Source organism: Phycisphaerae bacterium (genome assembly GCA_035384605.1).
Lineage (GTDB): Bacteria > Planctomycetota > Phycisphaerae > UBA1845 > PWPN01 > JAUCQB01.
Window position 1 is genome coordinate 1 of sequence record DAOOIV010000035.1, and the last position, 44,637, is coordinate 44,637.

Sequence of the window (44,637 nt, forward strand, 5' to 3'; positions counted from 1 at the left end):
CAGCCAGACGATCCTGGCCACCCCGTCGCTGACCATCTCAGCCCAACCCGGAACGTACCACCTGACCCTGACGGCCCCAAACTCCACGGACCCAACTCACGTGACCTTCCCCGCCTCGGCCAGCCACTCGTTGCAGATTGCGGTTGACTGGCAGTAGCCACATGGGTGCCATGTGTTAACACCCCTTGGCTTATGGGTTGTCATGAGACTTCATGAAAGCTGTGCCAAGCGGGCGTGAACGGCCGCGATCACGGCGGTGGCGGGTACCGCGTCGATGGCCATGCCCGGCTGAGGCGTGGCCACTGGGCAGACGTGGGTACCAAGAGGTCGCCACACGGCCGGGTCCGTCGGGCCGTAGATGGCGACCGTGGGGATACCCATGGCCGCGGCCACGTGGGTCATCCCGGCGTCATTGCCCAAGTACAGATCGGCGGCCGCGATGTGGCCTACAGCTTTCACGAAGTCTTCCTCGATCAGCAGGACCTCATTTTGACCGTCGCATCGCTGGCGGAGCGACTTGACCGAAACCGCATCAGACTCGCACTCAGCAGGCCCCAGCATCCACTTGACGCGGCAGTCCTGCAGCTTGTCGGCTACCGCCATGAAGCGATCGAGCGGCCAGCACTTCGCATCGCCGCCGCTGCCGGGATGTATGATCACATTGGAGCGGTTGTCATCGGTCGATTCGGCGGGCAAATCCATGCGAATAGCAGGCGGTTCCAGTTCGGTGAGCTCGAACCCTGCGCCGGCGACGTCACTTGCCCACTGCACGGTGATGTGTCGACGTTGGTCGAGAGTCTCCGCAGACGGTCGGGGATCGAGCGAGATCACCCGGGCTTGCGTTGCCTCTCGGAGAGCATTGTGGACCGGCCCCTCCGGAGGCCCGAGGAAGCTGAGGATATAGCTTGCATCCGCCAGAAGCTCTCGCAGCCGTCGATCTGCAGCGGCCCCCTCGCCGAACAGTGTGTGAAGGCCCACCTGATCGGGAAACAGCCGCTGGTTGATGATGCTCCGCCCGGCCGCGAGCCCCGCCGAAGACGCGGACGCAATTGCTACAACGCGAGCCGCCCGAACCCTGGCGGCTGTGGCTTGAACGATCGACAACGCCAGAACGAAATCGCCGATCGCGCCCTGATGCAGGAAGACAAGCGTGGGAACACCAGGCGATTGCACCGTGTCTGTCTACTCCAGGTCAATCCAGCCGCCGCCGAGGACGACGTCGCCGTCGTAGAATACCGCTGCCTGCCCCGGCGTGATCGCGTATTGAGGCTCGCGAAATCGAATACGCACACAATCGGCCCCGATCGGCTCGACAACCGCCCGGGCTGCCTTGTGGGTATAACGAATTTGGACGTCCGCTTCGATGATCTCGGTCGGCGGATCGATCAGCCAATGCACCTTGGATGCTCGCAGTTCGCTCCGGGCAAGCTCCTCCCGGGGGCCGATGGTCACCGTATCGCTGGCCGCGTCGATGGCCGTGACGTAGACCGGCTTTCCCATGGCCAAGCGAAGGCCCCGCCGTTGGCCGATCGTGAAATTCACGATTCCATCGTGCCGGCCGAGTTCACGCCCCGATCGATCCACAATACGGCCGGGCCGGAAAGCATCGGGCCGACGATCCCGAATCAACCGAGCATAGTCTCGATCAGGTACGAAACAGATGTCCTGAGACTCCCGCTTATCGAAAAGGGGCAGCCCACGCTTGCGGGCATAGTCCCGGACCCGCTCCTTGGTCATCTCCCCGATCGGCAGCATCACCCGTGGCAGAATCCCGCGATCGAGCTGAAAAAGCGCATATGACTGGTCCTTGTCCGTGTCCACACCCCGGCACAACCGCGCTTGACCGGCATGTTGAACAATCCGGGCATAGTGGCCGGTTGCAATGAAATCAGCGTCCGCCGCACGCCCGTACTCGGCCAACCGGCCAAACTTGAGCTGATCATTGCACAGAATGCACGGATTGGGCGTGCGGCCGCGAACGTACTCGGCAACGAAGTGGTCGATTATGCTTTCGAAGCTCTCTTTGAAGTCCAGGGCGTAGAAGGGAATGCCCAGCCGGCCGGCGACGTCACGGGCGTCAGCAGCATCCGCGGCGCTGCAGCAGCCTCGGAACGGCCGGTTCGATGTCGCTTCATCCGCCGGGCACGCCGGCTCATCCAAAACCGCCTTGACGCCCGTCCGCATGAAAAGGCCGATGACCTCGTAGCCTTGCTCCAGGAGCAGGCAGGCGGCGACACTCGAATCGACGCCCCCGCTCATGGCAACGACGACTTTGCCTTTTCGGTCAGTCATCTCCAACTCTCAATTCCTCGGCTCTCCCCTCGACGGCTCGTTCAGTATAGTATGTCGGCACGGGTGTACATAGATGCCCTGTGGATACGGGACCTCCTTGGAGGAATAAGATGATTCAGACTATTACCGTGACGACCGGCGAGCGCTGCCAGCTCGTGGACGTGACCTCGAAGGTGCAGAAGGCTGTCCGTGAGACTCGTCTGAGCAGCGGCTACGTCATCTGCTACGTGCCTCACACCACGGCCGGCATCACCATTCAGGAGAATGCCGACCCCGACGTGATTCATGATTTCCTCTGGAAACTGGCTGATCTGGTGCCGCACGTGGAAGCATCCTACCGGCATGGTGAGGGCAACAGCGATGCCCACATCAAGGCCTCGCTGGTGGGAGCCTCGCAGACGATCCTGGTCGAAGACGGTAGTCTCGTTCTTGGTACGTGGCAGGGAATCTACTTCTGCGAGTTCGATGGTCCTCGCCAGAGAAAACTGCACATCAGATGTGTCGCAGGGTAGCAACCTCTGGGGTCTCGGCTTGTTGACGCGGCAGCCCGAGAAAGATCTGCGATTGTCTCAAGGGTCCGCCCCTGCTAGAATCCATGGCCATGAGAGGATTTACGGCAGGTCAGTTCGCCGGTGCTCCGGGTCTCGGGGCAGCAACGAGTCGGCAGCGGCCTGTGACGAGGTGAACGCGATGGGCATGACGATGACGGAGAAGATTTTGGCCCGACACGCCGGCAGGAATTCAGTGACCGCCGGCGAGAACGTCTGGGTCAACGTCGACGTGCTGATGACACACGACGTCTGCGGGCCGGGCACAATCGGCGTCTTCTATGAGCATTTCGGGAGGAACGCCAAGGTGTGGGACCCGTCCAGGGTGGTGATCATTCCCGACCACTACATCTTCACGGCCGACAGCAAGGCACACCGCAATATCGATATCCTTCGGTCCTTCGTGAAGGAACAGGGCATCAAGTATTACTACGACCCCGACTTCATCCAGGGCGAGGGCATGCCCAGCCCGTACAAGGACCCAACCAAGACAAACTACAAGGGTGTGTGCCATATTGCCCTGCCTGAAGAGGGGCATACTCGGCCCGGCGAGGTGCTGCTGGGAACCGATTCGCACACCTGCACGGCCGGGGCATTCGGCGAATTCGCCACCGGCATCGGCAACACCGACGCCGGCTTCGTGTTGGGCACCGGCAAGCTGTGGCTTAAGGTGCCGCCCACCATGCGCTTCGTCTTCGACGGCGATTTGCCGTCGTATCTCATGGCCAAGGACATGATCTTGACCGTGATTGGCGACATCGGTGTTGACGGTGCCACCTACCGGGCCATGGAGTTCTCCGGTGGGGGGGTAATGGGCCTTAATATCGAGGAACGTACCACCTTGTGCAACATGGCCATCGAGGCCGGCGGAAAGAACGGAATCGTGCCCGTCGATGAGGTCACCGCCGACTTCGTCCGCGCACGCACCGACAAACCTTGGCAAGCCGTCGAAAACGACAAGGACGCGAAGTTCTGCTACGAGAAGGTTTTCAGGATGAAAGACCTCGAGCCGACCGTCGCCAAGCCGCACTCGCCCGACAATCGCGACCTGGCTCGCAACCTCAAGGGCACCAAGGTTGACCGTGTCTATATCGGCAGTTGCACCGGCGGCAAGATCACTGATTTCCGGGCGGCCGCGAAGATCATCAAGGGCCGCGAAGTCAAGGTGCCGACTTTCATCGTACCGGCCACCACCGAGGTCCACGCCAAAATGCGCGAGGAGAAGATCGACGGCATGACGCTTGAGCAGATCTTCATCAACGCCGGCTGTGCGATGGGACCGGCCTCGTGTGCCGCCTGTCTGGGCGGCCCCGGCGACACCTTCGGCCGGGCCAACGAGGCCATCCGCGTCCTCTCGACAACCAACCGCAATTTCCCCGGACGAATGGGCTCCAAGGACGCTCAGGTCTTCCTCGCCAGCCCCTACACCGCCGCCGCTACGGCGGTCAGCGGGACGATTACCGACCCGCGGGAGTTCCTTGGGTAACTCACCGCGAGGTCGAGACTGCGGAATGGGCCCCGGGCAGTTGATGCGAGATACCAGGGGCTCGTGCCCCTGGCCATACAGATACGCCCCATTCTGGGCATGAAAAGGACCGGCTGCACGGCCGACCGCGACACCGGCCGCTACGATTTTGCGGCGTGATGCTACTTCCCTGCCGTCACCATCGGCCAGTCATCGGTTCTGAACGGCGAGGCCGGAAGATCGGCCTTGTTCCAGAGGTTGACCACCGGAAAGTTGGCCCAGCCGTAGCGGACGGCCGCCGGCTCGGCGACCTCGGGGCTGGAGACCACCACCGTATTGCCCACGATCTCGGCCTGAGCGTCGACGAACTTCTGATCGGAGCTCGCGATGGTGAAGCCCTTAAGCGGCCCGCCCTTGGCGACCAGGCCGCCGCCGGTGTGTGTGAAGCTGATGACGATCTTGCTGCCGTCGCGTTTCATGTCTTTGTAGATCGGGCCGGAGTATTCTATCCTCTCGCCATAGCCGAGCGCCCTGGCGGCCAGGGCCAGCCGAGCGCCGACCGGCTGCTTGAGCTTGGGATGGATGTCTTTTTCTTCGCCGACGTCGGTGATGACCGCCATGGCGGTGTTCGGGACGTTGAGCATCGTCAGCAATTGCGCTTCCCGGAGTTCCGGCCAAGTGCCCGGTGGCGGATTGGCCGGCTCCCTCTGGTAGGGAGCCAGTTGAACGAACAGGAAGGGAAAATCGCCCAGTCCCCAATCCTTGCGCCAGTTCCGGATCATGGTCGAGAACAGCGTGCGGTACTGAGTTGCTCGCCCGGCATTCGATTCGCCCTGATACCATATGGCCCCTTTGATGCCGAAGGGCAACAGCGGGTGGATCATCGCGTTGTACAAACCCGCCGGACGGTGCGGGCTTGTTCGAGGGTCGCCGGGGAAGTCGAGCTTTGGCGGCGGGGCGATGGGTTTGCCTGCGGCCTCGGCGGAATCGGCCGATTTCAACCACTCACGGACGGCTTTGCCGTAGGCGGCGATGTGAGCCTCGATCGCGGCCGGGTACTCCTTAAAGCGCGCGTCCCACGAATCGAGGATCGACTTGAAGGCCGGCTCGCCCTCCAGCACCGCCATGCTGGTCCATGCTTCAGCCGGAGTACCGCCCCACGAGGTGTTGATCAGGCCAACCGGAACCTTGATCGCCTTGTGCAATTCGCGCCCGAAGAAGTACGCGACGGCGGAAAAGTCTCCAACGGTCTGGGGACTGCAGACGCTCCAGCTCCCCTGCACGTCGGTCTGAGGTTTTCCGGCCACGACGCGCGACACGGTGAACAGACGAATATTGGGGTAATTCGCCTCGGCGATTTCCTTCTCGGCATTGGTCGATGCCCGCACCGGCCATTGCATGTTCGACTGACCGGAGGCGACCCACACTTCACCCACCGCCATATTCTTGAAGCTGATGGTGTTATCCCCGGAAATGGTCATGGTCAGGGCGTCGCCTGCTTTCATCGCCTCCAGCCTGACCGACCACCTGCCCTCACCATCGGCAACAACGGAAGCTTCCTGTGTACTCAGCTTCACGGTGACTTTCTCACCGGCTTTGGCCGTACCCCACACGTTGATGGGCACTCCTTGCTGCACAACCATGTTGTCGCTGAACAGAGCATGGGGTTTGACCTCCGCCCAGGCGAAAGAGCTCCACAAAAACAAAACGGCTGGCAGGGCGAGGCGGCAGTTGGTGATACGCTTTGACATGGATCTTCCTCTTCTCGTTTGACGACGGTCGTCAACCATGTTCAACGCATGCCTGACGACAACAATGCCACGCGGCAGAAGGCCCGGCTCAATGACTATCCTTTTGTGCGACCCATTCAGTGCCGCGCTGCAACAGCCGCACGAAGTCCGGGTTGCGGCAGTCCTTAGCGGTGTGGCCGAGCATGATGCTGAACACTCGCCCCTTTCCGTACTCCAGTGTCCAGGCCAGCGGCTCGGTCCGTTTGCTCCAATCTGAGTAGGCCTCCATCAGCACGTGAACGGGAGCGTCGCCGACGAGCTTGGCATAGAGTTCGTCGTCGGCATCAAAATCGCTGGTCCCCTGCGTGATGAAGTGGTCCGGATCCGTGATCTTGACCTTGAACGGCCCGCGCGGCCCGTGACCGGAGCCGTCCGTCCAGATCCGGCCCACGAGGTTGCGGTATTCCGGCCAGTCGCCGAACGCCCGGACCGAAAAGTGATAACAAACCAGGCCCTTGCCGTCTCTTACGAACTTGAGCAGGTTTTCCTTCGCCTTGTTCGTGATACTCGGCCGCTGCCAGTTGTAATAGTTGATCAGAATCACGTCGTATCCATCAAGAGCTGAAGACTCGAGCACCAACGGTTCCTCCGACACGACCACCTCGAACTTCTTGGTCTGCTCAAGGTGCTCGCGAAGGACCGGCGTGGTCTCGCGCCAGTTGTGAGCGGGGACGTCACGTCCGGTGATGATCAGGATACGAGCAAGTCGAGTCTCAGCAGGTTGAGTGGCGGGCTGCCCGGGAAGAAGCAGACCGGCCGTGATCCATAGAATGCTGGCAAAAGAGTTCATGTGCGTCTCCTCGATGAACATGATGGCCGATTCCGAGAAACCCCGCCACAGGCGGCATCGTGCGGTTCGTCAGTGATGACGTCCTGAGTGCGCCGAAACCTCGGCCCGCGGCAACGCGGCATTGTCTACGGTCAGGCCCCTCGCTGCAACCCAAGCGCTGGACCAGGCCCATTGAAGATTGAACCCGCCCACTCGGCCGGTCACGTCCAGTACCTCGCCGGCCAGAAACAGACCCGGGCAGATGCGGGACTCCATCGTTGCGGGGTTGACCTCCTTCAAGGGCACACCGCCGGCCGTCACCTCGGCGTGCTCGTAACCGCGACTGTCCACAACCGGCAGGGGCCATGCAACCAGCGCGCTTCGAACGTGGCGACGAGTGTCCCTGGAAAGATGCGCCATCGCCGTTGTTCCATCTACGTCGAGTCCGTGCAAAACCGCTTCGGCCAGGCGAGCCGGCATTCGGGACGAAAGAGCTCTGTGAAAGCTCATTCTCGGATGGTTGCTGGCAAGCCGGATCAGCCACTGCTCGAGTGAGGCGGCCGTCTCGCCCGGCAAGAGATTCACCGTCACCTCAACTCTGAGCCCTTCCAGCTTGCCTCGAAGCCAGTGCCCGGAGATGTCCAGGACGGCCGGTCCGCTGACTCCAAAATGCGTCCACAACAGCGAACCTGCTGTCTTGACGCGCTTGCCGTCGACCACAAGCGTCAGCTCGACGTCGTGGCTGATCCCGATGAGGCCGCGGTGAAACCCTCCGGCCAGCACCAGTGGCACCAGGGCAGGCGTTGGGGGAATGATGGTATGCCCGCAAGACCGCGCCAACTCATAGCCGCTGCCGTCGCTCCCCGTACTCGGGTATGAGCATCCCCCCGTCGTCAGCAAAATGCGTGGCGCGGTGAAAGTGCTCTCAGATGTTGAGACGACAAAGGCATTTGAGCTTTGTTCGATCCGTTTGACTTTCTGCCTCGTAAGAATCTTCAAGCCCGACGATTCGACGCGGCCGAGCAAAGCGTTTCGGACGGCATGGGCGCCGCCGTGTTGCGGGAACAGCTTGCCGCCTTCTTCTTCGTGCAGCAGGACGCCAAGACTCCTGAAGAATTCGATTGTCTGCGTCACGGTGAAAGCCCCAAGCACCTTCTTGATGGCATGAGGGTTCGAGCCGCTGAAATCCTGCGGCGTCACCGTCCGGTTGGTGAGGTTGCACCGCCGGCCACCCGTGAGCAGAAGCTTGGAACCAGGCCTCGATGTGCCTTCCAAGAGCACGATACGCGACTCGCGATGCTGTTCGGCCGCCATGACCGCTGCCGCCAGACCGGCCGCGCCCGCTCCGATGATCAGAACATCCGCTCCGTGGTCCGAAGGATCCTTGGGCATGGGTGAATCGGTTGTCAATAGTATCGCTGCATGCTCTCTGACAGCGCCTGCGGCCTGGGTGTTCCGTCGTGTTGCGGGAAGGTCAGCACCGGCCGACTGCACTTGAAAATGACGCCGATCATGATTCGTTCCTGCCATTCGTAAGCCAGCCGCATGGCCGCCTGCCAGTCTGTCGGATCATGGTCGGGTGGAACCTCCTGGCATCGCTTCTTGTACCAGGCGAAGGTGTTGACCTTGTTGAAAGTGACACAGGGTTGCAGGATGTCCACCAGCGCGAAGCCCGGGTAGTTCATGGCCTGCACGATCATCTCGGTCAGGTGGTCCTGCATACCGCTGAAGCTCCGGGCCACGAAGCCCGCCCGCAGAGCAACGGCCGTCGCGATGGGATTGAAAGGCGCGACCTTGACGCCGTCAGGCTGCGTCTTGGTGACGAAGCCCAGATCCGAGGTCGGGCTCGCTTGTCCTTTGGTCAACCCGTAAACCTGGTTTGTGTGCACCAGCACGGTCAAATCGACGTTTCGGCGAATCGCCGCCAGAAAGTGGTTTCCGCCCTCGCCGTACGTGCAGCCGTCGCCGCTCTCAACGATAACCCTGCAACTGGGCTTGGCTAGCTTGATACCTGTCGCGGCGGCAAGGGCCCGACCGTGAAGACCGTTGAATACATTGCAGTTCAGATAGTGGGGTGCCTTGGCCGCCTGCCCGATACCCGATACGAAAACCACCTCGTGTGGGGCCACGTTTTCGCGCACCAAAGCCTGCTTCACCGCCTTCAGAATGCCGAAGTTGCCGCATCCCGGGCACCACGCGGTCTCGAACTCGCCATAATCCTCAATCCGAACCATCACGTGCACTCCAATGCCTCAAGCTCGCGAAGAATGTACTCGGGGGTGATCGGCAGCCCGTCGTATCGAAGAATGCGCCGGCTGATATGGAATCCGGTCTCTCGGCGGATCAGCCGGGCGAACTGGGCCGTCGCATTGCTCTCGATACACACGACCTGTCCGGCCTTCTCCAACTGAGGAACGAACAAGTCGCCAACCAGCGGCCAAACCTGTGAGAAATGCAGCGTGCCGACGCTCTGCCCCCTGCCGCGAAGAACCGCCGCAGCCTCTTCCATCGAGCCCTTTGTGGATCCCCAGCCGACCAGCAGCAGGTCGGGCGAATCGTCACCGGTGTGACCCGGCCGCACAACCTCACCGCAGATGCCGCGTCCCTTCCTGAGCCGCTTGTCAACCATCCGAACCCGAATACCCAAATCCTCGGTCAGATGCCCTTCCTCATCGTGCTCATCACTATCGGCGATCACCAAGTGAGGGGTCTCACAAGGAACCAGTCGAGGCGAGACGCCCGCGTCGGTTATCGCGTATCGCTTGTAGGGACCGGGCACGTCGGCCGACGCGATGAGCGGGGCAACAGTCTGAAGGTTGGCGGCGTCGAATGGCTCGGCGGATCGCAACGAGTCCGCCAGAAACTGGTCGGTCAGTACGAACATGGGACCCTGGTACTTCTCGGACAACTCAAAGGCCTTCCGCGTCAGATGGAAACACTCCTCGACGTCACCCGGAGCAAATAGGGCCCGTGGGAACTCGCCATGACCGGAATGAAGCACGAATTCCAGATCGGCCTGCTCGGTTCGCGTGGGTAGCCCGGTCGCGGGACCGGGTCGTTGCGCGACAACCACAACGACGGGTGTCTCCGTCATCGCCGCCAGGCTCACGCCCTCGACCATCAACGCAAAACCCCCGCCCGAAGTGGACACCATGCTTGGCGCCCCCGCATACGAAGCTCCGATCGCCATGTTGATTGCGGCGATCTCATCTTCCGCCTGCTCGACCATAACGCCCACATGCTTGGCGTGAGTGATCATTGCTTGCATGATCGAACTGCCGGGAGTCATGGGGTAGTACGAGCAGAATCGAACCCCGGCCGATATCGCTCCCGCCGCAAGCGCCTCGTTTCCGTCCATCAGCATCCGTCGCGAGCGGTTGCGCGCCGACGGCGGACCAAGTTTGGGAAAGCCGTTCTGCCCAACCCATTCGTATGCATCGGTCAGCACTTTCTGGTTGGCTTCGGTCAGTTCAGGGTGCTTTGTCCCCAGAACGTCGTTCACCGTTTGCCCCATCAGCGTCCGCTCCAGACCCAACAAAGCGGCAGCAACCCCTGTGGCGGCCATCGTGAACATCCGTTTGTCGGCCAGCTCCTTGAACGGAACGGCAACGCACGAATCAGACTCGGCCGCCCCGTGCGCCGTATCGACAATCATGCGACCTCGCGCCGTCATCTGTCCTTGATGAATCCCGACCGTGTCGCCGGTCAGCGCCAGGAGCAGATCCACAGTTTCTCTCGGGGCAATCACCGGACGCGGAGCGCAACGGATTGCGAACGTGTTGTGCCCGCCGCGAATTCGCGACTCATAACTCTGGGTTACCAACACCCCAAGGCCGCTGCGCATCAAGGCCTTCGCCAAAATGGTGCCCGCGGTGACCAAGCCTTGTCCCGCTTCTCCACCGATAAGGATGCTGAAATCGTCCGACGTCATGCGATCTCTCTTCTTGCCCGCGTGGTAAGGGACGGCCATCCTGCCGGTTTAATCATGGGCCGAAAGGCCGTCCCAGACTTTCCCGAGAATTACTCTTGCCGACTGACCATTGTAGGGTGCCTGACGGTTCGGGCAAAGCGCAACCGGCCATCCCGTCTGGTACGAAACCGACGCTTCCGCGGCGTGGCGGACTGGGTCGGTGAGGCTCGTACACACCCGGACGCCCTTGGCGGCTGGGATTCCACGACGCCCCTCGTTATGATGATGTCTGATCGACATCGTCACCACGCGGCAGTCATTCGGCGAGGCCCAATCGAATGCACACGGCTGCACATCCTGCTCCGTCCGGCAGAATCAGGACAGGCTCCCTGGCAATCGCGTTGTCCGTTGTCATCGGTTCTCTCGTGTCCGTAAGTCTGTTCCTGATGACCAGATCGTGGGAACGGCAGTGGATGGAGGGGGAACTTGCGGAACTGGCGGGAGATCGAGCCTCTGATGTCGAACGCGAATTCTCGCACTGCGTCGGCCAGGTACGACTGGTCGCCACTTACTTCGCGAGCTCGGAACATGTCACGCCGGTCGAGTTTCGGACGTATGTTTCCAGGTTGACTCAAGGGCTGGGCCAAGGCTTGTTGCTGCAATGGGTTCCCTACGTCCGGCAGGCGGAACGCGCCGCCTATCAAGACCGGGCTCGCGCGGAGGGCCGTCAGGATTTCGAGTTCAAGGATCTCGACGCGGCGGGACAACTCATTGTCGCGGCTGACCGGCCTGAGTACTTCCCGATCTACTACGAATACCCCGAAAACCGCGTTCCTTCGTTTCTCGGGCTCGATCTGTCAACGGATGCTGACAAGCTGGCCCTGTTCCGGAAGGCATGCGACGCGGGTGAGGTCATTGTCCTGTCCCGTGGCTCACACCTGCCGCAAAGCTCCGATGATCCCTCGTTCCTGGTCATTGTCCCGGTCTTTCACACGCCTGGCCGGAGCGATCTCCCCGAATCGCACCGGCAGAGCTTGACGGGACTGGTGATCGGTGTTCTGCGAGTCCAGGATTATCTTAATCGGGCCCTGCGGCCTTCAGGACCTCGCGGTGTCATCGTCCGGATTGCCGACTCGCCTGAACCGGGAACATCCTTGTCGTGCTGGTTGTACGAAGCCCCCGGAGAATCGGTGCGCGAGGTTGCCCCGTCGGCTTTTCGCGAAACACTTTCAACTTCGTGCAGCCAAAGCCGGTCCGTTCAAATCGGCGATCGACAATGGCTTGTCACCTGTCTATCCACGCCCGCCTTTGAGGCCGCACGTCAACGCGTTACTCAGTGGATCCTTTTGATTCTCGGCTTGGCCATAACCGGGCTTGTCGCAGGCCATTTCCGCAGGACAAGGGACTACACGCAAGGCCTGATGGAGGTCAATGAACGCCTCGTTCGAGAGATCGGCGAACGCGAGAGAATCGCAAGCAGCCTCAAAGAGAACGAGCGGTTCTTGTCCATACTGCTGGCCAATCTGCCGGGTATGGTGTATCGGTGTCGCAACGACCGCAACTGGACCATGGTATTCGTCAGCGAGGGCTGTGTCTCCTTGACCGGCTACCTGCCGGCCGATCTGCTCGAAAACGCCAAAACGTCCTACGCGGAAGTGATTCACCCCGAGGATCGGTTGCAGGTTTGGGACAAGGTGCAGGCCGCGCTGGCCGAAGGAACCGAGTTCGAACTGACCTACAGAATAAGAACCGCCGGCGGCGATGAGAAATGGGTCTGGGAGCGAGGACGCGGGGTGTTCTCGGCCGAGGGGGAATTGATGTTCCTTGAGGGGTTCGTGGCTGACATCACCGAGCAGAAGCGCGCCCAGGACGAATTGGCCCGTTATCGCGAGAATCTCGAGGCACGCGTCGCTGAGCGGACCCGCCAGCTCGATGAGTCTAAAGAGCAACTCCGCCGCTCGGAACGCCTTGCCTCCCTCGGTACGTTTGCGGCCGGTATCGCCCACGAAATCAACAACCCCGTAGGCACGATGCTGCTTGCGGCCGAGAACGCCCTCGAACTCCGCAAAATGCCCGGGTCCGAGGCCGTGGTCGATGACTGCCTCAGAGGAATCGTCTCCGAAGCCCGCCGCTGCGGAGCGGTGATCCAGGGCGTGCTTCAGTTTGCTCGCCGGGAACAGGCCCCCAAGACCCCGACATCCATCGAAGCCGTCATTCGCAGGTCGGTCGAGATGATCGCTCCCCAGGCACAGCGACAGGAAGCAACTGTCAGTGTTCATCTGGGCGCGGACCTCCCGCAAATCTCACTCAATGCTCTTCAAATGGAGCAGGTCTTCGTCAATCTGCTGAGGAATGCGTTGGAAGCGGGAGGTAAGGGTGTCAAGCTGGAGGTGCGGGCCGATGTGGCCGACGACCGACTCCGAGTCACGGTGAGCGACAACGGCCCGGGAATCCCAAGAGATCATTTGCCTAGGGTTTTCGACCCCTTTTTCACCACCCGACGAGAACGTGGCGGGACAGGGCTTGGCTTGAGTCTGGCGCATGCTATCATTGTGGACCACGACGGGCAGATCTCCGTGAACAGCCGGCCCGGCGGCGGCACGACCTTTACGATCGACCTGCCCTTGCGATCATGATTCTAGCGGTTCGCGACTCTCACTGCCTGGGCGGGCATCGCCGCCGGCCCGTGGGGAACCTGCCCAAGACGGCGGCGGACGGCGGCATTCGGGGGCTCCCATGGCCAGGATTTTGATTGTTGAAGATGAGGAAGGCTTTCGCAGGCAACTGGATATCGGCCTGTCCGCCCTGGGCCATGAGATACGCTGCGCATCGAATGGACGAGAAGGCGTGGACGTGGGGGCGCGTTTTCGGCCCGACCTGCTGGTGACTGACTGGATGCTGAAGGACGACATTCACGGCCTGCATGTCATTCAGGTCCTGCGGGCGGTTCTGACGGATCTCAGGGCCATCCTGATCACCGGCTTTGCCTCGACCGAGCTTCGTCAGAACGTCGACTCAAGCGGCATCGCCCAATTCATCGAGAAGCCTTTCACGTTGGAGCAAATCCGCAAGGCGGTTGAGAACGCTCTCACGGGGCCGTATCAGACCGGCCGGCGGGCAACGCTGGCAGTCGTCGAGATCACAACCGGTGGCGGGATTCGCCACGCCAACGACGCCGCCCTCGATCTCTTTGACGAGACCGAGAAGGGGCGGGGCGCTCGCAACTTCTCTGAGCTCTTCCCGGCCGGAGCTGCGCCGGACCTCGACCAGGCCCTCGATGACTGGAAGGTCGCTCACCCCGTGGCCGATCGCAGAATCGCCTGGCACCTCCGTACCCAGGAACCGGACGAGCACGGCAGCCGGCTTGTGATCCTCCGGCGCGGCGATGGTCCGCAATATGTCGGGCTTCCCCTGATCGAAATGCTCCTCGGCGTCGTCTCGCCGCGGGGCACACAGTGGCCGTTCGATGGGCGCGTTGTCATCATCGAGGCCGACGCAACCACGCGCAAATGGCTCGTTACGACCATCGAGAACGTCGGCGCCGGGTGCTATGCGGTCGAGTCGGTTGACCAGGCCGTCCGACTGCTTGGCACCGACGAGGGACTCCAGTTTGCCGTGCTCGACTACAACACGGCCGGACCCGACCCGTCCGACGCGATCGAACAAATGCGAGCGGTCAGGCCCGACGTCATCCTGATCGGTAGCAGCATCGATGACCGACGCGAAGCCTTTGCCTGTCTGGGCGTGACGCTGTTCCTGCAACAGCCGTGGCGGGCTGCCGACCTGATCAACCTGCTGACCTGACGAATAAGACGGCCTTCGGCCGCGAGTCTGAAAAGCTCCGGTCAATGCGATTGAGATGCTCGTCCGCGGGGCTGATGGCGACGTCTCTGGCTCGATGATTCTTCACCGGGACGCAAGAACCTGGCGGCTCGCAATCGTGTTATGGTGAACCCATTGTCCAGATCGTCAGCCGACCAAGCGGTTTCGGCACGCCGGGCGTGATGAAACTCATGGCATATCCCACGAAGATAACAAACCCGTTCGCGATGACGCCGATCCAATATGTGTGGACTCGAACGGAAATGCAGTCCGGCAGTTGGTCGAAGCTGCACAGGGCAAGATAGGCGTCGAGCAGAAGCGTCAGCACCAATGCGACCGAGGCGGAGATGTAGTTGGCCCGCGTGGTGAGAAACCCGAGCAGGAAGAGCCCCATTAATCCGCCGCCGAACACGATCTGGATAATTCTGAGGTTCAAGTCCACCATGCTTTCCTTGGGCAGGTGAGCGATGACGACGGCCCCGACAATCATGGCAACCGCCGCGCCCACCGACGCGATCTTGCCTACGCGAAGGTAGAAAGCATCATCGCGGCCGGGGCAGATGTGGCGCTTGACGATGTCCACCGTGGTTACCGTCGCCACGGAATTGATACTTGAATCAAGCGACATGGTCGCCGCCAAGAGGCCCGCGATGACCAGCCCGGCGATCCCGGCCGGCATCCGGCTGAGGATGAAGTAAGGGAAGATGTAGTCCGTTCTCCTCTCTGAAACGATCTGCTCGATGCCGGAATCAGGAAACACCTGATAATAGACGAATAGACTCGTCCCAACGAAGAAGAAGAAGACCCAGATCGGCAGACTCATCGCCGCGCAGATCGCGGTCGCCTTGCGGGCTTCACGCATGGACGAGGCGGCCAGATACCGCTGGATCACGTTCTGATTGGTGGTGTACTCCGTGGTCCAGTTCAGCAGGCCGATAAGCACCATGGCGGGGAACGTACGCTCGGCCAGGTCCCAGCTCATGGGGCCCAAGCTGAACTTATGCTGTTTCATCCCATCTTGCACGATCTGCGCCAAACCGCCGGGCAACTGGTCCACGATGAAAAACAGCGGAAGTACGGCACCCGTGATGAGCACGATCGCCTGAACCACGTCGATCCAGATGACCGCCTCCAGCCCGCCGAGGATGGTGTAGAAAGACACCACAACTCCGACGATCACGATCACCCAGATAATCGATGTGCCGGTAAGAATCTGCACCGGGATGGAGACGAGATAAAGGACGGTGCCCAGTCTCACGAACTGCAGAATAATGAAGTTGATCGCCCCGTACAACCGCAGCAGCGGGCCAAAACGTTCCTCCAGGTACTCGTAAGCGGACATGACCTTGCCGCGCCGGAAAAACGGGATGAATAACAGGATGGCGACCACCGCGATCAATGGGAGCGTCAGGTTCTGCACGATCTGTCGCCAATCGAGGATGAATGCCGCACCGGGAAATGCCAGGAACGTCACCGAGCTGATGGAGGTTGCGAACATCGACAGCCCGACCGCCCATCCGGGGAACGCCCGATTCCCGACAAAATACCCCTCTGTGGTCTTCTTTTTCCGGGCGAAGTAAACGCCTATTGCCGCCATCCCGAGCAGGTAGACGACAATGGTGCCCACATCCATAAACCGAAGTGTCACGTCTGCAATCATTGTCCGTGGCCGGATGAGTATCCGCGACCGTCAGAGTCGCAAGGCCGGCGATTCGCTCATCGAGACATTTCTTCGAGCCTGTTTCACGCTGTTCCAGGGAATGTCCTCAGTCCTGCTCGGAAATCCATGCCTCGTCGAACGCGGCGTGCTTCATGCTCTTGCCGCCGTCGGTGAAGAAGCTGTACACCACGTGGATCCTTCCGTCGGCGGCCTGGATCACGGCCGGGTAATGGTAGCTGCCGGTCTTGTGACGTTCCAGATGCCGGGTCCATTTCCAGGAACGTCCCTCATCGGAGGAAAGCGAGACCGCCAGACTGCTGCGGCCCTCGGTGGTGTCGTTATAGACCAGCACCCAATTGCCGTTGGCCAACCGCAGGCCGTCAATTCCCGACCCGGGATTGGGCAAATCGGTGACGCCCACCGGACCCCAGGTGATGCCCTCGTCGGCGGACTCCGCGACGCGGATTCGCTTTAATGGGCCGTTTTCACGCATGTAGGCGACCAGCGTCCCGCTCGATCGTCGCAGTACCGTCGGCTGAATGCTGCCGAAGCCCGCCAACGGCTCGCTGGCGAACCAGGTCCGGCCCTTGTCATCGCTGATCGCCATGATCCCGGCGGAGTAAGTGTCCGAATAGAGGGGCAAGAGGATTCGGCCGGAAGGCAGCGTGGTCGGCTTGCAGCGCGGCTGCCAGCCGAGGCGACTGAACAACTTGTCGTCGATTCGCTCCTTGAGCTGTTCGATCTTCTGTTTGGTCTGAACCTCGTCGGGCAGGATCGAGGGTTCCGCACGCAACCGTTCGTCCAAGGCCCTGTGCATCTTTTCCCGAAAAGCGCGTGGCTTGAGCAGAATCACCCCTTGCCACTCCCACTTCGGTGCCCCTTCGCCGGTGTAGTGGCTGGCAACCCGAAAGTTGGTGATGCAGGACTCCCAGGAATTGGCCAGGATCGTGGGCCAGAAGAGCCACAAGCGTCCCTGGCCGTCAATGTGCATGGCGGTGTTGCAGTCCGGGAAGCCGGGTGTGTCGGCCAGCAGGAACGCCTCGCTCCATTGTGTTGAGCCCTTCCGACGTCGGGCCTCGTATACGGCCACGTCATCGGCTGAGCGCTCACCCGAGCCGCGGTACCAGGAAACCAGAAGATCGCCATTGGGGCACTCCACGATTCCGGGCGCATGGTTGTGTTGGGGATGCAGCGGGAAGACCAGCTCAGCTTCGTATTGCCCGGGCACGGCCTGACTTGCACTCGAAGCGGCAAGAAACGTTGCCACCATCAGCATCACGATGCAGGCCTTGGTTGCACGCATGATTTCTCTCTGCAATCACTCAAACAAGGTAAAAGCAATCCCTGCACGAGGTCAAGTTCGGCAGGCGCGAGGACGCACCTGCTACGGGCACGCCGGCATCTGGTTCTCGCCGCCGAAACAGGACTGGAACTCCGCGAAGTCCGACTGATCCACCTCGGCGTCGCCGTCCGCGTCAAGACAGGCACATCTGCTCACCCCCGCGGCGAGGGGAACGCCAACACCACTCACGCGGCCCTCTTTCATTACTCGTTACAACCGCCTTGACCCCTTGAAGGGCATCACTGTATGATCGCCGACCAACGCATACGTCTCTGTTGCCCGTGTCGGTTTGCGGTGTTCTTCTCAGCATGTGGATTCCGGTCATGATCAGCCGTCTTTCAATGTGGGTGTTTGTCGTTGGCGTGGGCTTCGCTTCGCTGCCTGTGCTTGCCGAATCTCCGACCTCGCAGCCGACCCGTGAGATGGTCGCCGTCGAGGGCAAGGGCTACCTCGAGCAAGTCGACGGCTACCCTGTCCTGCACCTGAAGGGGAGCCCTGAAGAGATGGGTTACCAGCACGGCGTGCTGATGCGCGAGCACATCCGGCAGAACGTGGCCTTCCTGCTCGATCAGAATCCGGACGAGGTGATCGAAATCGGCCCTCTGAAACTCACCCGGACGATGATCGGCGGAATGCTCAACGGGGTCTTCGCCGATAAGGTGCCCGAGCGGTTCATGAAGGAGATGAACGGGCTGGCCCGCGGGGCAGGCCTTCCGGTCCAGCGGATTACCGCTGCCAATCTCATCCCCGAACTATTCCACTGCAGCGGCTTTGCCCTGCTCAAGGAGGCCACCGCTGAAGGCCGGCTCCTTCACGGCCGGGTGCTCGACTACGGGGTAAACCTGCGACTCCAGGAGCACGCGGTCCTGGTCATTCAGGAACCCGACGGCCAGATCCCCTTCGTGAACGTCTCCTATGCCGGGTTCATCGGCTCGGTCACAGGCATGAACTTCGAACAGATCAGCATCGGCGAAATGGGCGGCCGGGGCCAGGGCCAGTGGCAGGGCATCCCGATGAGCTTCCTGGTGCGAATGGTGCTCGAGCAGGCGAAAACCCTCGACGAAGCCATCGCCGTCTTCGAGAAGAACCCGCGAACCTGCGAATACTACTACGTCATCTCCGACGCCCGGGCCAACACGGCGGTGGGGATGAAGGCCGTCCCGGAGAAGGTGGAACTGGTCCGCCCCGGCGAGCCGCACCCCCTGCTGCAATCGCCGGTCAAGAACACCGTGCTCATGTCCGCCGGCGACCGCTACCAGGCCCTGAGCAGGCTGGTGGCCGAAGGTTATGGCAAGTTCACTCAGGCCTCGGCGATCCGGTTGATGGACGCCCCGGTAGCCATGAAACACAATCTGCATGATGCTCTCATGGTGCCCGGCCAGGGCATTATCTGGGTGGCCAACGCCGACCAGGAAGGCAGCCCCGCGTGGAAGCAGAGGTACTATCGTTTTGACTGCCGAGCCCTGTTGAAAAGCCGTCCACCGGCCATTGCCCCGCACGATGCCGCAAAACGTTGAAAGCCGGCTCTCGACGAGGATTGCACCGGGCAGAAGCAAACGTCGCGGCAGAGCGACGACCATGCCGAGTGCAGGACGCTCTGGAATTACCGCGACACGCGCAGCAGCCAACACCCCACTTCCTGACGCTGCCGGAACTCACCGCGCACACACCGTCCCATCTTTCGCGCCTACCGCAGGCTTGCCGGAAGGATACTTTTCACCCACCGGGGCCCCGTGCGCTTGGAACTCGGCCGTCAGGTGCCGCAACTCGTCATAGTGGAAATGGTCCCGCGAGAGGACGGTGCCGGTGGCGTTCTCACCGTCGTAGGCCGTAGCGGTCTGACCGTAGCTCTGAAATCAGTATGCCGTCTCCCGAATGACGACTGCGATCAGATTGTCGTCATGGCCACGACCGGCCTCACTGCTTCGTTTGGCGTGATTCCAGACCGGCAAGAAGTGTCGTATGCTCCCCGCGGTTCCGGTCGCCTTTCATGCGGCCGCGCGCTTCCAAGGGTAACCGGAATGCACGGACGGCGAGGGCACACACGTCGTTGCCGGGAACGTCCTACTCGTTGAACTCGCGAGGACGGCCGATGGAAGAGCAGAAAGCCTCTTCGTCGCTTGGGGCCGAACGGTGCTCTCCGGGTACGCGGTCTAGGAACAGAACGAAATCGAGCTGCCGGTCGGGTGTCCCGCGCTGCTTGGCGAACTTCCGGGCGATCTCCAACGCCGGAAGCGTGTCGCGGCCCATGACTCTCACCAACTCGAAATGGATCAGCCCTTCGTATGCCCGGTAGACCAGCTCCGTGCAGACCAGCTTGTCCGCGGAGAAGAAATCGAACTCGAAATCATACGGTTTGCCGAGTTGGGCGAACGCCCTGGCAATTGCACGTGCCTTCTGGGCATCATCGAGCCGCGGACGCAGGACAGCGACGTAATCGGCATGAAGGGATTCCGTCAGAGAGTTGACAATGACTCCTTCGCTGACGGATTCGATGACGGTGTGAGGCTGGCCATCCGCGGCCATCGCCAGGTACCTCGTCAGATGATCGCGGATCATGGGATCGTCGCTGGTGTACCTGTTACCCTCGCGCCGGATCAGGCCGAGGCGTTCAAGATCTTCGGTTGCTCCAACGTACAGAGCCGCATGCGGCCAGAAGCCGGGAAGGAAGGCATTGGACAGGAACCAGTTGCGTCGTTCCAGCAGGATGTCACCCGGCCGGAGTTGCTCCTGGATCGCAAGTATTTGTTCGCGGCTGATCAGCGGCTCCCACTGGGCCAGGCGCGTGTCGCCGATCCATGTCGAGACGACTGACTGGGCCGCATACGCGGGCGTGTAGCTGTCCTGACGAACGCGGGCCAGTATCTGCTCGAAGCGGGCCCCGGCGCGATCCAAGGCGCTCTGACGTATCTGCCCGGCTGAGCGGTCGATCAACTTCTCGATCCAGAACCAGTCTTCCGCAGGCCACACCTGGCCCGAGGCCCACACTTCACGATGAGTCTCGAAGTAAGCTTCCATCTCCGCCAGGGCCTGGGCATTCCGCCCGCTGAAAACGCTTTCGCGGATGCGGTCGAGCATCCCGGCTGGGATGCCGGCCTCCGGGTCGGCCTCGTTCAGCTTGCGGCGGGCGGGCTGATCGTCGCCGTAAACGGAAACGAAGCGACGGTCGGCGTCGAACAAGCCGGTCCCTGCCGCATAGCCCAACAGCATGCAGCGGGCTCGTAAGGCCGGATCGCGCACGGACTGAAAGCCCGCATAAGTCGCCACCATTCGGAGCAGGGCGGCCCGATAGCTCAGGTAGCTCATGAACTGGCGGCGCAACTGATCCTCCTCATCGGGGGTGAAGTACTGCCGGCTGTCGGCGGCACGCCGTTGCTGCAACTGCGATTGCAGTGCCGATCCTTTGGCGATCAGATCGTCAAGGCCTGCGACTACAATCTTGAGCCGATCGAGATCGCTGCGTGCTTGCGATTCCAGCTCAGCCGGACTGAGGTTTGCCAGGAGAGACGGCAGCGGCTCAAAAAGCGGGGGTGACGGTGCGGTGACGCGCCCGGCATAGAATGCGGCCAGAACCAGGAGTGCCTGCCCGACCAGCAGCCACGCGATCTTCACCGTCGGCGGCACGCGTGCGGCCGACAGGTGGATGCCCCGCAGCCAGAGGACCACCGAACCCAGGGTGGCCATGCCGGCGGCCAAGGCCGTCATCCAGATGTGCAGGGGGGCGACGTCCGCGAGGAGGTGTCTGCGCAGCCCCATGACCGCGAGCAGCAGGGAGGTCAGCAGCGCGCAGGCGATGGTCACACGCACGAGGCCGCGGCGATCGGGTGGGGCCGCCATTCGCAGCCAGATGATATGTGTCGAATGGCAGGCTGCGATCATGGACAGCCACCACACCCGCCAGATCAGCGGGTGCATCTTCCAGGACGTCCAGACCAACACCAGATAGCACGTCTGAGACAGAACAATGGTCGCCACGCTGATGGCCGCGATCCATGGGTAGCGGTAAGCACCGCGGGCCTGCAAGCCGGCCAGCCAGCCACCGATGGCCAGGCCAACCAGCGTGAGTGCGATTTGCCACCGTGGATCGTGCAACGAGTGAAGACGATCCCACCGGAGGATCGCGCCCGCGACAACCATGACACCAAGCGCTGTCAGGCAGAGACGGACAAAAAACCACAAGATGCGGCATGCCGCGGATGGGCCGGTTACCGAGGTCATTCGATCCTCACATGTCTGCAGGAAACCCAAACGGCATGGTATCGCCGGCCATTGAACCGCTCAACATGCTCTGGTGTGGGCGTACCGGGGTGGGTCGCCGGCGGTCATTCGTTCGACCGTTTTGGCCTGGCGGCCAGGCTATCGAAGGCGTCGCCGCGGCCGCGCGAGCAGAGCCGTCAACGAGAGGCTCAGAGTCTCGATCATTCCGGCTCCACAACGAGTGACGGTTGGTATGGTCGCGTTGCCGCCATTGGGGGTTGTGCCGCCGTCACCGGTGCTGCTTGTGTCGCCATCGTCCGGCGGGTCGGTGCCATCATCGTTCGGAGGTTCGGTTCCCTGATCGTCAGGCGGCTCGGTGCCTCCATCGTCCGGAGGCGCGATGCCACCGTCGTCGGGCGGCGTTGTTCCACCGCCACCCGGAGGCGCGCTGCCGCTGACCGTCACAATGAAATCGGGACCAACGATTGCATCAATATCAGTGAAGGTGTCATCCCCCACGCTTGCATTGATGAGGTTCAACGTGTATGTGCCGGCCGGTGCGGCTGGATCAACGGACAGGTGGATGGTTGCCAATACGGTTACGGCCGTCGGGCCAATATGATCGCCCGCCGGTAATGACCCGATCGTACCTGAGCCGACCGGGTCAAGCCCCATGGGGTCAATGGGCAACCCCCACGACGCATCCCAGTCGGCGGCGTTGTAGCTCCCGCCGGTGATATCGAGGACGTTCGGCGCACCGGCTACCAACTGCGCTTGAGCCGCGACAACAACAACGTCTTGGATGTCCAGGCGTATATCGACGCTGAAAACGCCGCCCGGGGCGACGGTCACGGACGCGCCGCTGCCCCCGGCCGTGAGCACGGACATTGTGACCGCGCCCGAGGCTGGGGCGACAAAACCCGCGAGCAGCGAGATAGTTGACAGGCGGTATCTCATTCTCGTCTCTCCACTGTGACGCAAGGGTTCGTGATCGGACGTTCTCGCCGTTCCCGACGATGGCCCACGCCGTTTGGGGCAGGCCCATCGCGTGCCGGCGGAGAAGTCGCGGGCAGCAGTCTCGGGCAGGGGTCCATAACCGGCCCCAAACGCACGGGAGGGGCTGCCTGCGCATGGGCGGGGCGGTCCCTCAAACGGGCGATGCGTCCCCACCGGTTTCATCGTCGTGATGCTTGCTCAGATTGAGATCTCAGACGGCAGAGGCGGAAGGCGAAGGTCCGAATAGCACTACGCGGGCCGCTCTCCAGCCCCTTCGGAAGAGCAGCGAACATCACACCGCGAGGGCTTCATCCAAAGTCTTGTAGACGCCGAAGAGCCGCGTCACGCCGGCCACTTCAAGCAGTTCGAGTATTCGCGGCTGCGGTCCGACCAGTTGAACCTCTGAATCGCGCCGGCGGCATCGTTGCTGCGCCGATATGATGGCGCCCAGACCCACCGAGCTGATGAAGTCAAGGTCCGACAGATCGATTACCAGGCGTTTGATGGGGAGGTCGGCGAGTTCGGAGAGTCGATGCTGCAAATCGCCTGATACGTCCATCGTGGCCGAGCCGGCGAGCTTGACGACGGCGCAATCTCCTCGCTGTTCGACCGTGATTCGAAGCGTTTCGCTTGAAGCAGGAAGGCTTGACATCAGACTCTCTCCTTGACCAGTTGAACCTCGTTCCCCTCATCGCTGAAAGTGACTTCGTCGAGATAGGATCGCATGAGCATGATCCCACGGCCGCATGGCAGACACACGCGATCGGGTGAGGTCGGATCCGGGACCCTGGACGGATCGAAACCGGAGCCCTCATCGCGCACACGCACGATCACTCGCTCCGGACCGACGTCGTAGCTCACGATGATGCGCTTGGTCTCATCGCCGCGGTTGCCGTGCTTGAAGGCGTTGACCATCGCCTCTTCGAGGGCCAGTCGGATGCCGAAAACGCATCGCGGGGCGTAACCCATGGCTTCCACCTGGCGAATGATCCGGTCCTCGACCTTCCGCGCGGCGGTAAGGTTGTTGGGAATGATGATTCGGAAAGGCAATGCCTCGGAATGCGACGGCATGTCGGTTGCGCCCCGTCTCAAATCACAAGCTTGATCGCGTCCGCTACTGTGTCCTCGATTCGGAACAGCTTGTTGAGCCGCGTGATCTTGAAAACCTCAAAGATCGGCGGGCGGATGCCGGCCAGGACAAGTTGCCCGCTTCGCTGGTCCACCTGACGATTCAGATTGATCAGCTCGCTCAGGGCCCGGCTGGACAGATACTCGACCTCAGCAAAGTCAAGGACCATTTTCGGGGGGCGTTCGGCCAGTGCCAGTTCCTGAAGCCGCTCGCCAATCCGCTGGATCTGCAACTCGTCGATGATCTTGCGGTCGCGGAACCGGACCAGGACAACACCGTCTTGCCGGGATACTGCGAGTTCGTCTAACGTCTGCGTCATCTTCATTTACTCCCGGATCGGCCAGAGTAAGCGCTCACATTCACTCCACCTTGGATTAGAGTCGGCCTCCGCCGGAAAGTCAACGAACCGTATCTCTTTTATTTATAGGTACTTCGAAAGCCTCGGGGCATGACCTCCCCTTGAAGGGCGGCGGCCTTCAGCAACCGAGTCGACTTCCGTGCTTCTCCCGCAAGCGGCTTGCGCGAGTCTGGCTTCCGGACCCGCCCCTTTCTATCATTGTTGAATGTGCGAGCCCGTTCGACCGCCATGTCAGGTCGACGGATGCCCGTGTTGCCGGGGTGCCGTGTGTCACGTTCGCGGATTGTTGTTGGAGTCATCCTGATTGTCCTGCTGATGAACGCCACGCCGGCGCTGGCATGGGGACCGGCGACCCACATGAAGCTGGGGAGCGACCTGCTGAGTCAACTGGGTTTGCTTCCCGCGGCCGTCGCCGCTTTGCTTGCCAGGTATCGGCGAGACTACCTCTTCGGGAATCTGGCTGCTGATGTCGTCATCGCCAAACGCCTCAGCCGGATCAAGCAGTTCTGCCACCATTGGGCCACCGGCTTTGCGATACTCGAGGATGCCTCCACGGATGCGAGCCGGGCGTTTGCCCTGGGTTATCTTTCGCATCTGGCGGCGGACACGGTCGCCCACAACAAGTTCATTCCTCGTCAGATGACGCTGACTCGCTCCACGCTGTCGTTTGGCCACCTCTATTGGGAGCTTCGCGCCGATTCGACGATCGGCCCGCACCATTGGGGCCAACTGCGGGTGGTTCTCGGCGAGGCGTTTGCCGAGCACGAGCGCAACCTCCATTCGAGGTTTACCGACACTTTCCTGCCGTTTTCCATCAACTGGCGGCTCTTTTATCGGTTGAATCGTTTCATGAGCCGTCGGCTTTGCCGGCGCGCCTTGGACCGGATGTACGATATGTCCCGATGGACCTTGTCGGACCAGTTGATGCGCGAATACCGGATGGATTGTCTGCAGCGAATGATTGACGTCGTCTCCAACCAGAGGGGGGCGACTGTGCTGCACGAAGACCCGAACGGAAACATCGCCTTGGCCTATAGCAAGGCCCAGCGCCGCCAGCTTCGCCAGATGGCCCGCTGCGGGTTGATCACGCCGCACATCATGTATGAAGCCGCCGTCAGCCACGCGCCGATGGCAAGCAGTGGCGCTCATCGCCGGTTGGTTGAGCGGTGACCCCGGGATGGCCTGCCTCGCAGTCGGCGCTCTCGATCCGTTCAGTGTCCCAGGGCGGCACTCCGCTGAGAAGATTGCTCGTAATGGCGCGCTACTGTCAGGAGTCGATCATGGTTCGACGTTCCGGGATCGCGGGAATAGCTGTTGTTTTGTTTGTATGTGCCGCAGCCGCGGCGGAGGAGAGACTCGACCGTGGCTTGGTGGCGCTGAAAACGGCTGACGGGCGGGTCTATCTCGGCTGGCGATTGCGGGCCGACGATCCGAGGGACGCTGCCTTCAACGTCTATCGGCACGGCAGCAACGACCCGACGGCGACCAGGCTGACCGCCTCACCTATCGGCGACTGCACCAACTACGTTGACGGCAACCCCCCGGCCGATGCGAAGTACTTCATACGACCGGTCAGCGCAGGCACCGAGGGTGAGCCCTCCCCCGCAGTCGCGGTCACGGATACGTCCGGCGCGGCGTCCTGCGTACGCATCAAACTGCAGGGCAACTATGGTTTTCAGAAATGCGCTCTGGCCGATCTCGACGGCGACGGGCGGCTGGACTACATCATCAAGCAGCCCGATTTCAATACCGACCCGTACCAGCACCCGGGATACTGGAAGCGGAGCGAAGACACCTACAAGATCGAGGCCTACAACCACGACGGACGGTTCATGTGGCGCTATGACATGGGCTGGTCGATCGAGGAAGGCGTGTGGTACTCTCCTTATCTCGCTTACGACCTCGACGGTGACGGCAGGGCGGAGATCTACACCAAGGCCGGCGAGGGCGACCCCCGCGACGAGAAAGGCCTGGTCACCAGCGGCCCCGAGTGGCTGGTCAAGATCGACGGCCTGACCGGCAAGGTCACGCGCAGACTGCCCTGGCCTGACCGCAGCGGATACGCCGGCTACAACTACTGGAGCCGCAACATGCTGGCGGTGGCCTATCTGGACGGGAGGCAGCCGGCGCTCATCGTGCAGCGCGGTACCTACGACGTGATCAAGGTTGAGGCCTACGATCCCGAGCTGCGGCTTATCTGGCGCTGGGACTCACGCAGCGAAAAGGAAAGATATAACGGCAGCGGCTCACACGGCACCCGGGCTGCGGACGTCGATGGCGACGGACGCGATGAACTGATCCTCGGTTCGTCAGTCCTCGATGACAACGGCCGGGGCCTCTGGGTCAACCCGATGAGTCACCCCAGAAGCTCGCACCCCGACGTCTGCTCCGTTGGTGATATTGATCCGGACCGACCCGGGCTCGAGATCTTCTACGGCTACGAGGTTGACCAGCCCAGGAACGGCGTCTGCCTGGTCGATGCGGCCACCGGGCGCATTCTGTGGGGGTTCGAGGGACCAACCTACCACGTACACGGCTTTGGGATGGTCGCGGATATCATCGCCGCACACCCGGGCCAGGAGTGTTACGCAGGCGAAAAGGAGCACGGCCAGTATTTTCTTTACACCGCCAAGGGCGAGCGGATCGGGAAGGAGAAAATCAACAGCCTTTCTCCCAGCGCCATCTGGTGGGACGACGATGCCCAAAAAGAGCTGATCCTCTCCGGCAGAATCCAGCAGTACCGCGGGCAGGTCTACGAGTCCGTCCAAGGTTCGCCGGTTGCCATCGCTGATTGCCTCGGTGACTGGCGGGAGGAGATTCTCACCAGCGTCCCGGGCGAATTGCGAATCTACACGACCACGATTCCGACCAACGTCCGCCGCACTTGCCTGATGCAGGATCGCCAGTACAGGCTCGGCGTGGCTGCCGTCTCCATGGGATATTTCTACTGGCCGCAGTTGTCTCTTGCCGGTGCGGCCCGATTCGCCGAAGCCCGAAAAGCACGATGATCCGCCTTCGCCGACTCGACGCCGGCGCTTGACGACGAGACCGGAACTTCTACATTACCGCCGGGAGCGATCATCATGCCCATTTACGACGTTCACACCCACGTCGGCCTCGATCTCGGGTTTTTTCTTCGAGGGTGGAGACCCTATGCCGCTTGGGTGCCGGATCTCATCGAGCACATGAACGCCCACGGGATCGACCGGGCGGTCTGCTTCCCGTTCACCCTTCCGTCGGCGTTCGATGCCGTCGCTTTCGCGGATCAGGGGCGGGTGGAATTGTTGCCCGGCCGCGTGCCGTTCGATCGCGAGAACGACATCCTTGTCCGCGAGATCGAGGCCCTTGAGGTCGGCGACCGTCTGTACCCGCTGGCGATGATCGACCCTTCACGCCGCGTGAACGAGCAACTGAAGAGGCTGGAGCGCCTCGCGGGGCGCATATCGGGGCTCAAGCTGCAATCGACAATCATCGAGTCGCCGGTGTGCAGTCTGCTCACGACCGGCCGCAGTCTCCTGGAATTCGCCGCCGATCGGCGATGGCCGGTCCTTCTTCACGCCACAATCTGGGAGCAGGCTCCGCACGCAAGGATTGCCGATTGCTTTGCCGTGGCGGAGGCGTTTCCGTCGATCCGCTTCGATCTGGCTCACTCGCTGGCCTTCCATGCGGGTTATCTCCGGCGCGCGGCGCAGATGCCGAATGTCTGGGTGGACTGCGCTGCTCTGTTGGCACACTGCCGACTGGCCCGCGACAACTCGCCGATTATTGCCGCCCCGGCCGACAGGTTGGACGCCGATTACACGCGGCCCGGGCAGGTGCTTGAGGCGATTCACGCGGTTCTCGGCGACCGTTTCCTGTGGGGCTCCGACAATCCGTTCATGAGCTGGTGCGATGATCGCCTGCGGCTGTTGTACTCGTATGCCCAGGAGGCCGCGGTGCTCAAAACGTTGCCTGAACACGTCCGCGCAGACATCTGCACCGTTGGTCCGGAAGCCTGGTTGTTCGGGCGGAAAGGAAGCACGCTGTGATCACCTTGAAAAGGCACGCGGCGCTGGTGACCGGCTCGACCAAGGGTGTCGGTCGGGCGATTGCGATCGCATTCGCCGAGGCGGGCGCCGACGTGGTCATCCACGGTCGGACGATGAGCGACGAGGCCCGCGAGACGATGGAACAATGTCGTCGGCACGCGGTGCGCGTCGCGTTCGTCGCGGGAGATCTCTCAGGGCCTGGCGAAGCGGCGGTAAACAAGGTGTTCGCCGATGCGACGGCGGCTCATGACGGGATCGATATCCTGGTCAACAATGCCGGCCAGTACTTCGACGTGCCGTTTCTGGAGATGGACATTGAGCGGTTCGAGAGAACGATGCGACTCAATGTGGCGTCGGGCTATTTTCTGACGCAACGGTTCGCCAGGCGATGGATCGAGCGAAAGACTGCCGGACGCGTGCTCTTCATCGGTTCGATCAACGGCCGCCTGGCTGAGCCGCTTTCGACGGCCTACGACACCTCCAAGGGCGCGGTCGAGATGATGGTCCGAACGCTGGCCGTCGAGCTGGCACCCCGCGGCATCCGAGTGAACGGATTGGCTCCCGGTCTGGTGCGATCAGCCTCGACGGCTTGGCTGGACAGCCGGCCGGCCAAGGCGGCATGGATCGCCTCGCATACCCCCGACAGGCAGATACCTGACGCGTCCGTCTGCGGGCCGGGCGCTGTCTACCTGGTCAGCGATGCGGCCCAACACGTCCACGGCCATATGCTGCTCATCGATGGGGGCATGAGCGCCCTGCAACAACCTGAACCGCCGGCAACTTGACGCCCTCCCATCGGGGGCCGCAAATCGTCCAGGAGATTCCTGCGGGCCCTCAGCCGATTTGTTCCAACCAGCCCGGTTTTGGCAGGTCGCCGACGAGTGGGCCGACGTACTCGCGGAAGGTGTTGAGCACGTTATTGCCTTCTTTGCTGATGTACTCGTCCGGGACGACCTTGGTGAACGGGGGACTGTCCGGGGCCACGTCCTTGAGCCCGACCAGCTTGGTCCCCACGGCATAGGTTGTGCCCGGCAAACGAACCAGGGCCACGCTGCCGTCGCGATCCTCGGATTGCAGCGAGTAGCTCACCGCCATTTGTCCGACCAGACGCGCCTCCCATGCGTCCACCTCGCTGTAAACACCGGGGAAGCTCCGCTGGAGGTAACCGAATGTGTCGGCCCGGACGCGCTTGATCTTGCACCGGCTCCGGACCGTGCTCGCGAGGTAATCGGCAAGCATGCCGGCCCCCGCCGAGATCTCCACGTTGCCATGCGGGTCGTAGGTGGGAGCACTCTGCTTGACCATCTCCAGGACTTTCTGCGACCATAGCTTGCCCTGCGTATCGACAATGCCCTCCGAGACGGCGACCACGCACCGTCCGAACTGCTCATACACCGCCGAGACGTCTCGCACGAACTGATCCAGATCGAACGCACGCTCCGGCAGGTATACCAGGTGCGGACCGTCATCGGGACGCATCCTCGCCAGGACGCTCGACGCCGTGAGGAATCCCGCGTTTCGGCCCATGATGATGTTGATCTTGACGCCCTGAAGGGCACGGTTGTCCAGATCGTCGCCGATAAATGCCGATGCGACGAACTTGGCGGCGCTCCCGTAACCCGGGCAGTGGTCGGTGACCAGCAAGTCGTTGTCGATCGTCTTGGGGACGTGGAAAACCCGCAGCTCGTACTTTGCGTCTTGGGAGATACGGTTGATGATCGCGGCGGTCGAAGCCGAATCGTTTCCGCCGATGTAGAAGAAGTACCGCACGTCCAGCTTGCGGAACACGTTGAAGATCTGCTCGCAGTATGCTTCATCCGGCTTGTCGCGGGTCGCCCCCAGCGCGGCGGCCGGCGTCTTGGCCACCAGCTCCAGCATGTTCGTCGGCTGGCGGTTGAGGTCGTAAAACTGCTCGTTGATGATGCCGCGCACGCCGTGCCGGGCGCCCAGAAGCCGGTCGATGTGAGAGTGTTTCTGGCTCTCTTCGATGATGCCGACCAACGACTGATTGATGACGGCGGTGGGACCGCCCGCCTGGCCCACAACAGCATTACCCCGCACTACGCTCATGTTCGCTATACCTCGTTTGCGATTGCCCTGATTCCTCTGCTTCATTAGGGTGTTCAAAAATCTGCCGGGCACTCATCCGGCAGCGGGGGGAGATTCTACCACGTGCGCTCGATGAATCCAGTGTCCACGGTTCCTTTCAGGAATTGAGCATGACTAAAGATCTCGCGGTGAATCGGAATTGTCGTCTTGACCGGTTCAATGGCGAACTCTTCCAGGCAGCGTCGCATGCAGGCGATCGCCTCGGCACGCGTCGCCTTGTGGACAATCAGCTTGGCGATCATCGAATCATATCGCGGGCTGATGGTCATGCCCGCATGAGCGTGAGTATCCAGTCGCACGCCGAAACCGCCGGGGGGGCGGAAGACCTCGATTTTTCCGGGGCAGGGGCGAAAGTCGGCGGCGGGGTCCTCGGCGTTGATCCGGCACTCGATGGCCACGCCCTTGTGCGTGATGTCCCTCTGTTTGAGCGAGAGCGTTTCGCCCGCCGCAACGCGAATCTGGAGCTGCACCAGGTCGTGGCCCGTGACCATCTCGCTTACCGGGTGTTCAACCTGAATTCGAGTGTTCATTTCGAGCAGATAAAACTTTTTATCGGGCGTAACGAGGAACTCAACCGTACCCGCACTGTAGTACTTGGCCGCCCGGGCCAGCCGGACGGCTGCCTTGCACAACTCCTCGCGAATCCGATCGTTGATCGCCGGACAGGGCGATTCCTCCACCAGCTTCTGGTGTCTCCGTTGCAGGCTGCAGTCCCGCTCGTAGAAGTGCAGGACGTTGCCGGCCCGGTCACCCATGACCTGAACCTCGACGTGGCGGGCGTCCTCGACGGCTTTTTCGAGGTAGACGGACGGATCCTTGAACGAAGCCTGAGCCTCCGAACGGGCGGCCGGTAGCGAATGACGCAGCGTGGCCTCGTTATGGACCAGCCGAATGCCCCGCCCGCCGCCCCCGGCCGCAGCCTTGATCATGACCGGGTAGCCGACCTGTGAAGCCCACTTCGCCGCGTCGTCATCGCTGTCCACAGGCCCCTCGGTCCAGGGAATGTTGGGCACCTTCGCCTTCTTGGCAAGTCTCTTGGCCTCGATCTTGTTTCCCAGGAGCCGCATGGATTCGGAGCTCGGGCCGATGAACTCGATCTTGGAGTCACGGCAGGCATCCGCGAACTGCGGATTCTCAGCCAGGAATCCGTAGCCCGGGTGGATCGCGTCCACATTTGCCACCTCCGCCGCCGCGATGATCCGGTCGATCTTCAAGTAGCTCTCGGCCGCCGCGCCGGGGCCGATGCATATGGCTCGATCTGCCAGTTTCAAATACGAGAGGTTCCTGTCCTCTTCCGAAAAAACGCAGACGGTCTGGATGCCCAGCTCCTTGCAGGCTCGAATGATTCTCAGGGCGATCTCGCCCCGGTTGGCTATCATGATCCGTGAAAACATGCTTGCTTCCGTTGCCGGGCGATGAAGACTATCTCGGCCGTACCAGCATCAGCGGCTGACCAAACTCCACGGCCTGCTGATCTTGGACAAGGATTCTCTCGATGACCCCGGCTACCTCCGCCTTGATCTCGTTGAAGACTTTCATCGCCTCAATGATGCAGATGGGGGTATCCGGACCGATTTCCATGCCCACCCTGACGTAAGGTTCGGAGTCCGGATCCGGGGCCTGATAGTAGGTGCCCACCATCGGCGAGAGGACCGGAACCAGTCCGTCTTCCGTCGGTTTCTCGATTGCCGGTGGCACGGGGGCTTGAGCGGGCTGAAGGACCGGCAGTGTTGCAGGCACGGCCGCCATAGCCGGGGCACCGGCGAGTGGGACTCCGGCCGGAGCCTTGCGAAGACTGATGGCCGTCTCGCCTTGCCTGACGCGGATTTCGCTGAGGTCGTTCTCGACCATCAGTTGGATGAGCTCGCGAACTTGTTGAACGTCGATCACACCACACTCCTACCTGCCTTGGCCATTGCGCTGCCCGTCAGGCGGGTTCCAGGGCCGCAGAGCCATTCGGAACCTCAAGGGCGCGCCTGGACCACCATGGCATCCAGGTTCTTGGGCAGGCTGGTCAGTACTTCGGCCCCGGTTTCCGTTACAAGAACGTCGTCTTCGATCCGAACCCCCCCGATTCCGGGGTAATAGACGCCGGGTTCAACGGTCACAACCATGCCGGGCTCCAGTCGGTCGGTGACCTTTCTGGCCAGGCGGGGCGCTTCGTGGATGTCCAATCCAAGTCCATGGCCCAGCCCATGAGTGAAACGGCGGCCCATGCCGGCCTTGGCCAAGACTTTGCGGGCCTTGCCATCCACGTCGCACATCCGGACGCCGGGGGCGATGGCCCGGATACCCTCCAACTGGGCTGCCAGAACCTTTTCGTACATCCGCCGAAAGCGAGGCGGGATTCTACGGACGAACACGACTCGGGTCAAGTCGCTACAGTACCCCTCCGCGATCGCCCCCCAGTCAATCAGAACCGCACTGCCCACCCCGATTCTTCGCTCGCCCGGTTTGGCGTGAGGCAGTGATGAGTTGGGTCCCTCAGCCACGATGATTGGAAAACTGGCGCCACGGGCTCCCAGTCGGGTCATCTCAAACAGCAGTTCAGCGGCGATCTGGCGTTCGGTCATTCCCAGACGCATTCGGCCGATCACCGTCCGGAATGCTGCTTCCGCGATTCGGATTGCCTCCCGGATGGCTGCAACCTCGGTTTCGTCTTTTTTCAGTCGCAGCGCGGATGCAACGCGGCCAAGCCCTCGCAGCTTCGTCGGTGCCACGGCTTTGCGAAAAGCTCCGAAATCCGACACAGTCAGATGCTCGGGCTGAAAGCCCAGCTTCCTCATGCGATGCCGTCGGGTCAGACGGGCCAAAGCATCCTTCAGCGAGCCGGTCCGAATCACCGCCGTTGCCCAGGGAGCCTTCTTGCCTGCCTCCTCTGCGAACCGTCCATCAGTCAGCAGATATACCCGCCTGGGCAGAACAAGGGCGGCCCCATCTTCCCCGTCAAATTCCGTGAGGTAGAATTGGTCAACCCGGTTAGTGACGAGGAAACCGTCCATACCCCTGCGGCGGATCTGCTCGCGGCAGCATTCGATGCGACGGTTTATCGCCACGGGCGGTTTGGGACAGCGGCGACCGTTTGCCAATGTTGGCCTCCTGGGACCAGTTACCGACTATTCGGCCGGCTGGAAATCTACGGGCCGAGGCCCTTGGTGTCAAAGATGGGACGGTATTGAACCATTGGTGCCCCTTGCTGGCCCGGCCGCTTTGTGTGGCCGATCAATGAAAAATGCGGGCCAAGCCACGCCACGGCAAAGGTGCGAACCGGAGGCTGGACGTGTCCGGCAGATGCGGGTGTAGTCGATGAGGATAGTGATCAAGGAAGGTGATTCCTTTCTGGGAGACGTGAGCTTCACCGAAGACGATGAAGTCACGATTGGCTCGCAGCCGGACTGCAGCATCTACCTGCCCGATGCCCGTGTTAGCGCGCTCAATGTGCTCATCATGCCTACCGAGGAAGGCCACTGGCTCGTCGAAAATGTTGATCCCGGTAACCGCGTCCTGTTGAATGCCCACGTGCTGACCCAACGGACGGCCCTTCAGAACGACGACGAAATCACGATTCATGACTATGTACTTAAAGTCTATCTCGAGGAAGACCTGAATCATGCGGTGGTCCAGGAACCGGAACTGACGGCCGAGGAGCTGATTCGGATCCGCGAATTCCCGCTGCCGGCCGGCTCCTTGGTTCGTCGTCACAGCGATTCATTGTCTCTCACCCGGTTACAACTGGACCGGCTCGCCGGAGCCTGTGCCGTCATCGACGGCACTCGCGACCTGCACGACTGGGTGGAAACCACGCTTAACCTTCTCCTCGATGTGTTTGAGGCCCGTTGTGCCTGGGTCGGCTTCCGACGACAGTCTCGGGGCGAGCTGGATGTCCAAGGGGGCAAGCTGGCCAACGGCCAGCCATGCGATCTCAACCCAATCATCGAGCTTCTGCGATATCGCTGCGTTGATCGGCACCAGCACATCTGCATTCGCAAGGTTCGCGAGCACGAATACATCGGCTCGGCCATGGGTGCTCCGCTGACGGGCAAAACCGGTTCGCTGGGCATGATCTACGTTGACCGCCGGGTAAAGACCTCGCGCTTCCGCAGCTCAGACCTCGATATGCTTTCCGCCCTTGCTGCCCGGCTCTCGCTCAAACTCCAGGCCCTGCTCGAAGGACATGCTCAGCGCTCCGCCGAAATCTCGGCCACTGAGATCAGCGTGGTGCATGCAATCCAGGAACACCTCGATCCCAAGGGCGTGCCTCCGCTCGAGGGTCTCAAGCTGGCTGCGTACAGCCGCTCGGGCCAGGAAAACCCCGGCGACGTATACGACGTGATGAAACACCCCGACACGCCCCTGACGGCGCTGCTGCTCGGGCACGTCAACGCCACCGGCGCATTGCTGGCCCTGTCGATGGCCCGCCTGCATTCCACCTTTCGCGTCGGCTTCTTGCACAATGACCCGCCGCATGCCTTGGCCAGGGCCCTGAACTGGCTGATGTACGATGAACGCGACCCCTCCACCGTGGACGCGGTATTCCTGACGATCTACCCCGGCGGAAGGGTGCGCTATTCGCGTGCCGGCAAGATCGGGGCGTTCGTCGTCGGAGCCGATGGTCAGCCCCGGCCGCTCGGAGCCGCCGATGCTCCGGCCATCGGGCAGGTCCGCAACTTCGAGTACCAGTCGTTTGTCGAGCAGCTCGCCCCCGACGAGACGCTGGTTCTGTACACCCGAGGCATTGCCACCTGCACCGACGGCCAGGGCCGTCGATTTGGCGAGCACCGTTTTATCACCCTGGTCTGCGACGGTTTCGGTCAGCCCCCGACCACAACCCTTCAGGATGTCACCACCGAACTGATCAGCTTCTTCAAAGACGGTCGCCACCCCGACGACATCAGCATCGTGCTGCTGCATCGCGAAGAAGACTGATAAACGCTCTCAGATCTGTTGGGACGCCCCGTCCCAAGGTTGGTGTTGTTCGTCGTCGCCGGTTGTTGAAACAGCCGCTGCGTGGTACCGCGCAGCCGGTTGGGGCGCGGGCCGTTACCACCCTGTGCGGTAGGGTGAGGTATACCGGGGGGAACCATCGGTGAAATCTGCGATGATTCCCCCACGGTCTCTCTCTGAGCTTCGCCGCTCCGACCCGGTTGGCTGCTACGGACAACTCGCCGTTTTGCAGGTTGTCCCGCTGCCTTGCGGGATCCCACCCAGGCTTGAGCACGTCATTGGGAGCATCTCGACACAACTTCCGTCTGTCAGGCAGCATGCTTCCGTCGAACACTGCGGATCGGCCGGGATTCCCGGACCGCTCGCGCACTGCTCGAACACGAGCAGGTCGGATTGGTCGATGTCCAGACCGTCCTTGTCCAGATCGGCGCACGTGCAATCCGGGGCCTCCGGTGGCAGCGGCACGCCGCCGTCCGAGCCGGTGTAACAAAGCTGTAGAAGGGCGAAGTCTCTCTGGTCGACGTCGCTGTCACGGTCGAGATCACCGGAGATCGGGCCGCAACAATTGCCGCTGACGGCGATCTCAAAGCCCTTGGTGGTGGTGGCGGACGTGCCGTCTTCGAGCTGCACCGTGAAGGCAAAGGTACCCGCCGTGTTCGGCCGTCCAGAAATCAGCCCCGTTGGCGACAGCGTCAAACCGGGTGGCAGGCTTCCGGAGACAATCGAGAAGGTCAACGGCGGCTCATAGCAGCCAAGCAGTTGAACGCTGTACAGGTTGTCGCAATCGCCTGCCGGAAGAGGCGGCGGGGTGACGATTCGCACCTCGGTCGGGACGATCGCCTCGACGTAGAAATCCACTTTGTCGTACGCGATGCGGTACGGCATCGTGCCATCCCACCATCCCCATACCCACTGGCTGTCCCGCAGGATGACGTGCTCCGGCGCGTACGAGTTGCCGTAACGGTCGGTCGGGGCAAACTCGCCCTCCTGTTCCACCTCGATCAATCCTCGCGTCCTGGCGTCAGGATAGGCCCGATCGTTCATGTCCACGATCTTTACCCAAGGAAATGACCCATGTTCAAGGTGGTGTCTGATGTCAGTGGAGGGGTTTGGCGGAATATCCATAATCGAGTATTGCCGTGCGTCATCGTCGATATCCCACCACAAGGTCAGGGTGTAACTGGAGTTCCAGTCCGGATCCATGTCGTGCGTGTTCCAGATCTTGGTCAGATAGTGCAGCTTCCAACGGATGCCCGTTGCGCAGGGCGACCAGTTGCGCACCGGCAACAGTTTTCCCCAGGTCCCTTCACAATTGCTATTATAGGTTCCCAAGGGCGGATCGTTGGCCCGGCCCCAGAAATGCTCGCCTGACGGCGTGGACAGGTCCAGAGGGTTGGTCGGGACGGTCACGCCGTTCGTGAGTCCCTCGATGGGTCCGGCTCCGTCCCCGGATCCGCCCCACCGCCAGGTGAGCGCGTCCCAGCCGAATGGGTGGGGCGTAACAAGGAATGGATACGCGGTGACGTTTTTGTCAAATCCGTAATGCTGGGTGTTGTACGGCTCCAGCTCGAAATCACTGTTCACAATATCGCCGGTGAACGGGCCGATCGCGCTTCCCGTGGCCGACTCGGCCGAGAAGACCACGCCGTCAAAGCAATTGTGCGTGGTGCTCATGTTTCCTTCGTGCTCCAGCCGGATTTCAAGCACGACGGCCTGGGGGTTGTCCGGAATACTGCCCGAGAGTTTGATCTTGCGCCAATTGTTGAATTCCAGAGACGAGCCCTTCACGAAAGCCATGGGGTCCAGGTCGCCGATGACATAGGTGTTGTCGCACACCCCCTGGAAATAGCTGAAATTGGTCACGCTGATGCGGCCGAACGTGTCATTCAGATTCGAGTTGGTCGCACCGCCGGAGCTCAGCGTGTTCCAGGTGAGTTTGATGTAGCGCGTTTGGTCGTCCCCGGTGCTGTTGACATCGGATGCGGTGCACAGTGCGCCCGGGTCGGCATTGATCGCGGCCATCAAGGCGGCCTTGGCGTCGTTCTTGGCAATTCCCTTGAAATCAGTGATCGAAATGACGTTGTTTGCGTCGTTCAGATTGGTGTTGGTGGCTGCTTGCCCGGCGGCGCCGGTCCAGATCAGCTTGATCGTATTCGTGCCACCGTCGATCGCGGTAAAGGGTGGCCCAGTGGGATCCGTGTTGATGGCATTTATGAGCCGCGACTTCGCGACATCCTTATCACGGCCCCAATTTGTGACCGAAATGGTTCCATTGGCATCGTTGAGATTGGTGTTGGTCGTTCCGCCGCCGGGTGCAATCCAGGTAAGGTAAACGTTGTTTCCGTCTCGGCCAGACGCATTGTAGGGGCGGTTGGGGTCGCTGTTGATCTTGGCGCTCAGTGCGTTCAAGGCGGTCTTGTAAGTGCCAACACCGTTGACCGGCACGTTCCCCTCCGCAACAACGCCGTTGTTGTCGAACTCGTACACAATATTGACACCCGTGGGATCGATCTCGATCGTGTCGCCATCCGCAACGTTTCCGACGATCCTGATCGTTGCTTTGAGCACAGCACTGCTCATGTCCACGACGACATGACCAGCTCCGACTGAACCGTCGGCGTCAAACTCATAGACGTGATTGACACCCGTGGTGTCCAGTTCGATCGTGTCGCCGTCCAGGATGCCGCCGGAAATAACGACGGTTGCCAACGGGTTCGGGACCACCACCGCGACATTGCTGGTTGGCCGAATCTGTCCGTCAGTGTCAAATTCGTACACGCGATTGGCCCCGCCCGTGTCGATCTCGATCGTGTCGCTGTCGTAGATGTCCCCCGAAATCATCACCAGGGCCGTGTCCCGCGGCGCCAGCCCGTCATTGTTCCAGTGGATGATGTACGTTTGCCGCGCCTGCCCGTGGCGGTTCCAGTGCCAACTGTGAGCCATCTGGGACCAGATCTCGAAGTGGTAGTTGGTGCGGTCGGCACCGGGATTCCAATTGGCCACATCGATGGTTTGCAGGTAGCGCGAAAGCTTTCCTGGGTGGGGCAGGTTGTCATAAGGTTCCGCGTCTTGCATCCAGGTCAGTCCGGCGAAATACTGACCATCCGGTGCAAGCAGCAAATCGTGAAATCTGTGTGCCCCCGGGTTCTCGGGAGTTACATCGCCCCCGCAAATACACTGTTTGATCGGCGGGTTGTGATAGTTGGCCACGCTGTCGGACAGAATGGTCCAGCCGTTGAGCGTGCCATCCTCAAAGCTGCCGTTGACCAGGGATTCCCCCGCCATGGATGTTGCCGGCAGAACTACGAGAAAACCAATTAGAAGAATGGAACCCGTTCGCATGTTCATGCCCTCCCGAAAGGCATAAGAAAGGAGTTGTGCATGCGGCTCTGCCTGACGGCTTTGCCGCGACGGTTCAACACTCAGGTTCGATGAGAAAGCTGCACTTGGGGAAGCAAGGACGAGCCTTTCGAGCTTGCATTCACACGGGTGCCGACTTCAACATCGCCCACCGGCCAAGCTGCTGATAAGGCGTAGCCTATCTCAAGCCTTCCTGAGCAGTCAAGCACAAAATGCGAAAAATTCTGTGGACTCATAAGAATTTCGCGGTGTTCGATTCCAGGAGAGATGAGCGCTGGATCGTGCATAGGGCGAAGACCCTGCCGTATTATGAACCAGGTTAATCCTATCAAAAAAACACTGAAGGGGCTGACAAAGGCACCTGGAACTTCGCCCGGCAACGGCGGGCAGCGAGGACCGCGACGTCACCATCCTGCCGGCGTTGCGGCAGTACAGCGGAGACCTGGTGACGTCAGCATTCTGGATTCTTGCGATCGCGACACAGCGATGTGTGCATGCTGCTTAGATGATCGAAATAGAACTTCAGGAAGCCCTCGGTCGGCATGCCCATTTTCCTGATTGCCTGGGTTTTCTGGGTGTCAGCTTGCGGTCGAGCGGTGCTTACAGTACGGCGAGGACGTCTTGACGGCCCGGCAATAGTCCGGTTCGTTCATGGCCCCGGAACTGTGCTGGACGTCATCGGGGCGGATTGCCCGGGGACGCCGAACACCGTCCGGTGCCGGCCGTTCCCCCAACGGGTGACGCGATCTGGATAGCCGCGGACGGAGGCCATCCAGCCGGCAGGGCAAGCATATCCTGCGCCGTGAGCCGGCAGTGGGACATCGAATTCCAATCCATTAAGTTTCGTAAGCCTTTATTAGAAAATGAGTTACGCGCCACCAGCCCTGGCCCTGCCTCTTGGTTGCCTGGCCTTTCACCTTCAGCGGCTGTGCATGCGGCGGTCGAAGAGAAAATATCTCGCGTGAGGGTTTTTCTGCTTGCGATACCGTTGTGTGTCGGCTATGATGGTGCAGGTGTGCATCGGGTATCGAGGAAGAATGGTAAAGCGATCCCCGAAGCACGCAGCAACGCGATGCAACTCTGCTGTTAGGACGCGCGTCCGGAAGGAGGAGAATCGATGGACCGCAAGTACTCTGTAGCGATCGTCGGGCTGGTTGTGATAGGTCTCTGTGCGGGTCAGGCTTTCGCTGCCTGGATCCCCGGAGATGGCGCGAAGATCGTGCGAATTGACGCAAGCCAGAACGGAAAAGCGGGCTACTTGCAGTTTGTCTTCACGCCTGGGGCTCCCATCGATGGCGTTTGGACTTGGCGGTTGCCTTCAGGTCAGCAAAACCGCGAGATTAAAGCCGGTTCAGAGGTCTTGGCCACGCTCGAAGACCTTCTCCTGGAGATCGACACAGACCCTGCGGTCACGCTCAGCTTTGCAGTTGTTGCCGGGGGCGCGCCTACAACATTCACCATCAGCACGGCGACGGTTCCCTTCCCGGCGATTGTCAATCCCCTCGCCTATGCGACGGCCGCCATTACGGTCACCGACAATGACAGCAACGGGGCCAGCGCCACAGGTCTTTACCCGGGAGCCAAAGCATATCAAGCCAGATACAACAGCCCGGCCGTGCCATGGGCGAACCTTGTGAGCACGGTCACCGCACTGCCGGATTCGAGCGCGGTCGGAACCGAGCGCCAGCCTGCCAGCGGTCGGCAGACCATTTTGGCGACAGTGGACAGAATCGAAGCCGAGTTCAAGTTCACCTTGTCGGCGAACGACCAGGCAAGTGGCACCAGCCGGTTCGACATCATTATTCCAGAGCCGGCAGCGTTGGGCGTCTTTGGATTAGGCGTTCTCTTCCTGTTGCGGCGCCGTTGATCGCCGTTTCATGAAGCGCTGATGCCGGAATCTCAGCACGAAAAAGGGGCCGCTCCATGGGGGCGGTCCCTTTTGTTGCTGATCATTCGCCGCTCTCAGCATCCCCGATGCACGCCGCTGCTCCTCGGTGCGGGTCGAAGAAGTTAACGATGAGACTGTAGAAGTAGGAGCGGTTGTAGGCCGCAAAACCGATGTGGCCCCCGCCGCGAAGCATGATCGCCGCCATCTTCGGGTTGGAAGTCTGTGCCACCAGCTCGGCCGTGTCCCGTGCGTCGAGGAACGGATCGTTGACCGAGCTGACAATCAGCACCGGCACCCGAGCCCGCTCCATTTTGTCGCCGTGCGGAAGCCCACGGTAGGGCAGGAAGCGAAGAGCCTGGTAGCCGTCCGCGATCGGCAGCGACGGCCCGAAGAAGGATCCCGAGAACTCGTACGCGATCAGGTGCCGCAGATTGCCCGATACCTCGGGATGTCCCTTCCGAATCATCCGTTCTTGGACGAATTGCTGCAGAAAATATGCCGAAGGATTGGTGAATACTTCATTCACGTGATCGCAGGTATCCACGACTTCCTCCCAGGCCAGCACCGGGGCAAACGCCAGGATTCCCGCCGTGTAGTGGCGCCGCCGCGAAGGAGGGTCCAGGAACGGCGCTAGCCTGTCGGTGATGCTCGGATCGTCCGGTTGCCGCCCGTCGTACCAGGCCGTCAGCATGGCCAGGTTACCGCCCCAGCAGAAGCTGAGCATACCCGTGCGCCGGATCTGCGGGTAGTTGTCTTCAAGCCACTCGGAGACTTTGAGCATGTCCTGCATCTCGATGACGCCGAAGTTGTAGTAGACGTCCGGGTATCGCAAGTCGGTGTGGCCGTGACCGCGCAGCTCCAGAGCCAGCACGTGGAAGCCGGCCCGTTGCAGAGAATGTGAGACGTATTCCGTCCGCGAAACCGCGTTGTCGCCCAGAAAGCCGGGAACCATGACAATGCAGTCGGCCTCCCGGGGCCGGCCGTCTTCCTTTGCGAACCCCAGCCATCCACTGAGTTCGACGTCATCGCCCACAGGAATCCAAACCTGCGAGTACCCCGGCCACGGGTTGAGCGGTTTACTGATGGCCGGGGCCCGGCTGGCAGCTTGGGCGGTGTGCAGCAGCCCGTACCAGTTCTTCCTCAGGAGGTTGCCGTGTGCCGGATCCCGGCCGAAGTACCGATACACGTCCCGCGGCCGGCCCTCCGCGTCCACCATATCGTCGGTCAGCATGACCAGTCGGCCTCGCTCGGTGAGCAGGTGCTCTATCTGCCGATGGCTATGCTCCAGCCATTTGCGCGTTGAGCCGGCCATCGCCTGCCGCTCTTCGGGACCGGGAATCGAGATGAGCACACGGTCCTGTGGCCGCATCGGCCAAGGCTTTTCTTCGAAGCCACAGGCCGTCACCAACGGAAGCAGCAGCACGCCCACGGTTCTTGCCAAGTCCATTGATGAGACACACCGGCCCGCGCGTCGGTGGCCCCACAGCCGGCTCGAAGGTCGGCTCCCGCGGCCCAGCGCCAAGCCAGGCGCGCGATTGGAAAGAGCCATGACGAACCGACGCGGATTCGCTAGACTACCCGCCTTTGGTTCATGCGCGCTACACGGGGTCATCGATAAGATGTATTCTCGTCGGTACGTCATTCTGGTTCTTCTCTTGCTCGGTAGCGCCACCGCGGTGGCCCACTACAAGGCAATCTGGGACGGCTGGTTTCTCGACGACCACTGGCACCGTCGCCAATACATGGACGACCGGTGGTCCTTGAAAGCGCTGCTCGACGCCACCACGATCAAGCCCGATGCATTCATCGAGACATGGTGGCAGACCGAGAACATCCAGTGGCAATACATCCGTCCCGTGTCCATTCTTGTCGTGAAGGCCCTATACCGTCTGAGCAATGGCAGCGTCAAGACGCTGCATCTGCTGAGCATCGTGCTGCACTTGGTGAACGCCGTGATGGTTCACCACCTCTGTCTCCGCTTGACGAAGATGCGATTCTGGTCGATCGTCGGAGCGCTGCTTTTCGTCGTCTATTCTCACAGCCTGTTCGCGGTGGCCTGGCTGGCGGCTCAGAACACCGTTCTGATGACGACGCTGACTCTCGGCGCGCTGCTGTGCTACGTCAGAGCATCGGGTTTGAATCTCTACGCCGCACCGGCGGCGGATCCCAAACCGGCTCAAGCCGGATTGCACGCGGCGGAAGGCCGAAACCTGAACGGCCACGCTCCGCCCATGCGCTGGTCTTGGTTTGCCGGTGCGATGTTCCTTTGGGTGTTGGCTCTGGGCAGTCGTGAAAACGCGATTGTTCTTCCTCTTCTTGTTGCATCCTTCGATCTTGCCTTTGGGGGGCGGCGGCACCTGCGCACGCGACTGCCCGGATTGCTTCTCATGGTTGCAGTTGCCGTCATGTTCATGATCTGGCGTCTCTTCTTGGACTACGAGCCGTTTCCGGACTTCTATCTGCGAAGGCCGGATGGTCCAGGCTACTTCCTGTGGCTGCCGGTCAAGCTTCTGCACTATGTGACGGCTGCGATCTGGCTTTCACCCATGACTGTGGGGCCGACGGGTCGATTCAACCCCGTCACCGAGGTGCCTGGCGATTGCCTGCTGATGCTCCTCATCGTCGCGATCATGGGCACCGGTTACTATCAAGCCTGTCGGCGCGCACGCGGCTGGTGGATCTGGCCGCTCTGGATCCTGCTTGCACTGCTGCCTGTCACTCCGATCATGGCCACGCCGCATTCGGGCTACATGCCCGCTGTGGCGTTTGCTGTAGCCATGGTCTTGGGAGCGGCCCTTAAGGATCACCTGGCCCCGATCGGTATCGGCAAATGGTGCCGTCCGGTCGCCATCTGGTTCCTCATCGCCACGACTACCTACATACCCATCTATCGAACCATGTGGCAGTCCGTCTTGGCCGCCGAAAGATGGACAATTGACGAAATCACGGCAACCGCCGGCCACGACGAAGCCACGGACGTCTTCCTGATCAATCTGCCATTCGTGAACATCTACGCCAAGTGTCATTTGCAGGAGGCTTGGGCCGGCGATTCCGATGACCGGCTGCTCCGGACGGCCCCCGATCTCCGTTGCCACGTGCTCACGTATGCCGACAACGTCCTCCGTATGCAGGACGCATGCCGTCTGGAGCAGATCGACGCCTACACGTTTTCACTGAGCTGTGCCGGGAGGGGCTATTTCTCCGGAGCTTTGGGTCGCTTCTGTATCGAGGCCATGAGGGCAGGCCGGCGGTTCCAGACCGGCGAAATCATCCGCAATCACAGGGCCCCGTTCGAGGTCGAGATTGTGCAGGCTGACCAGGAGGCGGTTCGGGAGCTTAAATTCCGATTTCACAAACCTTTGGCTACTAGCCGATATCTGTTCTACTTGACCAGTACGGAACATGCGGCTGCCCGGCTGCGATTCTGGGGACCGCAGGGGCCACCGAAAGTGCCTGCTCTGCGGCCGATCCATGTGGACGACGCGTCAGTTTCACGGGACGCCGAGGCGTTGCGGGCCGGGTACGCGGGGGCGGCTGAGGGCTTGTTCGCGGCCGTTGGTAGCGGCAATCCTCGTCTCGCTCAGAGAGCTTGGTCGGCGCTTCAAGAGGTTGCCCGGCCAGTGAGCAGGGCACTTGCCGCACCGCTCCAGGATGTAGTTGCGGGCGAGGTGCCCGGACCTCCGGACTTGTCGCGGGTGCGCAAATGGTGGCTTTCGACCGTCGACGATCAGACGTTGGCTCGGCTCACGTCGGAGCGAGACTCTGCCCGGCGGTTTCTGAAGGAACGGGATATGCTCTTCCGGATTCGGGAGGTGGCTGGCAGGATCATTCGGACGGATTTGTACCTGACCGGACCCCCGTATCCCGGACCCCGATAAGCCCTTGGCGTCCCAAATGGTTTACGCTATGATACTGCGACTACCCTGCCGGCGCGGGCAGGGGTTGTCCAAGGTGAGCACGAGTGCATATGGTAATGAGGAGTAGCCGACCCGAGACCATACTATTTACAGGGGCGACAGGCTTCCTTGGC

At 61.4% G+C, this 44,637-nt stretch carries 33 protein-coding genes; 12 read left to right on the forward strand and 21 right to left on the reverse strand.

Annotation, left to right across the window (positions count from 1 at the left end):
- Nucleotides 1–210 precede the first annotated feature (210 nt).
- Together PLL20_09830 and mnmA are read right to left on the reverse strand one after the other, a co-directional pair.
- Nucleotides 211–1,173 (reverse strand): glycosyltransferase family 9 protein, encoded by a 963-nt coding sequence (locus tag PLL20_09830; GenBank protein HPD30283.1) that lies wholly within the window; start codon nucleotides 1,171–1,173, stop codon nucleotides 211–213.
- Between the two features lie 9 nt (nucleotides 1,174–1,182).
- Nucleotides 1,183–2,292: a tRNA 2-thiouridine(34) synthase MnmA gene (mnmA, locus tag PLL20_09835; GenBank protein ID HPD30284.1), complete on the reverse strand. Its 1,110-nt coding sequence runs from the start codon at nucleotides 2,290–2,292 to the stop codon at nucleotides 1,183–1,185.
- A 110-nt stretch (nucleotides 2,293–2,402) separates the two neighbouring features.
- Between mnmA and PLL20_09840 the strand changes: the two genes are divergently transcribed.
- Nucleotides 2,403–2,804 (forward strand): secondary thiamine-phosphate synthase enzyme YjbQ, encoded by a 402-nt coding sequence (locus PLL20_09840; GenBank protein HPD30285.1) that lies wholly within the window; start codon nucleotides 2,403–2,405, stop codon nucleotides 2,802–2,804.
- A 178-nt stretch (nucleotides 2,805–2,982) separates the two neighbouring features.
- Nucleotides 2,983–4,326 carry a 3-isopropylmalate dehydratase large subunit gene (locus tag PLL20_09845; GenBank protein HPD30286.1) on the forward strand — a complete coding sequence of 448 codons (1,344 nt, stop codon included), beginning with the start codon at nucleotides 2,983–2,985 and terminating at the stop codon, nucleotides 4,324–4,326.
- Between the two features lie 161 nt (nucleotides 4,327–4,487).
- Here the strand turns inward: PLL20_09845 and PLL20_09850 are convergent, their stop codons facing one another.
- The 5 genes from PLL20_09850 to PLL20_09870 form a co-directional block, all read right to left on the reverse strand.
- Nucleotides 4,488–6,056 carry a sialate O-acetylesterase gene (locus tag PLL20_09850; protein HPD30287.1) on the reverse strand — a complete coding sequence of 523 codons (1,569 nt, stop codon included), beginning with the start codon at nucleotides 6,054–6,056 and terminating at the stop codon, nucleotides 4,488–4,490.
- Between the two features lie 88 nt (nucleotides 6,057–6,144).
- Nucleotides 6,145–6,885, reverse strand: a complete 741-nt coding sequence (locus PLL20_09855; GenBank protein ID HPD30288.1) for a ThuA domain-containing protein — start codon at nucleotides 6,883–6,885, stop codon at nucleotides 6,145–6,147.
- Nucleotides 6,886–6,954: 69 nt separating this feature from the next.
- The gene (locus tag PLL20_09860; GenBank protein ID HPD30289.1) at nucleotides 6,955–8,256 is read right to left on the reverse strand and encodes an NAD(P)/FAD-dependent oxidoreductase; all 1,302 of its coding nucleotides are present in this window, start codon (nucleotides 8,254–8,256) and stop codon (nucleotides 6,955–6,957) included.
- 14 nt (nucleotides 8,257–8,270) lie between these two features.
- Nucleotides 8,271–9,098, reverse strand: coding sequence for a 2-oxoacid:ferredoxin oxidoreductase subunit beta (locus PLL20_09865; protein ID HPD30290.1), 828 nt, complete (start codon nucleotides 9,096–9,098; stop codon nucleotides 8,271–8,273).
- On the reverse strand, nucleotides 9,098–10,795 hold the full coding sequence (locus PLL20_09870; GenBank protein ID HPD30291.1) for a 2-oxoacid:acceptor oxidoreductase subunit alpha: 1,698 nt from the start codon (nucleotides 10,793–10,795) through the stop codon (nucleotides 9,098–9,100). The genes PLL20_09865 and PLL20_09870 overlap by 1 nt, the downstream gene beginning before the upstream one ends.
- A 425-nt stretch (nucleotides 10,796–11,220) precedes the next feature.
- Here PLL20_09870 and PLL20_09875 point away from each other — a divergent pair, with 425 nt between their 5' ends.
- Nucleotides 11,221–13,410 carry a CHASE domain-containing protein gene (locus tag PLL20_09875; protein ID HPD30292.1) on the forward strand — a complete coding sequence of 730 codons (2,190 nt, stop codon included), beginning with the start codon at nucleotides 11,221–11,223 and terminating at the stop codon, nucleotides 13,408–13,410.
- A gap of 100 nt (nucleotides 13,411–13,510) precedes the next feature.
- Nucleotides 13,511–14,578 carry a response regulator gene (locus PLL20_09880; GenBank protein HPD30293.1) on the forward strand — a complete coding sequence of 356 codons (1,068 nt, stop codon included), beginning with the start codon at nucleotides 13,511–13,513 and terminating at the stop codon, nucleotides 14,576–14,578.
- Between the two features lie 139 nt (nucleotides 14,579–14,717).
- On the opposite strand, the gene PLL20_09885 is transcribed toward PLL20_09880, so the two are convergent.
- The 3 genes from PLL20_09885 to PLL20_09895 form a co-directional block, all read right to left on the reverse strand.
- Nucleotides 14,718–16,244 carry a sodium:solute symporter gene (locus PLL20_09885; GenBank protein HPD30294.1) on the reverse strand — a complete coding sequence of 509 codons (1,527 nt, stop codon included), beginning with the start codon at nucleotides 16,242–16,244 and terminating at the stop codon, nucleotides 14,718–14,720.
- A 118-nt stretch (nucleotides 16,245–16,362) separates the two neighbouring features.
- Nucleotides 16,363–17,559, reverse strand: coding sequence for an exo-alpha-sialidase (locus PLL20_09890; protein HPD30295.1), 1,197 nt, complete (start codon nucleotides 17,557–17,559; stop codon nucleotides 16,363–16,365).
- Between the two features lie 81 nt (nucleotides 17,560–17,640).
- Entirely contained in the window at nucleotides 17,641–17,787 is a 147-nt protein-coding gene (locus PLL20_09895) for a hypothetical protein (GenBank protein ID HPD30296.1), read from the reverse strand.
- A 134-nt stretch (nucleotides 17,788–17,921) separates the two neighbouring features.
- On the opposite strand from PLL20_09895, the gene PLL20_09900 reads away from it, so the two are divergent.
- Nucleotides 17,922–19,115, forward strand: coding sequence for a C45 family autoproteolytic acyltransferase/hydrolase (locus PLL20_09900; protein ID HPD30297.1), 1,194 nt, complete (start codon nucleotides 17,922–17,924; stop codon nucleotides 19,113–19,115).
- Nucleotides 19,116–19,662: 547 nt separating this feature from the next.
- Here the strand turns inward: PLL20_09900 and PLL20_09905 are convergent.
- The 5 genes from PLL20_09905 to PLL20_09925 all read right to left on the reverse strand — a co-directional run bounded on the left by PLL20_09905 (nucleotide 19,663) and on the right by PLL20_09925 (nucleotide 24,239).
- A complete protein-coding gene (locus PLL20_09905) occupies nucleotides 19,663–21,816 on the reverse strand; it encodes a YiiX/YebB-like N1pC/P60 family cysteine hydrolase (GenBank protein ID HPD30298.1) in 2,154 nt (717 codons plus the stop codon).
- 138 nt (nucleotides 21,817–21,954) lie between these two features.
- Nucleotides 21,955–22,752, reverse strand: coding sequence for a hypothetical protein (locus PLL20_09910; GenBank protein HPD30299.1), 798 nt, complete (start codon nucleotides 22,750–22,752; stop codon nucleotides 21,955–21,957).
- Between the two features lie 331 nt (nucleotides 22,753–23,083).
- The gene (locus PLL20_09915; protein ID HPD30300.1) at nucleotides 23,084–23,443 is read right to left on the reverse strand and encodes an STAS domain-containing protein; all 360 of its coding nucleotides are present in this window, start codon (nucleotides 23,441–23,443) and stop codon (nucleotides 23,084–23,086) included.
- Nucleotides 23,443–23,862, reverse strand: coding sequence for an ATP-binding protein (locus PLL20_09920; protein HPD30301.1), 420 nt, complete (start codon nucleotides 23,860–23,862; stop codon nucleotides 23,443–23,445). The genes PLL20_09915 and PLL20_09920 overlap by 1 nt, the downstream gene beginning before the upstream one ends.
- Nucleotides 23,863–23,879: 17 nt before the next feature.
- A complete protein-coding gene (locus PLL20_09925) occupies nucleotides 23,880–24,239 on the reverse strand; it encodes an STAS domain-containing protein (protein HPD30302.1) in 360 nt (119 codons plus the stop codon).
- 306 nt (nucleotides 24,240–24,545) lie between these two features.
- On the opposite strand from PLL20_09925, the gene PLL20_09930 reads away from it, so the two are divergent.
- The 4 genes from PLL20_09930 to PLL20_09945 all read left to right on the forward strand — a co-directional run bounded on the left by PLL20_09930 (nucleotide 24,546) and on the right by PLL20_09945 (nucleotide 29,091).
- Entirely contained in the window at nucleotides 24,546–25,448 is a 903-nt protein-coding gene (locus PLL20_09930; GenBank protein HPD30303.1) for a zinc dependent phospholipase C family protein, read from the forward strand.
- An 83-nt stretch (nucleotides 25,449–25,531) separates the two neighbouring features.
- Entirely contained in the window at nucleotides 25,532–27,286 is a 1,755-nt protein-coding gene (locus PLL20_09935; protein ID HPD30304.1) for a silent information regulator protein Sir2, read from the forward strand.
- A gap of 75 nt (nucleotides 27,287–27,361) precedes the next feature.
- Nucleotides 27,362–28,306 carry an amidohydrolase family protein gene (locus tag PLL20_09940; GenBank protein ID HPD30305.1) on the forward strand — a complete coding sequence of 315 codons (945 nt, stop codon included), beginning with the start codon at nucleotides 27,362–27,364 and terminating at the stop codon, nucleotides 28,304–28,306.
- Nucleotides 28,303–29,091, forward strand: coding sequence for an SDR family oxidoreductase (locus PLL20_09945; GenBank protein ID HPD30306.1), 789 nt, complete (start codon nucleotides 28,303–28,305; stop codon nucleotides 29,089–29,091). The genes PLL20_09940 and PLL20_09945 overlap by 4 nt, the downstream gene beginning before the upstream one ends.
- Nucleotides 29,092–29,140: 49 nt before the next feature.
- Here the strand turns inward: PLL20_09945 and PLL20_09950 are convergent, their stop codons facing one another.
- The 4 genes from PLL20_09950 to PLL20_09965 all read right to left on the reverse strand — a co-directional run bounded on the left by PLL20_09950 (nucleotide 29,141) and on the right by PLL20_09965 (nucleotide 33,504).
- Nucleotides 29,141–30,376 carry a 6-phosphofructokinase gene (locus PLL20_09950; GenBank protein ID HPD30307.1) on the reverse strand — a complete coding sequence of 412 codons (1,236 nt, stop codon included), beginning with the start codon at nucleotides 30,374–30,376 and terminating at the stop codon, nucleotides 29,141–29,143.
- Nucleotides 30,377–30,471: 95 nt separating this feature from the next.
- Nucleotides 30,472–31,809: an acetyl-CoA carboxylase biotin carboxylase subunit gene (gene accC, locus PLL20_09955; GenBank protein HPD30308.1), complete on the reverse strand. Its 1,338-nt coding sequence runs from the start codon at nucleotides 31,807–31,809 to the stop codon at nucleotides 30,472–30,474.
- 28 nt (nucleotides 31,810–31,837) lie between these two features.
- Nucleotides 31,838–32,305 (reverse strand): acetyl-CoA carboxylase biotin carboxyl carrier protein, encoded by a 468-nt coding sequence (accB, locus tag PLL20_09960; GenBank protein HPD30309.1) that lies wholly within the window; start codon nucleotides 32,303–32,305, stop codon nucleotides 31,838–31,840.
- 74 nt (nucleotides 32,306–32,379) lie between these two features.
- Nucleotides 32,380–33,504, reverse strand: coding sequence for a Xaa-Pro peptidase family protein (locus PLL20_09965; protein ID HPD30310.1), 1,125 nt, complete (start codon nucleotides 33,502–33,504; stop codon nucleotides 32,380–32,382).
- A 217-nt stretch (nucleotides 33,505–33,721) separates the two neighbouring features.
- Between PLL20_09965 and PLL20_09970 the strand changes: the two genes are divergently transcribed.
- Entirely contained in the window at nucleotides 33,722–35,341 is a 1,620-nt protein-coding gene (locus PLL20_09970; protein HPD30311.1) for a SpoIIE family protein phosphatase, read from the forward strand.
- A gap of 225 nt (nucleotides 35,342–35,566) precedes the next feature.
- Here the strand turns inward: PLL20_09970 and PLL20_09975 are convergent, their stop codons facing one another.
- The gene (locus PLL20_09975; protein HPD30312.1) at nucleotides 35,567–38,701 is read right to left on the reverse strand and encodes an Ig domain-containing protein; all 3,135 of its coding nucleotides are present in this window, start codon (nucleotides 38,699–38,701) and stop codon (nucleotides 35,567–35,569) included.
- 1,135 nt (nucleotides 38,702–39,836) lie between these two features.
- On the opposite strand from PLL20_09975, the gene PLL20_09980 reads away from it, so the two are divergent.
- Complete coding sequence (locus tag PLL20_09980; protein HPD30313.1) at nucleotides 39,837–40,586, forward strand: PEP-CTERM sorting domain-containing protein; 750 nt, start codon at nucleotides 39,837–39,839, stop codon at nucleotides 40,584–40,586.
- Nucleotides 40,587–40,668: 82 nt separating this feature from the next.
- Here PLL20_09980 and PLL20_09985 read toward each other — a convergent pair whose 3' ends face one another.
- Complete coding sequence (locus PLL20_09985) at nucleotides 40,669–42,054, reverse strand: alpha/beta fold hydrolase (GenBank protein HPD30314.1); 1,386 nt, start codon at nucleotides 42,052–42,054, stop codon at nucleotides 40,669–40,671.
- Between the two features lie 172 nt (nucleotides 42,055–42,226).
- Here PLL20_09985 and PLL20_09990 point away from each other — a divergent pair, with 172 nt between their 5' ends.
- Nucleotides 42,227–44,485: a hypothetical protein gene (locus PLL20_09990; GenBank protein ID HPD30315.1), complete on the forward strand. Its 2,259-nt coding sequence runs from the start codon at nucleotides 42,227–42,229 to the stop codon at nucleotides 44,483–44,485.
- Nucleotides 44,486–44,637 lie beyond the last annotated feature (152 nt).

Excerpts from the sequence above, each read along its gene's own strand:
- PLL20_09915 (HPD30300.1), bottom strand. The coding sequence starts at position 23,443 with ATGTCAAGCCTTCCTGCTTCAAGCGAAACGCTTCGAATCACGGTCGAA.
- PLL20_09855 (HPD30288.1), bottom strand. The coding sequence starts at position 6,885 with ATGAACTCTTTTGCCAGCATTCTATGGATCACGGCCGGTCTGCTTCTT.
- PLL20_09985 (HPD30314.1), bottom strand. The coding sequence starts at position 42,054 with ATGGACTTGGCAAGAACCGTGGGCGTGCTGCTGCTTCCGTTGGTGACG.
- PLL20_09980 (HPD30313.1), top strand. The coding sequence starts at position 39,837 with ATGGACCGCAAGTACTCTGTAGCGATCGTCGGGCTGGTTGTGATAGGT.
- PLL20_09870 (HPD30291.1), bottom strand. The coding sequence starts at position 10,795 with ATGACGTCGGACGATTTCAGCATCCTTATCGGTGGAGAAGCGGGACAA.
- PLL20_09990 (HPD30315.1), top strand. The coding sequence starts at position 42,227 with ATGTATTCTCGTCGGTACGTCATTCTGGTTCTTCTCTTGCTCGGTAGC.
- PLL20_09950 (HPD30307.1), bottom strand. The coding sequence starts at position 30,376 with ATGAGCGTAGTGCGGGGTAATGCTGTTGTGGGCCAGGCGGGCGGTCCC.
- PLL20_09935 (HPD30304.1), top strand. The coding sequence starts at position 25,532 with ATGGCGCGCTACTGTCAGGAGTCGATCATGGTTCGACGTTCCGGGATC.
- PLL20_09875 (HPD30292.1), top strand. The coding sequence starts at position 11,221 with ATGACCAGATCGTGGGAACGGCAGTGGATGGAGGGGGAACTTGCGGAA.
- PLL20_09970 (HPD30311.1), top strand. The coding sequence starts at position 33,722 with ATGAGGATAGTGATCAAGGAAGGTGATTCCTTTCTGGGAGACGTGAGC.
- PLL20_09860 (HPD30289.1), bottom strand. The coding sequence starts at position 8,256 with ATGCCCAAGGATCCTTCGGACCACGGAGCGGATGTTCTGATCATCGGA.
- PLL20_09840 (HPD30285.1), top strand. The coding sequence starts at position 2,403 with ATGATTCAGACTATTACCGTGACGACCGGCGAGCGCTGCCAGCTCGTG.
- accC (HPD30308.1), bottom strand. The coding sequence starts at position 31,809 with ATGTTTTCACGGATCATGATAGCCAACCGGGGCGAGATCGCCCTGAGA.
- PLL20_09865 (HPD30290.1), bottom strand. The coding sequence starts at position 9,098 with ATGGTTCGGATTGAGGATTATGGCGAGTTCGAGACCGCGTGGTGCCCG.
- PLL20_09940 (HPD30305.1), top strand. The coding sequence starts at position 27,362 with ATGCCCATTTACGACGTTCACACCCACGTCGGCCTCGATCTCGGGTTT.
- PLL20_09910 (HPD30299.1), bottom strand. The coding sequence starts at position 22,752 with ATGAGATACCGCCTGTCAACTATCTCGCTGCTCGCGGGTTTTGTCGCC.
- PLL20_09845 (HPD30286.1), top strand. The coding sequence starts at position 2,983 with ATGGGCATGACGATGACGGAGAAGATTTTGGCCCGACACGCCGGCAGG.
- PLL20_09925 (HPD30302.1), bottom strand. The coding sequence starts at position 24,239 with ATGACGCAGACGTTAGACGAACTCGCAGTATCCCGGCAAGACGGTGTT.
- PLL20_09975 (HPD30312.1), bottom strand. The coding sequence starts at position 38,701 with ATGCGAACGGGTTCCATTCTTCTAATTGGTTTTCTCGTAGTTCTGCCG.
- PLL20_09890 (HPD30295.1), bottom strand. The coding sequence starts at position 17,559 with ATGCGTGCAACCAAGGCCTGCATCGTGATGCTGATGGTGGCAACGTTT.
- PLL20_09850 (HPD30287.1), bottom strand. The coding sequence starts at position 6,056 with ATGTCAAAGCGTATCACCAACTGCCGCCTCGCCCTGCCAGCCGTTTTG.
- PLL20_09880 (HPD30293.1), top strand. The coding sequence starts at position 13,511 with ATGGCCAGGATTTTGATTGTTGAAGATGAGGAAGGCTTTCGCAGGCAA.
- PLL20_09900 (HPD30297.1), top strand. The coding sequence starts at position 17,922 with ATGATCAGCCGTCTTTCAATGTGGGTGTTTGTCGTTGGCGTGGGCTTC.
- PLL20_09920 (HPD30301.1), bottom strand. The coding sequence starts at position 23,862 with ATGCCGTCGCATTCCGAGGCATTGCCTTTCCGAATCATCATTCCCAAC.
- mnmA (HPD30284.1), bottom strand. The coding sequence starts at position 2,292 with ATGACTGACCGAAAAGGCAAAGTCGTCGTTGCCATGAGCGGGGGCGTC.
- PLL20_09905 (HPD30298.1), bottom strand. The coding sequence starts at position 21,816 with ATGACCTCGGTAACCGGCCCATCCGCGGCATGCCGCATCTTGTGGTTT.